Raw genomic sequence first — 55220 nt, 5'->3', positions numbered from 1 at the left:
AGCATCATGTTCCAATGGAGAGATAACAATGAACAATGTCGATGGCTACGTGTCGGCACGGGTAGATAATGGCAATATAGAGATCAGGGAAACAACGGGAATTGACGAGCTGGAGGTTTCCAACGGAAATATTGTTGCAGAGATATACGATATCAGGAACGGTGCCACGATAAAAACCATCAACGGAGAAATCACCGTTTCCATAAACCCGTCACTCAACGCCGCGATTGAGATGAAAACAACGAATGGGATCATTTCGGTGAAAGGGATCGCACTGAATTTCACGAGGACAGAAGTAACTCACATGGAAGGAGTGTTAGGAAACGGAGGGGATAAAATAACAATAGAGAATACAAACGGAAATGTAAACGTTAAAGCTCTTTAGGTTGAGGGACATGTCTTCTTTTTACAATTCAGCCTTTTTGAGTCCATTCCATTATGATCTCAATATCTCACCTGCCCGATGGGAACTGCCCATTTCAGGTTTCTGTCAATCATGTTCGTTGTTATAAAAATCGTTGAGGGATTCAACAGATCCGGAATATTCAAACCCGGTTCAATGGTCTGCGGCCCGGTTGTTTCGTTGATCCAAACTCTGATAATTTCTACCATCCTTCGTTAACACATATTCAGGGGATATCTGTTCAGCTTTTGATATTTCCCTGTCCAGACGGTCCATTTCAGACATCTTCTTCTGATGATAAATGACCACCTCGTCAACATCACGGGCATTAACCCATATATTATCTTCCAGATCCCGTTTATAATGGCTAAAATAATCTGCATCATATCGTTTCAGATCAAGAAACTCATCCCGGATCTCCCCCCCAACCATATATTCATAGTCAATAAACGAGTCCCGTATCTGTGATTCCGGACAAATGCCATATTCCTCAAGAAGGGCTTCCATTAATCCTTCATACGTGTAATTCTCATAATTCATGGTAAAATTACAGATGGAATCGTTGCAGTATCTCGATCTGCCAGCAACGATAACGTCAGTCAGTGTCGAGAGTATTTTCACATTCCCGGATGAAGCAGATCCAGTGCCAGACGAATTATCATTCTTCCTGAATATAACTGTCTGAGGAAGTATTATCGTTTTCTTGGAAAATGCATAGTTTTCCGGATCAAGCCGCGTCATCTCATCCTCAATAGCATCAAAACTCCTCCCACCGGATAGGGTCAATTCAATAATGATGCGTCGGACTGCCAGTTTCTGCTCAGGATGATCCCACAACAGATGCTCCAGTATGAGAAGCATGGAGCGGCTCACTTTGTCATGACCCTGGGTTGCCGCAGCCACTTTCAGCACATTCACAATCTTTTTCCAGCGGCGGTCCGAGATATATGCCCATGTCCTATCATCCCGGCCTTTTCCCTCAACTCACGCCGGATTGCCATCAGGATATCCATGACATCGTCATAAAAACCGACGCTCTTTGCCTGTTCTCTGATCTCAAGAATTTCACTGACCGATAGATTCACCGACGGCAAAAAATTCTCAGAGTTTTCAAAGATCACCTTCCAGAGGTTTTCCTCAACGGTGATGGGTTTCACCTCATATCTGAAGAGAAATCGGTCATAGAGGGCATCTCCATTTTCATCAGTCTCAGGAAGCTCGTTTGAGGCACCGAAAACTGAAAGAAGGGGGGGGTGTCAACAACTTCAGGCCCATTGTGGAATGTGCGATCGTTGAGTATGGTTAAAAGACCATTCAGTACCGAACCGTTCGCCTGGAAAATTTCATCAAGATATCCGATATGGGAGGTGGGCAGGCATCCCTCCATCTTTCTTCTGAATTCATCCCCCCCCTCAAGCGCTTTCGGTGACAACGGCCCAAAGAGTTCTTCAGATGTGGTAACGTGCGTCAGAAGGTAATAAAAAAATTCAGCACCACTGATGCTGCCGCATATGTTCTGTGCCAGATATGTCTTCCCCGTCCCCGGTGGACCGAGAAAGAGCAGGTTTTCATTGGCAAGAATTGCCAGAAATGCACCCCCCCTGATTTCATCTTCCCGCTCAACAAAATACCCCTGATATGCTTCGATTAATAATTTTAATTTTTCCTTCATCACATCACCTCATTCTGACCTGATGTATTCGACCGATTATCCAGTACACAGCCACCATCCGGATGGGGGGGCACCGGACCATGGAACCTCTCCGAAAAGACGTTCAATAATCACCGGATGGGCATTATCTGCGAAGATCGAAAATGCAAAACTTTTCTTTTAGAAAATGACCACATAATAAATACTGCAGGATCCTATGGTCGACACAAGGCATAAATTTATCTAATAAATGAAAATGCATTGATTCAATAAACGCTATGCTTAGACACTGATTGTGAACCATACCTGTGCTAAATACTCAGGTGATTTCTGCTTCATCCCAACCATGACCTCACCCATCCCTTCTCACCTCATTATAGAGAGATACCATCGATAGGCTGATCAGGTTCAGGGTGGTGGCAGCATACCAGAGATAGCCCTCACCTCTGGAAAGCTCAGTAATCCACCCGGACCAAAGCATAAAACAGATGATAGCAAAGGAGAGAAAGGTGTCAAACGCAAGAAAGACAAGTGGCCGCCCCATGATACGACCAGCCTGTGCAATCGTGCAGTAGTCAAAGAATGCGGGCCGCCCGGCGAGGTCGAGAATGCTCCTGCCGATGTTCATTAGAAGGTCGGCGATTGCCCACCCAATAACGAGCCAGCCGAATCCGACAAGGCTAGGCGATGTGTCCATACCGATGCGAACCGCCGTGATACCAAAGAGCAACTTGAAGACACAGAACGGGATGCCGATGGTCAGACTCAAAAAGAAGGGACGGACAAAGAACCGCTGAATGCGATCAGCATCCATCTTGCAGCGGTCTCTCTTGGGGATGTCGGCAACGGACTCCATATCTACATGCACTATGTTGATGCAATAGCACATAACATGGCATTCCCCCCCGTCACATGCCCTATTTCGTCCGCCACCCTGCGGCCATTCCGTCCACGGAGATGATTGGAACAGAACCTCTCAGAGAGAGTATCAACGGATTAACGAGGATTCTGTTTCACTTCGAGAAGACGCATTGCCTTTTTGTCCCCCCCTGCACGTGATCGTTCCCATATCCACCAAATACAGTAATCTGCTGTATAGGTAGAGGTCACCGGTCTGATGGTATTCGTCGCTTAACTTTCCAAGTGCTTCGCCAACAACCCGTGCGGCAGATCTCCATTCTCCAGGAACAAGACCGCAGATAGAATCATCATAGAGATCCTCCTCAGCTGAATACAGCTGCCCCCCCCTCCATAGTGTCCTGAGATTGGCATTTTCATCCTGCAGTCTCGCCCACACGGCATGATAGTATACAATTTCATCCTCGCGCAGAGGTCGGGATGTGCCGAGTGCAGCAACAATCCATTCCGGTTTCATCGCACCGATTGCATCCGTGACAATTCGGTAGGGCTTTCCGCCATACATCTCTGCACCCTCACCGGTGATTCCATCCGTCAGGTCGACAACTTCAATCCGGGACAGATCATCCTGACATGACAAAAATTCCAGAAATCCTGCATATTCCATCGTGGAACGCCGTGAAAACCAGACCACTTTCTTCTCATAGGGTTCCGATACTGATTCCCAGAATGCGTCAGATAATATCTTCATTTCATCTGCATATTCGGCAAATTCACCTCCCGGACACAGCCCGCTGAAAAAATCAATTCTCGTTGCACTGTCATACGGGTGGATGGGACCGACCCCCAGGTCGTCTGGGAGCGAAATAACCGTGCATTCGGTATTCTTCAGGGCATGCCGGACAGCGCCCCTGCCGGAATCTGAAAATGTAATATGTTGTGTTCCTGTATGCATTGTAGCGTCACCAAAATATGTTCAGAATAAAAGAATCAGTTATGAAATTTACCTGAAGTAATGCTTCAAATCAGATGATAAAGGTTGGTGAGAGGGCACAAAGGGAAATCCAGCATTCGATACGGATATTCATTGTGGTGTCCGGATCTCTGCTGCACCCCCCCCTTCCGGGACTTCAGATCCGGCAGACGCCATCCCTGTATCCTCATGAAGATTTCAGAAAATAGGTGAAAATGATACCTGAAAAAAGCGAAGAGCCAGAGTTACCGGATCAGCTTCACCGCGGTCCCGTACGCCAGCAGCTCGGCTGCTCCGGCTGTCGTCTGGGATGTAGTGAACCGGACATTTACGACAGCGTCGGCCTCTATTCGTTTTGCATCGTTTATCATCCGGTTAATTGATTCCTTGCGGGCATCGGAGAGCATGTCTGTGTACTCCTGGAGTTCACCGCCGACCATGCTCTTCAGTCCTGACATGATATCCTTGCCGAGGTGCTTTGCACGAACCGTGTTTCCTGAGACGATGCCAAGAATTTCGTATTCATGTCCAGGCACCTGTTCTGTTGTAGTGATGATCATTCCTTATATCCTCTGTCTGCAGCCTCTTCGATGATCTCCTCCCTCCTCCGAAAGATGATGAGCGCGACACCGATGACGAGCAACGGAATTCCATAGAAGAGGAAAAAGAGCGGGATGACTGTTACCGAGATGAGCGTGAGCACAAGGCCCGCCGCAAGGAACAGTATCCCCCCCCATGTGATCTGGCTCTGCATTTATCAGAAGTGGGTTTGCCGGGTGAATAAACCTGCTGAAAAGGAAAAACACGAAGATGCGAACCCCCCCCGTACGGTATTCATTTCCCGTAGAGGCACTCCTTCACCCGCCTTTCCACACCGGCCTCCCGCCGTTTCAGCGTATCGATATCCGGTTTCCCGTCCCGGTAGAAATGAAAGAGGGCGTAGAGGAAGTCCACCGTGATATCCATCACCTCCCGCCTGAACCTCACCTCAACTGTCGTATCCCCGGCAAGACCCTTGATCGAGAAGAAATCCGTCTTCTCAAATTTATAAAACCCGGCACCGACGTTTGCAAGACGCTCCACGCGTCCGAAATCCCTGAGAAAAAGAAAGAAATCCTCGGTCACCGGTTCACTGAGGAGAAACTCCTTCATCCGGGAACCATCCGCACAGGATTTATGCCTGACTGAGCGCAGAATGCGCATTCGCTGCCACCTCCCGTATCGCATTTGCCGCCGCCCTGCATTCCTCATCGGTGGTAAACCAGGAGAGACTGAGCCGTACACAGCCGTTCCCCCCCCGTTGAGTGTCTGATGCACCAGGGGGGGGCACAGTGTAACCCGATCCGGGAGATCACACCATAGGCACGGGCCAGAATGAACCCCCCCACGTCGTCGTTCTCCATTCCCGCAATGTTGAATGCAACGATAGGCAGATGGGGGGGAGTCATATTATAGATGATCATGTTGGACTCTTTTGCGAGTTCCTGTATGATATATGCAGTCTGCCGCTCCGCCTTTGCGGCGATGGCATTCGTCCCTGCTGAACCGACAAAGGCAATGCCTGCCGCAAGCGCCGCAAGGCCGGGATAGTTCGGTGTACCCACTTCAAATTTCTCCGGCATCTCCTGTGGCTGGAAAAGGGAAAAGGAGTCTGTCCCGGTTCCGCCAAAGCGCATTGGCGTCACCCGGTCCGGGGTCGCGGAGGTAAAATCCCCCCCCGTGCCCGGTACACCAAAGAGGCCCTTGTGCCCGGTAAAGACATAGGCATCCACCGGGAGTTTCCCGAGGTCCACCGGGATATGCCCCGCGGTCTGTGCCCCGTCGACGATGAAATACACCCCATGTTCATGGAGTATCTCTCCGATCGCCTGAATATCCTGCACAGAACCGAGGACATTACTTCCGTGACTCATGACCATGAGTCGGGTATCCAGCCGGATTGCATTCAGGACAGCGTCGGGGGGGGAGACGATGGCGTTCTCGAACGGGACAACGGTCAGGCTGATACGCCCTTGTTTTTCCTGTTCATAAAGCGGCCGCAGCACGGAATTATGGTCCAGTGCAGTTGTGATCACATGACAGGGCCCCCCCTCCACCCCCCCGGCGAGAAATCCGTGGATGAGCATATTGAGAGAATCGGTCGCGTTATGCGTACATATCCAGTTCTCCTCCGGGCCCGCATTAAAAAACCGGGTAAGTGCCTCGCGTGCCTGTGTCACAAAATCGTCTCCCTGACTCCCTGCCGTCCGCCCGGACCCAAAGACCGGACGGGCAAGGGAATCACCCAGAGCAGCACGAACCCCCGGTGGCTTCGGCCAGCTCGTTGCGGCATTATTCAGGTATATCATCTCTGAAGGGTTTTCTTCCGGCATGGGACTCATCTTCCTCCTGATATTGTGTATTGATCCGGGAGCACCAAAAAGGGTAACCATCACAAATTTCTGAGGCTGCTACTTATCCCTGCACCTCCCCCCCATTGAATCTCCGATGAACATAATTCCCCCCCGCAGGTCAGGGGATGCCGTGGTGGGATAACAGGGTGCATCAACCGGGGCAAAATACACCACCGCCATCATGAAGGGATAGCCAAGACCGTTTTTGTCGGAAACAGCTATTTGATGCCGGAAGAGATGCAACATCCCAATAAGGCAGAACATAGTATGAAAACATTCAGCGCAACACTCACCGGATTCATTGAAGTAGACACTGACCAGCAGTGTGATGCAGAAATTCTGATGGAATCCATCCTCAGGGATGTCAGGTCGGCACTTGCAGAACGCGGCAGTATCAAAGATTCATCAATTTATGTTTCGACAATCGAGGAAGTGTTGGATAAACAACCCTAATTCTGATTTATACCCATTATCTCCTGCAGAAAGAGACGGCATATACTCTGGAGTATGTATCATATTCTAACAAAACCATCTCCCACGGTGCGTATAGATGGCAAAATGGAGAATAGACTGGCCACACCCATATTCTCCGCTTCCAGTTGAGAGAACTCACCGGTGTATTTCCCATTTCCGACAAGACTCACACTACTGTACGTCATCTCCTCTTTCCCATGAAAATCCACAATGGTTGCTCTGCACATCAGCTCAGTCACTTCACCCCAATAATATCCCTGATCTTCTGCTGCGTCTCAGAACCCCCCCGGGTGCAGTAATACGAATACGCAAGGCCCATCTCACGTGACAGTGGACAGGTAGAGCAGAGGCATTCAACCTCTGTTTCAATACAGGGACTCGTCCCCCCCAGCGTACAGAAGGCAAATCCTTCGTTTCCTTCCGCCTCCCCCCCCTGCAGGCCTCAAACGTCGGCAGATGTCACAGATACACTGCTCCTTTCTCTTCTCTACTATCATCTCCCGTTCTTCTGCCGTCAGGTTCAGGGAACGCAGCATCATTTCAAAATAATCGCTCGGCATACCTCATCAACAGGAAGCACAATGGCATTTTTATTATAAAAAGGTAAGCCGTCCTGTACTCATCCAAACACTCATCCAAACAGAATGATTAGTATGCCGGAGTGATAGCAGCAATCGAGAGCGAACAGAACGGGAAAAACGAAATATTCCAGCAAAAAAATGGGGGGGAAGTTAAATAACTCAATACTCAATCTTTTCAAAACCTCCGGTCTTTTTGGTGATCACTCCATAGACACCTTTTCCATTAAATTCCTTTGTTATTTCATCTGTCTTTGATTTTACATCTATATCGGCGAAACGATCCGGATAAAGGACAGAACCAATATAATAACTGTCTGCGAAAACCATCTCGTGATTAAGGCCATATCCCGGATATGGCAGTACCCCCCCATAAATATCTCCGTTTTTTACCGCATCGATGTCATTATAGAGGCCACTTTTAAGATCCTCTTTTGTGACACCGACATTTAAGAGATCAACAAATAATACGGAAGGGTTCCAGTCGATGATCTGTTCTTTGCTGATCTCCATGGTATTTGATACTGATTTAACTCCTGATGCAACATTATCGGCATTTGCCCATACAAACGGCGGATACTTGACCTGTGTTGATGAAAGACCAAAGGCTCCCTGTTTTGAAAGGCCCCCCCTACATAAACAGGGACCTTCTCATCATCCGATATATCTGATGTTCTCTCATTTAGATCACCAAGAATACCTTTTATGTATGATTTCAGCTCTGCTGCCCTCTCTTCCTTTCCGATTATTGAAGCAATCAGATCAAGGGAGGTATAGAGGTCATTGGTGTCGTCATTGTAATCCATAAATCCGATCCTGCCGACGCCGGGCTGGATCACCACAACCGGAATTCCGATCTTCTCCTGAATATGATCAGCATTTTTCACATCGATGTAGGATGCAACAATCAGATCAGGGGGGGATATCTTCAAAATTTCCTCAAAATACGGATCTCCTGCACCTCCGGCATCAACGATGGGGGGGAGAGCTTTTAATTCCGGGTGTGCCGCAAGATATGCGTACTTTGAGAATGATTTATTCTCAGTATTGCTGATGCCAGCAATAAGATCTGTGGCACCAAGATAGGAGAACACCCGTGTTGATCCCTGTGCAATAGGGACAACGGAATTTACCGAGGCAGGAATTTCAACCTCACGCCCGATCATGTCGGTGACGATAACTGAACCTCCGGCAACGGTTTCCCCCAGGCAAAACAGAATGTTCCTCAGCAGTCCCAGTACATCCTGATACGAATGTAACAATAATTGTGGCAAAAATAGCCATAAATAATACATTTTTACTACGAACCATGCTAAATGTATTACGGACATTATTATTAATCTTTTGACATCACTTCAAAAAGTATCAGATGATTTCTATAAACTTTACTTTGAAAACTCCCCCGGCAAAGAGAGAACAAGCAGAGATTTTCTGTTTATATCCTGCCGATTTTAAAACGGGAAGAACAGGAATATCCCTCACTGACTGTGCCAGGAAATACCGGAGATATGCAAAAAAGGGAATGGTTCATTGATTCCAATCACATCTCCAGTGTTACATTATACAGAGTAACACCGGATTTATCCAGGGGTGCAACGGTTACAATATCTTCCTTATACACGGTCCGGTTGTACACCACCGCAACATCATAACTGCCTATCGGCAGATATTCAAATTCATGCGGAGTGGTAACTCCGGTATATCTTCCCTTCAGATAGATCATACTGTCGGAAGGGGTGCTATCAATACGAAGACTCCCATAGGGATATTCTTTCAGGACAAAACTGAAATCCGAATTATCCGACTGACCGGTATTTACAAACCGGATCTCTTTCTCTTCCGGATAATATCCTCCCTTCGACACCTTCAGGATATGATTGCCTTCCGTTACATTGTCTACCGTGCAGGGGGGGTAATGAGATCAGTCCGGTATCCGTCAACCGAGACGGCGGCACCGGCAGGGCTGCTCGTGATGCTAATTGTCCCGGTGTTTTCTTTGGCATTAGGACACTGAATATTTAATACGGAATTCTCCTCCTGATGTCCCGCATTAAAGGTATAAAATGTCCCGTCTTTTACTACGGTGAGGTAGGTACCGCTCTTTTCAACAGACACGGTTGATGGGAAGGTATATTCAGGAGATTCACCTTCAATCATAAATACACAATCTCTGAAATCCTTTGACTGAACGGTAACAGAGACTTTCGGTGAGAATACTCCCGGTTCAAGTTTTATACGGGAATCGTCCCCCCCGGAAAAGACACGGACCGTCTTCTGTGCCATCTTCGCGGGTTCGGAACTGTCGCTTACCATGCTTACCATCACTTTATGGAAACCATCTTTCAGACCGCAAAAATATTGAGGGGTTTTCTTATCGGTCTTTACCCCCCCATCAAGAGTAATCGGGAGATTGTCCGGATAGGAGGTCACATAAAGTCCCCCCCCGGTGCCCGCTTCTGCATCATTGATGCCGGAATTCTCGGTCGTTTCATCCGGGAGAGCATCATACCCAGAAGGATCCGGACCTGCGACTGTTGCTTCCGGCGGTGCTACCGGTGCTGACGCATTGGTGGTAACTACCGGAAGGGAATCCGATGCCTCAGGTGCACCGGAGAAGATACCGGCAAAGATATCAAAAATATACCCTACGATTCCGCCATCTGCTTCAGGCATATCCTCTCCGATTTTTTCTTTGGTCACTTCTGTCTCAGAAGGCAGGGGATCCGGTTTTCCATCACCCATACCGGATGAAGCCGGAGAATATGCATCTGTTTTGTTCCCGCCGAATACAAAGGAAATTTCAGACTGTTCACCCATACGTATGGTTACGTCTGCAGATTCCGGCTGATACCCGTCCTTATATGCCGTGATAGTATGTGTTCCCGATTCTATTCCGGTTATGAGGGAGTCGGTATGCCAGAGCGTGTCAGTATCGTCTACAAAAATATCCGCACCTGCAGGCACTGACGATACAAAGCATGAGCCGGAACCCTTTGTCAGGTTAAAATTCTTTTCCGTAACATACCCGCTTTTTACTCTGACATTCTTAGATTCAGTGACCTCATACTCGTCACATTCAAGATAAACCCGGTATTCACCGGCAGGAAAATCAACAAAAGAGCTGTTTGTCTCCTGTCCGGAGTAGACACCGTCGAGGTAAATTTTTGCTCCTGCAGGAACTGATGTGATGTTGAGGTTTCCAACCTGCGGTCTCCACTCTCCGGGGGGGGATGGGATGAGTCATCAGAGTCGTAGGATATCTTCCCGGATGAGCCCCCCCCTTCTCCCCCCCCGCCTTCACCAACAATATCCACGACATACCCCGCTGGCGCCCTCGCCCACAATACGGTTCGTCCATGAAACTCCCTCACCCTGATTCGCCTGATTCTCAGCGCACCAGCCATAGGTGTTAAATGCCACCAGACCGGAGTTCAGGTTTTCGATGGTGTATTCAACCTTCACCATTCCGTTGTCAATAAGGCCCGGAATCACGGTGTTCTCGCCCAGTTCTCCGACTTTTAAATCAACGAAGTAGATATAGAACGCTTCATCATCCATCATATCCTGATCCCCCCCGTATATCGGATAGTTCATCGGGTCGTTATTCCCGGCAGGTTTCCATTTCTGCGGTCCATAGCACAGGATGATGCGGGAAACGTCTGATCAATCGCACCGGAGATGTACTCCAGATCTTCTGCTACCGGAGGCTGATTTAAAACACCCGTTGGAACCCAGTTATACCCACTGGACCGGAGTTTTATCCTGAAATCATCAGGAATCGGTTCCTCCCCCCCTTCCACAGGTTTTCTGACTGCAACCATCAGCAGTACGTTATTGAAAAAACCTCTTCCCCCCCCGGTATCCGAGATATAAAACGTCCCGCTTTTCATGGAGGTGGTGGTCAGCTGACCATACCGATCCGATGTGCTCGTTGTCATATGCAGCGCGTTTAACCCGCCTCCATCGAATTTAATGTAATATCCACCCGCATTTGCAGTATTGATGTTTACATGCATCGGCCCGGCAATCGGGTTGGAGGGCATATCCGCAGCAGAGACACACTGGAATGCAGCCAGTACGATCAACATGGCCACGAGGGTTCTGCCGAGTCCTTTTTTGATCTTTCCATTGTTTTTCATACAAGACACCTTAGATGAATACAAAATGAATCAGAGTAAGTACCAGAATTAAGAAGAGGACAAGTACCACCAGTACCTGAACATCATCCGTCCCCAGAGCGGGGGGGGCACGATACAGACTGGGTCTTTTCGCATTCCCATAGCCCCCCCGGCATTGCATGGCATCCGAGACCTGACTGGATCGGTTCAGCATGATCACAGTCATCGGAATGAATAACGAGAGGAGTTTATCCATCTTTTTGATGGGTGAACCCCGGTCAAACTCCAGTCCACGTGACTTCTGTGCATCAATGACATTGTTTGCGTCCCGCGAGAGGGTGGTCGTTGATGAAAGAGCATACCCCAGGGAAAAAGAGATGACATGCGGCACTCTCATACGCTGAAGGCTCTTGACAAAATCGCTGTAGCGCGTCGTCATGATAAACAGAAATGAGAAACCCGCAATAATTAAAAGACGAATCACCATGGAGATGGAGAAATACAGACTCCCTTCCGTCGCATACGCGTGGATAAACCCAATCTGTGCGGAAAATAATTCAATGCCCGAATGTTCGTAGCTAAAGAACAGGTCAATAATAAAGACAAAGAGAATGAGGGGGGGATGACCAGCCTGAGCGAATGCATCCACTTCCTGAACAACCCGGATGTATAGGCAAGGGCCATGATACAGGCGAATATCAGAGACATGACCAGCAGATTCATGGTCAGAAATGACATGATGCTGAATACTATGAGGAGAAGTAACTTTGTACGTGGGTCAAGGGAATGGATCAGCGAGTCCCCGGGAATGTATACGATCCCCCTTCTTTTTCTTTCGCCCTTTCGCACCCGACATAATTATGTTCAGTAATATTCGTCTTTCAGAAAAGAAAATGGTTGCCACCCCCCCCATTAGTTAACATAATTAAGTTAATATTTGTGTGCCCGTTACGCTGAGACTCCGTTACGCCGGAGAACCAGCGCAGACCGGCGTAGCATGCGGTTTAAAAAAAGGAGAATAATCTATTTTTTCCCGGATTTGTTCCACCAGTAAGCGCCAGCACAGGCTGCGATGATCGCAATAACGACGATGATCACAAATGCGGAATTATCAGCGTTTGTCTGTACCGGTGTCTGTGCATCCGTTGGTGTTGGCTGTGCAGTTCCCGGAGCGTCTGTGCTGGCAGCAGTTGGCTGGGGAAGATCGGCAGGTTCTCCGGATACCGGAGATGCCGTTCCCTTTTCTGCCGTGATTGCAAAGAGACTGAATGAAGGCGTGTCTGCAAAGAAGTTACAGCACGAAGCACCCTTGCCATCGGCAACCGTTGAGAGCACTGCCCAGTCTCCGGTTTCTTCGTCATAGCGGTACATCTTCACATCCGATGCAGTAGCGCCGAGGGAGTCAAGCCAGTCCGTGTCAACACTGAATCTCAGCGTTGCCATCTCCATGCTGTCTTTGGGTGCGAGGTAAGAGGTGATCTCGATGTACTGGTAGACCTCGGCCGGTGCGGCGGCAATCTTCGATGGTGCTGAGATCTTTTCTGCGGTCAGCATCATGGACGGAATGTTCATGCCTGCCTTGACATCGACTTCGGTGATCGCGGTCTTGTCCAGAATGAAAGTGCCCATCTCTCCGGCATGGATGCCATCACAGCGTGCCGTGGCAATGGAGCCGGATGCTCCGCCGCTGCCGCCGGATGAAGAGGAAGGGAATCCAGGCTGGGGAGCAGGGATCACGCTGGTAGCCGAGAGCCCAAAGATGGATAATCCATTGGGGGGAGAATGCCTCGAACTGATCCAGTTCGCCGTCGAATCCGAGATATTCGGTGTCAAGGACTTCCTTTGTCCCGTCTTCAGCAAAGCGGATGATCGTTATTGCATCATACCCACCGTTGGCAGCCACCCATGCCGGGCTGACGGACATACGGATTGCGGCATCGGAGATGTCCTCTCCGTTGGTGAGATTCGTTTTCACGATATTCATCGTGTAGGCAACCGCGTCCAGGTTCAGGCCGTCCGCCGTGGCGGCGATCTGGAAGGCGGACTGAGTATCGTTCGATATGGTCTGAGTAATGGTGGTCGTGATCCCTGCCCCCCCTGTCGGAAGCCCGGTAAGATTGGCGCTGATACTGGCCGAAACATTACCCGGACTCTGGAGGTCGGCAGTGATCGGAGTGGTCTCGAGTATCACTTCGTCAACGTCTCCGGTTATTCGGCCGCCTGCTGTGACCGGTGGCGATGGGGGGGTCAGAATGGCCAGGTTGAACCCGTTGCCCTGCATGAAAATCGAGTTGTTCCCGAGAGTTGCAGCACTGGCGTTGACAGATACGGAAAGTCCACCGTTCCCATCATCACTGAACGTGCAGTTTGCCAGATTAAACAAGGTAGTCTCAGTTTTCTTCGTCATCTTTACAACGGTGACATCCGCACTGCCAGTGCAGTCGCCGCAGGTCGCGGTGATGATCACATCTCCGGGAGACAGTGCTTCAAAGCAGCCGGTGGTTGCGTCCACAGCACCGACCGCCGGATTGCTGCTTGACCACACAGGAACAGCGCTGGAGAGAATTTCGCCCCCCCGCTGGTCGATGATCTCTGTGGTGAAGTTCATGCTCTCACCGACTTCAAGGATTGTGGTGGGCGGAGTGACGTTGATGCTCGTTGCTTCAAGGATCACGTAGTTTTCTATCGGGGAGACGAGGGGTGGTAATATTGCATATCATCTTCAATATACGGTGTATCACCAACACCATCTCCGTCTATATCAAGACCAGTGTAGGTACTGTAGTAATTTCCAATGAAGCCGGTAAATGTCTCGTTCATATATGTGTATGAAACAGGTGAGGTCGAATTAAGCGAACCTGGCGTTGCCTTATAGAATAAACCATTACTGGACTGGGAATCAATAAGATTATTCATCACAATATTATAGCTTGAATAAGTCAAATACAGTGCAGAACGTCCGGTTCCGGTTATATTATTTTTCTGCACATCAAGATTGTAGCAATTAGTAGTATATAACCCATATCGCTCGGCACCACTGATCTCATTATCCAAAACTGTAACATTATTCGACTTTTTCATGTGGAGCTTATAATTGCCCCCCCCGATGATCTGGTTTTTCAAAAATGTCACATTCTGGGCCTTATACAGATATACAGTATCAATTCCTCCAGAGAATGTATTACCTTCTACGTGTATATCATTTACTTCAGTATTAAGCATCAATGCATAGACTTTGGAGGTGGTTACCATATCAATCGTGTTTCCGTTTATTGTGAAATTGTCGGAATTAGACGAGATCACCGCTCCTATCGAATATTTTACGTCGCTTGATATTGTATTGCACTCAATGATGCCAGGTGACGCAGTACTGACCATGATTCCGTATCTCTGAGAATAAATTGTATTGTTTTTCACCACCGTGTAATTGCTGGACTCCATAGCAACGCCAGATGCTTTGCAACTTGATGCACGAATCGTATTATTGATGATGTTATTCTCAACAACGCAATAATTATAGCCAGATAAATCAATGCCATGATAATCATAGGCATTCTCAATGCCAAGACCACTGATTGTCACATGATCAGAAGTGACGGTGAAAACGGGGGGGACTTTGGTCTTTGCATAAGGTTCAGGAGATACAATGGTATTATCCGGCCCATTGGCTGATATAATTGTCATAGGGCGATCCACAACAACTTTCTCACGATATGTTCCGTCCCTGACAACAATAACATCATTATCATATGCGTAATCAACTGCATCCTGAATTGTCAGGAAATCCCCCCACTCCGGTTCCATCAACATACCGTGTAACAGGTTCAGTACCTGGTGTTCTAACGGTGACATTTGCATTTGCTGTAATTCCCCATGCATAAGCACTTACTTCCGTTTCACCATCGCCAAGAGGTGAAAAGAAACCACTCTCATCGACTGTACCTACAGATTCATCGCCTGATGCCCAGGTAAAGCTTATGTCACTGAGTTTTATGCCCGCTCTATCATACGCCTCTGCAGAAAATTGCACTGGCTCATCTCCTGTCCACAGATCCACATCACTAGGGGGGGTTATGACTATAGCATTGACATCCGGACCAAAGGTTATTGAAATCTCAGATATTTCCTCAAGGTTTTTACCACTATATACAATACCAGAACCGGTCAATTTAAGCGGCCAGTAGTTCCTGCCCTCTAGTTCTTCAGGAATTTCATAGCCATTCATTTTATATGCAAGAATAATGTCCTTGTCAGGGTCGAGCAAATCTGTACTGATTATATTGATTTCCTTATCAATTCCTGCTTTTTTTCCTTTTAGCGAGATCGTATACTCCCGTAAAGCCAATTCTTCATTGAAGTTTGTAGGATCATCATCATCGACAAGCCCGAGAACTGCTGTGAGATTGACACCCTCCCAGAATATGTCCCCGTTGTCGGTATTCGATGCCATACCACCTGAAGAAAGATCGATGATGTCTGTCCTGTTCAGCGTCCTGTTGATCGCCCCGATAAGAGTTACATTCCAGTCAGGATGCTGCTTTATCTCAACCATTGCGGTCTGTGATACACTGCCGTTTGTAGCAGAAATTATGGTCATTCCCTCTGTTTTGCCGGTAAAGAAACCGGTTTGGTCAATTGACCCAACTGCTGGGACGGTGCTCGACCATGTAAATGTCAAAGGAGTGATCTCATCACTGAACTGGTCATATCCAGTCGCGTTGAACGTCCGGTTCCCTATCTGGTCGGTGTACATCACAACTTCTGACGGGTCAAGGGTGATCTCAGTTAAAACCCTTTCAACGGCGGCAATAACATTCACCACTGCGGTCTGCGAAACACCGCTTGCCGCGTTGGCCGTAATAATTGTCGAACCTTCGGATGTGGGTGTAAAGAGACCATCGCTGTCGATTGTGCCGATACTTTCGTCACTGCTGGACCATGTGATCGGTGCACCGTTGATTTCATTTCCGTCTGCACCATATGCCGTTGCAAAAAACTGTTGTTTTCCGTTTTTCGGTACTTCCGCAGAGGCTGGTGAAATCGTAATCGATGCAGCATCAGGCAGGGGGGGGACTCCAGACACACTCCACCCATTTAACACCACATTATTTGTCCAGGAAGTGATGTTGTGAAAGATACCAGTAGTTTTCTCTTCGTTCTTAGTGTACGCATACACATTGAAACTGGCCATGGTGTTCAGGTTCTCAATCTCATACTGGACTCTAAGAGAATGAGCTGAAAGAATTCCACCGTTGAGATCGATAAACATCATCCTGAATGTGTTTGAGGTATCGCTCATATCCTGGCCGGCAAATAGCGGATACTGTGTACCTACAGCTGGACGCCAGTTCTGCGGTCCATACATTAGATCGTCTTTTTCGAACCATTCATCAAGTGTCACTGGTTCGTAATGTGCTGTACCAGAGACAGGAGGCATATGAGGTATTGGATTTGGCACCCACTGATATCCGTCAGCCAGGATATGTAATTTGAAATTATCGGGAATCGTTCCGTTTACTGCAACACAGAGGAATACCTCATCATGATAACCACGTCCTCCGGTCTCAGTCACATAAAATGTCCCGGACTGGGAATTTGTATTGGTTACTTCTCCTTCTCCACTTGGGCTATCCGAAATGTGGACTGCATTCACACCGCCGCCAGTCCAGAGGATATGGAATGTGTCGTTGCCAAAATCATTAAATCTTGCACCGTCATCATTTGCAACTTTGAGATAAACATCATCAACCGCAGGGATTATTCCGCCGTCGAATGAGGTAACGGATGCCATAACTGCCGCAATTGATCCCGGTGTGGGTTCAGGGGGGGTGACCGTTGGCACTTCAGCTTCTGACACGGTTATGATCGAGCTTGCCGATATGTTTCCACTATAGGCACTGACCGCTACTGTTCCGGGTGAAACCGCAGTGAAAAGACCGCTGTTGTCTACCGTGCCAATCGTTTCATCGCTAATCTCCCAGACAATTGCTGTACCGGAGAGTTCAGAGCCGGATCCATCATAGGCCGCTGCGGTAAAGAGCTGGATTTCGCTCACAAAGAGGTCGACATTACCGGGGGTGATCTCAATCAGTGAAACTTCAGACATGATTTCCTCATCCGGAATACCTTCTTCTGATGATTCCGGATCAGAGATTTCGGTCACTGTCACATTGCAGGTGCCGGAAACATCACCATTCACTGCGCTTATCGTCACCGCTCCCTCCGAGAGGGCGGTGAAAAGGCCGCTGCCATCCACCGTGCCGACGGTTTCATTGCCGCTCTCCCAGACAAATTCCGTATCTGGAATTGTCTGTCCGGAAGCATCACATGCAACCGCCGTGAACTGCTGTGTCCCACCGATGGGAATGTCAGCGGTTCCCGGGGTAACACCAATGGAAATAATCTCAGGCAACATCGGTTGCTCGTCAGAAAAACTGCCATTTTCGGAAACGTCCGCTCCGAAAACAGGAGACGCGGCAATACAGAGGAATAATATTGCCACTACGCCTGCTTTTATTAAATCAGGAATTCGAGTGTTCATATTTTCAGCACCATAAGTCAAATAGTTTAATTTAATCAATTTAATCCAAATTGATTTATAATTTACAATTGATCATGTCACAAACATCTAACTTAAATATTGCGAAATGAGATCCCGACAATACAGTGAATTGAAATAAATTCAAAATATTCGATCAAATTTCTAAAAAACAACGGGAATGCGTCTGAACAAAAAAAGATTGTAATTATTCACAGCATTTTTAAAATACAATACGAAAACAATATCAATTAGTTCAGGACAGCGGAGACTCACCTTGATAATCTAGGAACCCACCTGCGCAGAGTCATGCAAACTCCTGATCATGAGTAATGACAATAACCTCTCCTACGATATCCTCACCTGAAACAAGCACGCACCCGATACCAGGCTGTAACAGACAGTTCAGATCCTAAATAAATGCGCTCTTCCCAAAACCGTTCGGTCCGCAAATGAAGACAAACTCACCCGGATAAAAAGCGGTATCTCACCCGATCTAATAAATTGCCCATATCTTTCAGATATGGGATCATTACTATGGCCAGAAATTGATAATCTTTTGAACAAAAAATGGTGTTATAATTAAAAACCAATTGTCCAGCTGCTGCTGTTTGTGCCTATCACTTTGTTTGTCCATGATACTCCCTGTCCCTGTTTGGACTGGTTGCACCATGTATAGATATCAAACAAAGCATAGTCATCTTCAATAAAGCCATTTATGTCATAGTCAACTTTTATCGAACCGTTGTAATTCAGGCTCGAATTGTACTTGAGCGTGCCAAGCGAAAGGTCGATGAACATTACTTTGTATGTATCCAGATTACCCTGGCCATCATACATAGGATAATCCTCATCAAAGTACGGTCGCCAGTAGGATTCAATATCAGATCCACCTATATCCAGGAAATCAGATTCATCAAATGTTCCGATCTCAACTTCATCGTAGTAGGTAACTGAATCCGGGTACATAATGGTAGGCGTAAGTGTCCAGTTGTATCCTGACGCATTGACATTCAGTTCAAGATTTGTTGTATTGACATCGGACGAAACCCCCGAACATCAGAATCGCGGAATCGCTGCAACCCGGATCCTTGCTGGTATCCGAGATGTAGAAAGTTCCTGAAGTACCCTTATTCGTATAAACTCCTCCATATCGATCTTCTGATGCTGGACTGTCTGCGATATGAATGGCATTAAGACCTCCACCGGCTTTTGTGAATTTGAAATAATAGTCATCGCCACTTGAGTTATAAAATGCCCCGTTCGCCATTTTAATCATGGTCTCGTTGTTGTCTGGAAAAACTGCTGCCGAAACCGGTGTCAAAGACACCACAAGCATTAACAGGACTGCAGATGCAGTCACAATGCCCAACATTCTTCTTTTTTCATTACTCTTCATAAACAATTCACTCCCCCCAGAGCCGGACGTAAACGTACAGCCACATCCGGCATACGGAAAGCGTCAACAAATGAAATAAATGATTGTTCATTAATTACAAATCATTCACTCAGATCATTTGTTAACAAATTTTCATTGGAATAAAAGTATATATAATTTTGCACGGTGAATTGACAGAATATTTAAATAAAGAAATAAAAAGTAGAAAAATCCCTCAGGAAACCAGACATCCGTCCTGAAAATACAAAAATCGGTCTGCGCACAGTCGGGCAAACTCCTGATCATGGGTAACGACAATCACCGTCTTCCCCCTCTTCTTTAATTCACGAATCAGGTTCGCCAGCTGAACCTTCAGGATTTGATCCAGACCAAGAGTGGGCTCATCCAGCACAATGACCGGGGGGGTCGCCATCACCAGATGGCTTGCGATCGTCACCCGCTGCTTCTCCCCCCCCATCGAAAGTTTCAGCGGCCGCCCCCCCTTTCGTCCCAGATGACGGATATCCATCAGCTGCATCATCTCGTCAATCGAAGCGTCGATTGTTTCTTCATCCATCCCCAGATTCCGCGGGCCGAACGCAAGCTCGCGTTCAATAGTCTCCTCAAAGAGCTGGTAATCCGCATGCTGGCCCACAAGAGAGACCAGGCCCGCCGTCTCCGCCACCGTCTTTTCTGCGATATCCTCACCGGAAACCAGCACCCGTCCGGCATCGGGCCGCAAAAGACCGTTCAGATGCTTGATAAACGTGCTCTTGCCCGAACCGTTCGGCCCGCAGATAAAGACCACCTCGCCCGGATAAAAAGCGGCATGCACCCCCCCGTTTAGCACCGGGGGGGTTTTACGATGCGGATAGGTATAGTGAACATCAACCGCCTCAAGGATCGGAGATACGCCTTCGGGCGGGGGCGTAAGGTTCCGGAGAAAACGTCCCGGCCGCATCCAGCAGATCACCCATATCCTTCAGGTGCGGGATCGTCGTTTCGGCAGGGTTCTCCGGCAGCACCCCGTCATACACAATGCCGCCGTCATTCATCACCACCACTCGGTCCATAAACCCGACCAGCAGATCCAGCCGGTGTTCAACAATCACAACCGCAATATTCCACCGTCTGCCAATCGTTGCAAGACTGTCGAGAAGAGTAGCAGCAGAACCCGTATCCAGACCGGACAGAGGCTCGTCCAGCACAATGACCTTCGGCTGCATCATTAAAACCGATGCAATCGCAACCTTCTGTCTCTCACCCCCCCAGGAAAGTTCGGCCACCTCCCTTCCCCCCCTCAGATGCTCCATGGAGAGCATCCCGGAAACATGGGTTATTCTCTTTTCAATGATATCAGCGTCAACACCGGACTGTTCAGGGCCGAACGCAAGTTCTGAATCAACTTCATTGGACACGATCTGATGATCCGGGTCCTGAAAGACAAAGCCGACAGTTCGGGAAAGATTCCCAACCGATGTTTCGGACGTATCCAGCCCGTCGACCGTGACCGTCCCCCCCTCCATCCGGCCCTTTCCGGAATGGGGAATCAGTCCGACAAAGGTCTGAATCAGCGTGGACTTCCCCGGACCCGCTCGGCCCGGTGATCACAACCCGTTCCCCCCTCCCGGATAGCAAGACTGATACCGGAAAGTGCCTGCCGTTTCTTTTCCAGACTGCAACGAGGATAGGTATAGGAAAGGGCATCCACCGTAACCAGCGGATTATCCATCCTTTTCACCAATCACGCCTGCCCGGGTCAGCCTGCGGATGATATACACCGAGATCAGCCCTCCCAGACCGCCAAACAGGATATGGGAAAATGAACTCACCCCGATACCGATGATAATGAAAAACGGCTGCACTCCCAACAGCAGCTCCACCGAGTAACTGACCACCATCTTCACGACATTGGCAACGGCACCGGTGATGACCCCCACGGCGATGAGATCAAACCGGTAGACAAACAGCATACTGCATATATCCGCGGCAATCCCGACTGCCAGATACTTAAAGATATCAAACACATGAAGGGCGCCGATACCGAAGAATGAGGCCAGAAGCCCCGATATCAGCCCGATATAGATACCGGCACCGGGCTTTCGTACAATCGATATGCCGATAATCATCGGTATGACCCAGAATATACCGGAATGCCCCCCCGGAATATGCACCGGAATTTTGAATGCAATCTTCATGACAAAGATCATGGCACCGCAGATGGACATCAGTGCGATTTCATTCAGGGAAAAATACTTTTCAAGATGCATGCGTCCTACTCTCTCCTCACAAATGTGGTCTCAATATCAAGCCTGAATTCTTCGGGCTGAATCTCATTCACGCAGACCAGAATCAGCAGATCCTCAAGCAGACTGCCGCCGGTATGGGTGATGTAAAACTGTCCCGACTGTTCCGTGGTCTCAACGACCCCCCCGCCTTTCAGGTGATTCTGTTGGTCGGTAAGGTGAAGGGCGTCCACCCCCCCGCCGGACAGCGGATCGAAATGAATCAGGTAATAATACGGTGCAGCCCCCCTCGTCGGTGTCATACTCCCCCGGCGGCAGGACGGCCACATCATTCCATGCCTTCATCGGTGCAGCGGCAGGGCTGCCGCTCCCCGCTGCAGAGGTTCCCCGCACATAATACGATGAGGCACCATACCCGTCCTGACGGTTGGTTTTGCATTTTGCCGTGGTATCAAACCCAATCACATGAAAGGCCGCCGTCCCGGCAAGACCGGTAAAAGAATAGTTCACCCGCACATCTCCTCTCCGGTGCAGGGCGGGATTGCCCCCGTAGGGGGGGGTTGCATTCGCTTTGACGAACATGAGATACCAGCCATCATTGCCATGCACCGTGTTCGATATATTCAGCGGCTTTTTAAACGGTCTCCACTGCTGCGGGCCGTAATTGAAATCATCCCGGTAAAAGGTCTCCTTCATCCCGGTGTCAAGAAGAGGGGGGGTGAGGGAATCGGGACTAACTCCCTTGATCCATTCCTCACCTGCGGTCTGTAATGCAAACATGGATCCCGCAAAAAGGATCAGGACCGCACACGCGATTCCGATCCGTCTGGTATCTCTGCCTGAACCGGTCATCCTCGTTTTACAGCATAGTACTGCCCGTCAACATGCTCGACAAACAGAATTTTCTTGCCGTCAACCGGGCAGGGCTTTGCGGATTTTCCTTCATCAATAATAATGTGCCCGTCTCTGAGCAGATGCCCGTCAGTAGTGTAGACCGCATCAATGCCCGCTTCAAGCAGGGTCTCAACATCCGCAGGGCCCGAGAGATCCCGGATCTTCCCGCAGAGCAGGTATCTGCCATCGTTTCCGCCCCCCCGTGCAAGACCGAGACCGGCCATCGTGCCGATCACGCCGTCTTCGGTACCGCCCAGACCCTCCAGCCGGATGCCGAGATTTGCGGCAATCGTGCGTGCCTTTTCCTGGTTCAGAACGATTTTCTGTGCATCCCTGCCATACGCAATCAGCGGAGGCAGGATCTCATCCGCACAGGCAACAGCAATACCGGGGGGGTCGCTTCCCTCGATAAAATCGTTGAGCATGCACTCCTTTGCGGTCTCAAAGATCCACTCCTTGTCCGCCCGCTCCTGTGCCTCGATATGAATCACCGCACAGCTGTTGTGCGAGGTAAAGGGGGGGATATCCTCATGCACAAAGAGCTGATGACGGGAGATGCCATCAACCGGAAATCGCGTTGCGATCTCGGCCCCGGTAGCCCTCGCAAGTTTTCCTGTGCCGCGTGATTCCAGGTTATCCGTGTCGTCCATTGCAAGATATATTTTCATGTATGTGTCTCCTGTTTTATCATCAGCGCGTGGCTTTTCAGCAGTCGGTATTTAATCGGGCATTACCGGTCACCGCGGTGCACCGGCAGATCGGATCACCAAAACCACACGCATTATTTGCACCTGAATATTCCCTTTGGAATAAATCTGGCCGGATTTCTTTGGAAAAATCCGACCCCGGGTTAATTTAAAAATGATGAACCATCATTTTTCCGATTCCTGTGAATCAGTGATCTCACGTATCACAGACAACATATAAATCCATTCACTTTTTGATTTATTATCAGGATTTTAGGTTAAATATACTCTATTAACACAGGAGAACTTTATGCCAAAACACGCGTGATCAATTCATAAGTATTTAACATCAAATGCTATATCTGAGTATAATGCCTGATAAATACAAAAGAGATATTCGTGCAGAAGAATTCAACAATACAATACAGCCTGCCAATAATACTGATCTCAGCAGGAATGCAGATGCAGCGATATATTCAGATAAACTGCTCCTCCTGGAATCAGAGATTCAAAAAATCATTGTCGGACAGGAGCAGGTAATACGAGAGTTGATTATTGCCTTTGCAGCAGGCGGGCATGTGCTTTTGGAGGGGGTGCCGGGTATTGCAAAGACACTCCTCGTGAAAACCCTCTCCGACTGCACCGGCTGCACCCATACCCGGCTTCAGTTCACCCCCCCCGATCTTCTTCCGGCAGACATTACCGGGACAAAGATATACCGGTTTGAGAAATCAGCCTTTGAGACGGTAAAGGGCCCGGTCTTTTCAAACATCGTTCTCGCCGATGAAATAAACCGTGCACCGCCGAAGGTGCAGTCCGCACTGCTTGAAGCGATGCAGGAAAAACAGGTCACCATTCAGGGTGACAGTCATCCCCCCCTGTCTCTGCCGTTTTTTGTGCTTGCAACGCAAAACCCCCCCATCGAGTCGGAAGGCACCTACCCCCCCCTGCCCGAGGCACAGACCGACCGGTTTATGCTAAAGATTTTGATGGACTACCCGTCAAAAGACGAGGAGGTCCAAATCATCCAAAGGTTTACCGGACAGGAACAACTGGCCACCCGGACAATACTTGACACGCATGACATCCTGAACATTCAGGCAGCCATACGTGCCATATACTGCCATTCTCTTGTGGAAACCTATGCGGCCGAAATGATTGATGCAACGAGGCACCCGGAAACATACGGCCTGACCTTAAAAGACTACATCGCATTCGGCGCCTCGCCCCCGGGCGTCCATCAGTCTGATTGTATGTGCAAAGGCAAAGGCCCTGCTGGAGAAGAGACCTTACGTCATCCCCGACGACATCAGGGAGATGGCATATCCGGTACTCAGGCACCGGATTCTCCTGAATTATGAAGCGGAAGCGGACGGAATCCAAACCGAAGACATCATCGATGAAATCCTCTCCCGGGTGAAGATTCCGTGAACCGCATCACCGAAGAGAGACGATCGGCATTATCAGGATACTCAGCCAGGGAATGTCTGAATACCATCCGGAAAATCAGAATCATCTCCCGTGATTATTCCCAGAGAAACCGGACCGGCATGCATCAGTCCCTCTTCAAAGGCAGGGGGGGCATTGACCTTGCGGATATACGGGAATATGAATACGGGGGGGATGACGTCCGGTCCATCGACTGGAACATCACCGCACGGTCCGGAAAACCCCATGTCAGACTCTATAATGAAGAAAAGGAACAGACGACCTACCTGGTGATCGACCGGTCGGCGTCATCCTCCTTCGGAGGGAACGTCTCAAAGGACGTAAAGATTCTTGAGACGGCAGCCACCCTCATCTATTCCGTATTGTCGGAGGGGGGGATGCGGCAGGTATCGTGCTTTTTACCGATACGATTGAGAAATATATCCCGGCACGGAAGGGAAAAAACCACGCGGCATCGGTCATCAATACCATCATCTCGCACACTCCTCTCTCCCCCCCAAAGACTGACATTACCCATGCCGCAGAATTCCTTTTGGAGAGACTGAAACGAAAGAGCCGTATTGTTATTATCTCTGATTTCGATGCGCCGTTCTTTGATGATGCCGTGTCCCTCCTCAAAAAAAGGCATGATGTGCAGGCAATACAGATTTCAGACGAACATGAAACGGAGATACCGGATGTGGGGGGGCGTATCGAGATCGCTGACCCCGAGACCGGCGAACAGCTGCTGATTGACACCTCCGATCCGTCATTCCGGGAACGCTACCGGCAGGCAGCAGAAGACCACCAGGGCAGGCTCTCGAACTATTTGTGCAAAACCCATATCCCGGTATTACAGATCTCTACCTCTGATCCTTACCGGGATGTGTTTTTTAAGCTGCAGACCTTTTACCGGGGGGGGACGGCATAACCCATGGTCGGATTTTATCATCCTCTAGTGCTGTCAGGCCTGCTCCTGATCCCCCCCGCTCTGGTGTATTACTATTCCTACCATGAAAAACGCAGCAGACGCCGTGCCCTTGCGTTTTCAAAACTCTCCTTTGCGAAGGCGGCACAGGCAGCAGACAACAAAAGTCCGTTCAAAACATTTTTCACCCCGAAAAAGACCGTATTTATCCTGATGCTTCTGACGCTGGCATTTCTTATCATCGGTCTTGCCGGGCCGCATGCACCCCTTGAGACCGCGAAAGAGGGAGTCAATGTCGTCCTCGCCATGGACGTCTCCGGAAGTATGCAGGCAACCGACTATAAACCGAACCGGCTCGAAGTGGCAAAGACCTCGGCCCTCCAACTCATACACAGTCTCGGGGAAAAGGACTTTGCCGGAGTTGTATTATTTGACTCCGGTGCCTCGTCCGCCGCATACCTCAGTCCGGACAAGGAGAAGGTCGGGCGAAAACTGCTCGCCGTAACCAAAAGGGACGGGAATACCGCAATCGGGGGGGACGGGCTTGCCCTCGCAACCGACATGGCAGATGCCATCCCGGACAAAAGGAAAGTGGTGATCCTGCTCTCCGACGGGGGGGAGAATAATGCCGGGAGCATCACCCCCCCGGAAGAGGCGGTATCGTTTGCAAAGACGAGAAATATTCAAGTCTTTACGATAGGTCTCGGATCTGAGGAGCCGGTACTGTATGACTACGATTCCTTCGGCAACCCGCTCTACGCAAATCTGGATGAAGACAATCTGAAATTCATTGCCAAAGAGACCGGGGGGCAGTATTTCAGATCCGTTGACGCAAAGACGCTGGAAGAGATATATGCAGGAATCAATCAGGCAATCGTCCGCGAGGCGGAGGAGACGGATATCAGCTACCTGTGCTATCTGTTGGGACTGATGTCCCTTCTCGCTGCCATGCTGATATCGTTTGGAAGGAGGCAGGCGATCCCGTGAAAAAATCCGGCATCTCTGTTATTGCGTGGTGATTTTCATCATCGCTGCCACCGCCCAGGTCTCTGCCGGGGGGGATGACGCACTCTTCCTCTCGACCGATGCGGCACACTACCGGTTTTCCCTGAATGAAAATTCACAGATTCCGGTAAAAATAACAAACACGATGGATAAGGATCTCCCCCCCGGCACTCTTGTCGTAAAGATTAAAGATCCCCAAACCGGCGAATACGTACATTCACAGAGTAAGCGGGTTACGGCCTTCTCCGGGGGGGAGGAGATGTATTATGTCTCCGCCGGAAATGCCGGAGGAGAGAATGATCTTATTGTCGATATTTCGTTTGAATACGGGAATGGACCGGTATACAGTTCGGATTTAAAGGGGGGGATCACTCTCAGTTTCAGCGATGAACCGGCACCGGATGAGGAGACCGAGACCGAGACCGAGACAGCACCCGTAAAAAGCACCTCAGAGATAAAGGCAGAAGACACCGCTACGGATACGTCATCCTATCGACCTGAAAAAACGGACGGGGGGGAAGCAAATCCCGTTGAAAAGCATTCCGATGCCGATGCACTCAAACGGACACTGCTCGAAGAACAGATAGAACGGGAGCTGCGGAAAAATGCTCTGACGGCATCAATTACGGATGACATACTCTTCCAGAACGTAAACCGGACCTTATACGACCAGAACTTTACCCGGCTCTCCCTTGTTGTCACCCCCCCGCAGGGAAATCAGTCCGGCGTGTTTGCCTCGCTCTACCGGGACACCAATGATGAGGAGATCTCCCTTTCGGGGGGGACGGTGAATGAGGGCCGGATCGCAGATATTTTTGAAAATACCAGTGCACTGATTGCCTTGCCGGGAATCTTTTTAGAAAATGAGACATTCACGAGTCTCCTTTCACAGACCGCATCAAAGGGATATCTCCGCTCAGGAACGAAAATAAATCTCTCACCCCCGGTATTCGGACGTGACCGTTCTCTACACCAAAGGCATATACGCGGCAGAAATCCGGGCGACATATGAAAACGGGACGTTAACGTCAGTCAGTCTCAGAGAGGATGACATCGTCCCCTTCTATGTCCTGCCCATCCTGATCCTGATCTTTACCAGTCTCAATGCCGGTCTGATGTACGTATACTATACCCGCAGACCAAACCGTTCCGGGAAAAGAGATTCCGCCGAGAGCCAGAATGACGTCCAAACGTATGACACCATGGACATGCTGCATACTGCCGAATCCCTCTTCCAAAAAGGATACCAAACGGAAGCCATAAGTATGGCAGTACGGGCCCTCAGGATGAATATTTCATCAGAAGAATGTTCGGGACGGGAACTCTCGGACCGGGAGTGCAGAAACTACCTTCTGGAGAATGCCGATCCGCAGACCAGCGAACAGACCATCAGAATACTGACGGCAACAGAACAGCAGCGGTTTTCCGGGGAAGAGATCACGGAAGGGGAATTCACCACCCTGATTGCAGAGATCAGATCACTGATACAGCACTGATTTTTTAACGGCAAAAAGGGGGGGGACGTAATCCCCTCATCCCGTATAGACTTTTTTGAATTCGCCCATCCCTTCTCCCTGAAAACCGGACACCCTGCCCCCCCTACCCTCCACAGTAAAGACAAAGAGATCAGGGAGATCATCCGGGTCGTTCCAGACCGCCTGATACGTATCCCCCGTCCCAGTGCCTCAGGATACCGGGGGGGTAGGTGACACGGCCAAGGGAGAGAGTAAACCCACCATCGCCATCCTCCGCACCGGATGTGATCACCAGTGTGCCATAAAGTCTGCTCTCATACGTGCCCACTATTTCCTCTGATGGAGCAGACGCCGGTGCCCCCCCGGATTCAGGCGGTTCGGGGGGGATATCACCCAGCGAATACCATTGCCGCCTGACTGTGCTGTATCCGTGCCTGCAGGTCAGTGCCACTCTCTCCACAGACCCGTTCCAGAAACTCTGCTCGTACTGCCTCCGGGAATACCGTCAGATGTTTGTTTGCAAGAACGACAATGCCAATATCTTTCTCCGGGACAAGGGTGCGGACATCGTCAAGTGCCCCCCCGTTCTTCTCAACAACACGCTCATCACCGAAGTAGTAGCTATCACTTCCCAACTGCACAAGCCCATTTTGGTCACCCAGAGGCCCGCTACGGCCTTTCCCCATCGCCGGGGGGGCTGAAGCCAGAATTTCATGCATCACATCGGCGGAGACTAACTCATTTCCTTCAAATGTCCCCTCATTGAGGATCATCGACAGCCACCGGGTCATGTCAGCGCCGGTGGAGAATCACCCCCCCACCTGTGAGGAGATGTTACCCGGTATGGGAAACGGGTATCGAGCCTGTGCTTATTGGCCTGTTTGACCTGGTGTCGATGATCTGGTAGGTGATGTAATCATTCATAGGCGCGGAAAATTTTTCACTGGTGTTTTCCCTCATCCAAAAAATGCCGTTTTTATCTATACCGTCAGCATAAAGAACAAATCTGTCCCCCCCGACGGTTATCTTGCTGCTGTCCTCTCCGTAATTAGCAATATAACAAGTCAGTGAATTGCCTGCTTCATCCAGTCCCGTCGGATGATCCACATTCCTGATACAGGTTGTCATTTTTGCTGAGGAACGTATTCCGAGTGATACCCGAATGTCATTCAGGTCAACGGGATCGCCGCTCAGGTGATCGAACAGGATATATGCGCAGGATTCATCCGATTCATCCATGTACAGATCTGAAGCGACAATATTTGCAGATATTGCGTCCTTTTTTGCATCAAACGAAAATCCGCATACGAATGTGGCTACAATACAGGCAACAATGAGTGTTATGGTGAGTATGAGCATAACACCAAAAACTTCGGATACGGCCCGATCATTTAGGTTTTCTCTGTTCATGTTACTCCCTACCCGAGTATAAATTCCTTTTTGAGTAGAGTATTTCCATTTGGTAAATAGACAATCGTTACCTCAACCGGAGTATCAGATGCTATGAGTTCATCCAGATCCTCTTCGGAAACACCCAGAAATTCTGCAGTTGCTGCTTTGTTTCCCGTACCTGCGATAAACCCCCCCGGTTTCCATATGGCCTCCCCCCCGAACTCCAGCTCTGGCAATATACCTTTCTGTGCATCATAGACATACGGAATTCGTACTGCGGGTGTGACAGAAGACGAACGGGGGGGGAAATACCAGATTGTTCATGCTTTATCATCGTATTATCTTCAGCTTTGATCCAAGTGATAATTTTCAGTTTTTCAGATTGTATGGATGCGCCGCTGTGATGTTCAAAGATGATACTAAACGCATCTCCTGATCCATCACAGTACACAAGCAGACTTGTCTGTGGCGTCTCTTCGAATTGTGTGGAGGCACCGCCTGCGAATGCCGACACGCATGCCGCAATAATAATCGTTACTGCAAGCATCAGCATAACACCGATAACCGGAGAGACTGCATCTTCCTTTGTATTGTTCATACGAAAACCTCTATTTCAAATAGTTTTACAGAAATCAATTAATTAAAAAAATTTGTTCTATTTAAACTTAAGTTTAATCATTGATCTGAATATTTATTTAATTATGGGGGGGGACGCTATGAGGGATGGAAGGCTACCGATCACTGCAACTCCGGAACGATTATCCGTTTGATTTAAATCATACTCTCAACTGTGGGCAGACTTCACGGTGGGAGCGAATTGGTGACTGGTGGTATGGAATTGTCGGAGATACTGTGATCAAGACGCGACAGGTAGGAGATGTACTTTATTTTTCCGGTTGCTCTGAGAAATTCTACAAGGATTATTTTTCATGGGACTATGATCTGCTGAACTTCTATGGTGCCTTTCCCGGGGGGGATCCGCATCTTGAACTGGCAATCCGGGAAATCGTGGATTGAGAATTATTCACCAAGATCCCTGGGAATGTGTCTGCTTTCAGTTGTTAGTAAATAAAGTGCGTCTTATTCCCAAAGTGGATAGTTTCACCAGAATTTCACAGAAAATGGGCGATCGAATCGAACTTGATGGGCATACATTTTATACATTTCCCGATGCAGAAACAATCCTTGAAGGAGGCCTTTCGCAATTGAAGTCCTGCAATCTTGGCTATAAAGCAGATAATATCTTTCTTGTCGCCAAAAAGGTTGTTGACAACCTTTCGTGGGTCCATACGGTTGAAAATATGGATCTTAAGGATGCAAATCAATTTTTATCTGAATTAAAGGGGGGGATCAGGCCACTCGTTGCAGAATGGATCCTGCTTTTTGCATTCGAACGGACGGAATTATTTCCTGTCGATTCTCACATCCGTGATATAATGTGCAGAACATATCTTTCCAGGATGCACTTCCCCAAATCGGATTGTGAAAAGATAGATAGAGTCATTGGAGATTATGCAAATGAACATTTTGGCAAATATTCAGGATATGTGTTTGAATATCTCTTTGCTTCACGAGATGCCCTGTGAGCGCCAGTAGAATTTGATGTGGAATATTCTATGTGGTTGGGGGGGGCTTCCTCATTTTCAGGCGATTTGTGGATCTGAGGGTAATGAGTGAGTGACATATATGCGTGAGGGCTGCTGTGCCCCACAGTGTCACCACCCCGAATTTGACAACATTATTTGATAATAATCAAATAATATTGTTGTACAACACTTATTCAATTCATGAACCTAAAGAATTACGCTCTTGATAACGATGCGGTGTCCCCTGTTCTTGGAGAGCTTATGATGATCGTTCTTGCCCTGTTGTTGGTCTCTCTTTTTTCTGTGACACTACTTGGCCTCCTCCCATCTGAAAGGAGTGACACAGTGGATATTCTGATGGGTAACTCTCTGGATAATATCACATTGCAGCATAAGGGAGGGGACTGGGTCAGGAAGTCTGATCTTCAGATAGTTATCATCAAGGATAAACAGACCACAACAATCAGATCATCCGATGATTTTTTTGTCCTTGAGGGAAATTCATTTGATCTTGGTGACGAAATCGTTGTTCAGCCACCTGATATCAAATTTGATGGAGGAGAAACCGTTCGTCTGGTGAGCGCCAGAAGTGTGATATTTTCGGGAGTAACCACTACTCCGTAAAAACGCTGTGTTTTAATGCTCCATGCTTCCCTTTCGCTCATTTCTAATGGCAAATGATCAAATTGGACATTAAACTCCGGGTTGTTGTTTATTTCATCATTAGGGCAACGTATGATGAATTCTGCCTGTGTCAGTAATTTGTGAGATTATAGATGACATTCCTGTTTTGCTTCACACATTGGAAAATATTAGATCTTTTTGGGGCAGATTGTGAGATATTTAAGGGCATTTGCTGTAATCTATGATTTATGATCTCAGATCAGCGAAAGGGAGGTTCATGAATGACAAAAGGGAGATGGAAATGATGATCTGTTGTGCAGGGAAATTCAGACACGACCATTTCTTTGGAAAAATCCATCGAACACAGAAATTTCAACGTTTGATTGGTTCTTTGAACCTGAATCGATAATTATCGGTCACGTAAATATCTGAGATTTGGCAAGAGACTGATATAAATTATAATTTCCGAGATCGAATCTCAGGTATGGTGCAGAGGTCGTTGGGAGGAAGCGACCAGGATGTGGGGCCTGCTTCTCTCCCCCCTGCCTGTTTTTTTGTTTATGACACAGAGACGGATATGTTCACCTGTCTGATGATGACTTCCACAGGACATGCCTCGTCGATATTAAAGGTCGTTGTGTCATGGCCATTCATCCCTCTTTTTTCTGTGACCGACTGAACCGTATCGTAGTTTTTGGCAAGGGTTTTCAGTTCTGATCTGATTTTATCTGCCAGATGCGTTGAAAATGCTGACATTACCGGCATATCTGTGCTGTTGGTATAATTGAACTCAAGATGGTGGGTGGTCACAGGCTCCGCCTCACGTACATCAGCGAGTATACCCAAATTGGTGGGATTGTTTCCACTGATAAACGAGTTGCTCCCGGGGGGGATGATATTCACCATATCGATTTTAAGGGATGAAAGTTCTTTTTTTCCGGAACTAACATTGAAATCTCCCTTATCTTCAAATGTGACAAACGATTCCGCAAATGTTGAAAATTTGTCATCAGCGAGTACATCATCCATAGCAAACTCCGTCAAAGGGATCTCTTTTTCATTTTTTGTGACATTGATGTAGCCATACTGCCAGGTGTACCCCTGTTCTTCCCAGAATGTATAAGATGGCCTGAATGCGACGTTCACCATACCGGAAACTGCAGTGCTATTTCCAGATCCTGCGTGGATTTCAACCATGGTGCCACAGTCTGTGACGGTGAGTGTTCCACTTGATTTTTCAGGGCTAAACAGAATATCACCCGCCCCCCCAGAGGTATCATATTCCCACAGGAAGCAGGTGTTTTTTCCATTACAATATGCTCAACATCACCTGAGAATTTTATGAAGGATTCTTTTACGGTGGCGATCTGTGTGATCTCAGATTGTTCCTTAAGCCCTGGAATGTAACTCGTGGAATATAGTGAAATGAATGTTGCAACCACTGCAAGGAGCAACATAAGAGCAACCACAGAGGAAACCGCATCAGATTCTATGATTCGGGAATCCGGGCTGTCCTTACTATTACGGTTCATTGTCAGGATAGGTGCGATCCGTGCGTAGATGTTTTCATACCAGGTTTCTTTTTTTAATTTTTTCATATCTTCAAACTCCCTGTGATATTACAGAATGTATACAAAGAGCACAATTGAGGCAATTAAAAATGGCCGTATGTTTCAATCCGCTCAGGATGTTATTCGAGCTTAACTGCCCGGCCATTATCCCTGAAAACCCTCCAATAATGATAGCCACCCTAAACATGTCCTGGACATTTCCTGTTATGTCAAAACTGACATCCAGATCTCTGAAACTTGCCACGAACGAATCGTTTAGCTGGTAGGAGCAGTAGAGATAGATACCAAAAGACAGGTAAATGACCGCAAGATACACAAAAGATACATTAAATCTCTTTGATTTCATTTTAAGATAGTGATCAAGATCACTGATGGCAATGGTCAGGATATCTCTCAGGTTATCGGTGATCTCACTTGCCTTTACAATAAGTGAAATAGCACGTTTGACAGAGACCAGACCTATCCTCTCTTCCATACGCACAAGTGCACTTGAAATGCTATATCCCCCCCATTTCACCTCATCGGATGCAATTTTCAACTCTGATGAAAGAACACCAAGTTTTGAAGTGGACACCATGTCTATCGCACACTGGAGTGTCATTCCAAGATCCTTGATATCGGCAATATCACGGAGTAATTCAGGCATCTGCGACTCTACTCTGTGCGTGTAGATTTTACGATATTCATATGCGATTATGACAGGGAAGATAAGAGCAATGATGAACAGGCAGATAAACACTTCAAAGGTAAATTTCGGAATTATTTGTGCAAGACCACCGGCAAAATACTGCCATGCAATTATCAGAGAAAGGATCATGCCAATAAAAAGGCCAATCTGGTAATCTGAGATGAAATACCTGAACGGATGCTTCAGGATTTTCTCTACTTTCAGCCATTTCTTTCCGTTTTTCAATTTTTTTGATGAAATCATCACTATATTCTTCTTCGGTCTTTTTTTCAATGATTTCGTCATTAAATTCCGTTTCCCTGAACTCACGCTGGGAGATGACAAGATTGTCTGGGGGAAGTATGTGATAAAGGATTACTATCAGAGCGATCGCACCAAGGGGGGGAGGCCAATATACATTAACGGCATGATACCTTCGATCTGTCCCTGACCGGAGAGGTTCTGTGCAACCAGCATAATGATAATTGCGATAGGCCCTGCAACAAATGCTGTCACATATACTTCAGCTATCATTTCCATTATCTGAAGAGTTGCTTCGAGTTCCTGCCTGGCGAGTTCCCGGAAACTGTTTGAACGGGAATCAAAAAAATCCTTCATGTTCCCTCCGGTTCTGAAAACAAGTGCAAGATCATTTAGGAGATCAGCAAAATGTTCTAAAGGGGTAATTTCCTGAAGATCTCTCATTGCAGTGAGGAGATCTTTCCCAAAGATTTCGACATCACGCACAATCATCCCGCACTCAAGAGACACTTCCCCCCCATAGAGATCCTCTGCTTCAAATACGCTTTTAAAGAGAGAATATAGTGTTACATTAGTGGAAAGTGCCTCCATGTAGGTGATGGCATATGGCAGGTCCATGTCTATTCGAACTCTTCTTCCCTCTGCCACCAGTTGAGGATAATAATAAAATGCAAAAAATGTTCCGGCCACCATAACAATAAAGACCAGTACCTGTGTAACCGGATAGGGGGGGAGGAACGGGAGAATATTTACCTGTATATCATAAACCATCAACAGTAACTGCAGGAGCATGTACGCAAACGCACCCAGCAGCGTAAAGACAAGTCCAAAATGGAGATACATCTCATGGTTTACCGGGATATGTGCACCCCCTCAGGGACTTTCTGAGCTTTTTAATATCCAGAAACTGAGATATGGCTGAATTAATCTGCATTGTAAGTCATCTTTCGTAATTCATTGATGAAATGTGAAATTTCATCGATATCAAAAATCTTTTTCCCAACAATTCTATCAAGAAGACGCTTTCTGGCATCTATCTGGGACTCTAGTTCTTCTCCGGTCCACCCATTGGTATAGGCAATACTTTCGAGAATTGTTGACTGACTATATACCCGGTCAAACGTATCCGTCTTTAAATTCCATTCATACAATGGATTCCACCGGACATCACCACCTTCGACATTCATCTCATTTATTGACAGGCACCGTCTGAATCCCAGGCCATTTTTGTACTGCAATCCCTGAATAATCATAAGATCAAGCGCTCCGAACATCACCGTCGGGACGTTGATGGGGTCATGAGTGAGCCTGTTAATAGCTTCTTTCACCCCCCCTCCTGCATGCAGAGTGGAGAATGTTGTATGGCCCGTATTCATGGCCTGAAACAAAGTCTGTGCCTCTGCACCCCCCCTGACTTCCCCCCCTACAATAATAAATTCCGGGCGCTGCCTGAGTGAGGTTTTTAAGAGCGTGAACATATCGACATCTGCCGAATCAAAATTTTTACCTCCTTCACGAGTTTTAAGCGGAAGCCAGTTTTTATGAGGAAGCTGGATTTCACGTGTGTCTTCAATAGATACAATTTTGGCTATTGACGGAATAAAAAACGAGATTGCATTCATTGTGGATGTTTTCCCACTGGCTGTACCCCCCCCGACGACAATCATACTTTTGTTGTTTTCCACACATAACCAGATAACCGCCATAAGTTCCGAGTTGTAGGTACTCAGGGAGATGAGATCAACAGGAGTCATCGGTTCTGCCTTGAATTTACGAATCGTAAATGAACTACCCTTTGATGATATGATGTCGCTGTAGGTAATCTGGGCTCTCGAACCCCCCCCGGGAAGAGCCGCATCGACGAGTGGGGATGTAAGGGACATCTGTTTGTCAGCTTTCTGGGCAATTTTCAGGACATATTTATTCAGTTCTTCATTTTCAAACAGGATATTTGTGACGAGATTCGAATATTTCCGGTGATAGACAAAAACAGGCATGTCCCTGCCATTGCAGGTGATGTCCTCAATATTTGGGTCATGCATCAGGGGGATCAAGTTTTCCAAACCCGGCGAAATTGCACCTGAGGAAATAGATGAGGATATCAAGCCGGTCATCGGTAATCTCAGGGTCAAAGTTTCTGATGATACTCTTTACCCTGCTCTCATCAAACCTGACATTTTCCTTGTGAAGCGAGGAGGTATATATCAGTACATTTCTTAGTTCTTCATATGTCTCTTCCAGTAGTACATACTCCTGTTCTGAAATTTTTGGTTCAACAACCTCGTATTCAAAATCCATATCCCAGGTTTTCACAATTTTTGCATACGTAAACGGGGGGGGATTAAGCCAGTATCTCTCGATCACCTGTTCATCACCGGGTTCGAGTGGTGGAAGGGGGGGAGTTACATGGTGATAACATACTTTTTCAGGAATCAATTCTTCTATTGGATCAGTCACGTCCTTCCCTTTTTGCACCAGTATTGATCTTAAGGAATCCCGCAGTTTTAGTTCGATCTGTTTCCCGGAAGATGATCGGAAATGCTGATTTAACCTTCCAAGTACACTTTTGGTATCTCCGGTATCCGGCGACAATTCAGGAGAATCTGTCAGGTCCTCAGATGGTATTTTTTCATCAGTTTTTCTTAATTCTCCCACGGAATCTCCGGATTCTAACGGGTAGACTTCCCCCCCATCCTTTTTGCGTACATCAGATTCCATAATAAATCACATAAACTCCCGTGTATGATCGTTTATTTTTCTGAAATGGATAGGGTCAGGTATGAAATGCCTGTATTTAGTTACATATGGCCGGGTCATCTTTTCTTTTAGAAATTTTCCTGTTTTCATATCAGATGTTCTCCTTTCCATGCATCTGGATGGACACTTTGGCCTCACAGTTTCTGACAAAAGTTACAATATAGAAATTGCCGGATTCATAGAAATTTTGATAATTTACATTTTCCTGGCCCGAAGTATGCCCATATGCAAACTTGCCGAGGAGTGTTGCCGAACCTTCGATTTCGTCTACTTTATAGACGGCAAATCTCATATCCGAAAAAGATGAGAGACCTTCCAGGTCATTGTCCGGAGGATCAACGGGAATCGCTTCGTATTTTATTCGCCACGCCGCGGCGGGGGAGATATACATTTCATTTGATTTTGTGTACAGCGCCTGGTTTTCAATGATATCATATTCTATGATATCAAGATACCAGGTATTGTCATATAAATTCACCATGGTATCATACCAAATGTCCTGCCAATACTCATCTTCACGGACTTTGTTGATCTCATCTTCTTCACTGACCAATCCCACAGAGACAGGTATGCCCAGCTGGTCTGAGATACTGTCAAAAAGTTCCGGGCGGATGTTATTTTTCAATGGAGATGGTGTTCTCAGCAGAGGTGTCAGTGATGAATCTATGGTGTTATCACAAGAGATCCTGATATCATTTCGAGGATCAATCAGGTCTGTAACAATTTCAGGCTCCGCCCTTGCCAGTTCACCCGGGATTTCTCCCGGTTGGGCGGCTGAGTTCAGGGCATCGACATAGATAAACGACTCTCCGGTTATCCAGGACGCATTTTCCATTCTGTAGTAAACAGGTGTCATCCCGGCAGGAGATACAAATCCACTGCTCCAGGTTATCTTTCCGGCAGCAATGTCCCAAATCCCTTCTCCAGCAAAAGCAACCTGTCCGTCTGCGTAGCCGACGGTTGAATTTCCTGAGATGTATCCGGATTTTGGTTCAAGAGACATGATTTCCGGTGAATTGATCGTTCTGCTTTGAGGGTAGAGGGTCACCGTTCCGATCATCTTTTCCTGTTGTGACAGGTAGGATTTTCCCGGTAGCGTATCTTCACACCTGACACCTATTGCGGAATATTCCCAGATTAGATATCCCCCCCTGTCATACTGTTCCGGAAATTCCAGAAATACCACCGGATATCCCATGGCCTGCAGAATGGAGGCTGCCAGAATGTTAATGTCCTCCTTGCTCCCTTCTTCATCCCACAGTGTTTCAACAGGATATTTGTAGTAACCATTTGGTGGCGTGTTTTCGAATTTTCCCGGCCCGTACTGCTGCACGAATGCAACCGTGTTCATGATGGTGTCGTAGTCACCCCATCCGTTCCGTTCTGATTGAATCAGAATATAATCTGCAATTTCAAGTATCAGACCTTCATCGCCGTCTGTAACAACATGCCGGGTGATGATGTCTTTGTTTGTCAAATCTGGAGATACTCCCACATTTTTACGTTTAAACTTCAGGTAGGTTGTATTCCTGACATTATGGGAGTAGGTAAACTGCTGGTCCTGGTATTCCCAGTTACAAAGAATTGTTTTTTCATCGGATTCTTCTGAAACAGTTCCTGATGACGGGCTCCAGGATACTGTCGGAGAGACGGAATCTGACCCGGACAAGTCACCGAAAGACGGGCTACCCTGCACTGATATTTCGGAATCATCTCCTCCCATGATTCCCGTTACCCTGAGTCCGATTAGTGTACCAATTACAATTATTCCGATTATGATTCCAATTGCCAGTTTATTCAGCAGATCCTGGTTGATTGTGATAGCCATCGAATTATCTCCTTTTGATACAAGGGAGCACGCAGAATGCCAGCATTACTATGAGTATATGGATTATTGGTCCAAATCCAGCGGTTTGTTCCGGCGTCCGGGTTGGCACATCAGTAACGGAATGTACCGGCCTCGACTGCGGTTCTGGTGTCGATGTGATCTCTGTGGGCATCTCTGAAGCTACTACAGGATTTTGACTGAATTCTTCACCAGTACCGGGGGGGGCTGCTGCACCGTGTTCTTTTCTGTAGCCCTCCTCGTGAAGAGTGAAAGGAGTCGTCGTTTCATATTTGATATCTTCACATTTGATAACGGCAATATAATCGCCTGGTTTCATTTTCTGAGATATATCCACCGGGATGGTAAAGGAGATGTCCCGCGATGCGGCACCTATTTTTGTTTTCCGGGGATAGCTTTCATCACTGAAGATCCGGTTTGTACTCTGAGTTTTCCCGGAATAGTACATGTCAGCAGAATAAATGGAAAACAAGATCCTGTCCCCCGGCAGGTCGATCTGGTTATAGGTGTAACTGATGGGACACTCAAGATTTGTGGTTCCTGTGACCGGGATCTGTTCTCCTACTTCAAAGTCCAGGATTGGCTGAATGTTCACCAGTGGCTTTTCAATGACATATGTCTGGGTGACCAGCGTGTCATCAATGCTCGGTGATTTCAGGGCAGATTTGAGTGCATTTGCCGCTTCTGGAGCCTGCAATGTGGATATATCGATTGTTTGGTTGTCTGATGTGACCACTTTTGTGATAAATCCTGTATATGCGTCTCCCTCCACCGGCAGGAGATCAAATTTCTGGTTATACATGGGGGGGTGCTGGTATACTACGATGTACTCCCCCACTGCTGATGTTCGATGAAAAGCTGCGAGGTAAATCAAGACCGGAATAACCCGGAAAGTCATTGGTTTCTGCCAGTACTTTCAGCTGTGCCTGGGTCGCATCTGCATCAACCTTTAACAGCGGGAATTGCCGGAAATTTGTGTATTTGAAATTTTCACCAAAGATATAGTAGCGTATTTTGCCGTTGTATCCCATTTGTGCAGGACTTCCCCGTGCTGTCCATAGCGAAACGATGTGATCACCCTGCGCAAAAACCCCCCCTGGCGCTTCATCGGGGGGGAATTTAACATTTATTGAGGGTTCGTTCAGGTCGAAGGATATGTAGTCTTTTACTTCGTTTTCACTTAGTGGTCTGCTGTTGTAACCCAGTGGTTTCGTCGTGGCAAATATGGTATACGTGTCGGGGGGGCTGAGTCCGAGATTTCCGGTAACCCAGTCATATGAAAATTCCGTCTGCTCCTTGGAGATGGTTATTACATCAAATGTTGAATTGTCGCCATCAATGACTGAAATTGATGGGTTTGATGGTTTTGCGCCGTTCAAATCTATGTTTAATCCTTTCAGATAAAAATACAGTTCCATTTCATGTTTTGCAGGTGCCCCCAGTGTGCCGGAGATCTTTACTTTGTCTCCCAGACAGTAGTATTCATCGTCACCCAGCTTGTTGCCATACAGTACAATATCCTGGGTTTTTCCCGGTTCCACAACGATCTGTGCCGTTACGTAGGTGGATGGATTGCCGGTTTCATAGACTTTAGGGTAATATATTCGTGTGGTGGAGCTGGAATCCCCCCCATACGTGGGGGGGAGGTAAAGCGGCACGCTGACAGTCCCACTCCAGTCGGGATGTACAGTTGCGTTGTATTTGTCAACGTAGATGTCGTAGTTGCCGGAAGGCTGAAGTTCGGGTTTTCCATCCATTGCATCTTCAATGGCAATGGTATAGTGGGTGAAGGGCTTTCCTGCGATAGTTAATGTTGTGGTCTCATCTTCCTGAACGTTCGCGGGGGGGGAGACTGAGGCCGTAAGAAAGTACCTGACAACATCAAAAGGATAATCAACCGTATAAAAGGCATTATTCCCGTTGTATGCAGAAAATCTCATGACATATGTCCCTTCTTCCGGGTTTAGGTTCTGATCTGCGATGCTGAAAGCAAGGGTGTTGTTGCTGGCAGAAGGGTTACCCGTGAGTCCGGTAATCGGTACGGCAGTGCCCGCCATGTTCGTGACGGTGCTGAGTGGGACGCCGCCCGGTGTCATGAGTTTATACTCATACCAGGGCTGATAAAATTACCATTATTGAGGTTCGTTGCATCCAGTTTGAACTGGACGTTTATAGTGGCAGGAATAATTGCAGGGGGGTTTTTGTGTCGGTTATTGACGGATCCACGTCTGTCCCGAGTGCGGTTCCCGTTCGCACCTCTATAGTTCCCGACGGTCTGGATACCGTGCAGATGGCATCTCCCCCCCAGCTTCCATTATATAGTCTGAACGGCCGGTCAATATATGCTGATTCAACATTTACCCGGCCCGTCATGACAGCGCGGTTGTCCAGCGTCTGCATTGCCAGTGCCGATCCCCCCCATCATCGCAGGCCAGCCAGAGAGGTGGTGCGAGAGGGAGGAGAGGCTGGAATTTTGAAAAATTGATCCCTTGTTCACCGTTAAATACGGTGTCTCCCGGATTGATTCCTGCATTGGAACCTTCGGGAGATACATATCTTGCAGTAGCCGGGGGGCTGCAATCGCCAAGGCGATAAACAGCAATATTATAAGGATCTCATGTGTTCGCATTTTTTGTTTCCTACCTGGATTAGATCTCTTCGTATGGAATTGCCATTTGTACGGTTGAATAAACTTTGGAAGCCAAGTATAAAAAATTGTTTTAATTATAATTTATTTGTTCTGCGTCTGAATGCGGCAGCCATCGGGCCAAGCCCGCATTTAAATTACTATTTTAAATTTTTCCAGGAATTGAGTCAAAAATAGAAATATTGATATTCAGTCCGAGGATGCCCCCCAATTCATTTCATAAAATATATATGGATATGCCACATATTTTCATCAATCGATTGATCATTTAAATTGTTTTTATAACAATTGAAATTGTTAATTACGATTACTAATTGTGATGGAAGAGATTATGGAAAAAAAACATATTAATTTAAATTCGGAGGCAGTCTCCCCCCCTGTAATCGGCGTGATGCTGATGCTCGTGGTGACGATAATAATCGCCGCGGCGGTTTCAGCTTTCGCGGGAGGGTATGCCGACGACCAGAAGGAGACACCGGTTGCACAGATAGATGTGCAGCTGAAGACAGCAGGGGCATACCCAAAGCTTGTATTCACACATCTCGGTGGAGATTCTCTGAAGACGGGCGATCTGAAGATTATCACGTATTATCATAAGTTCACGCATGGACGTAACAAAATTACAGATGCCAGTATCTTCAAGCATACGACCGACGGTTCGCTCGACCCGGTGATTCCCGCGAACAACTTTGATGCAATGGATTACTCTGCTGGCACCGGATCGCTTATTTCAAACAACGGCTACCCGTGCACGGTCTCAAATGGCGAGCCGGTCAAGTACTGGGGCAACTCGACAATGATGCCCGGCGATATCTATACAACCGTCGATGCGGCATCACTTGCGAGCGTCATAGCAACACAGACTGTCGGTGACGAACCGGTCGAAGTCGAGATCATCCACATCCCGAGTGGTAAGACAATTTTCAGCGGAGAGGTGATCTACTGATGAAATGTCCATATTTTACAGAGGAAGAAAGTGGAGTGTCACCTGTTATCGGCGTGATGCTGATGCTGGTTGTAACAATCATCATAGCAGCCGTCGTCTCAGGGTTTGCCGGAGGCCTTACGGACTCATCAACAGACGTCCCTGTTGCGGCATTTGAGTTCAAGGCCTACTCCGCGTTCATGATTGCGAGCTCGCATGGAGGTGCGGGGCCATACCTTGAGGCCATTATGAAGAGCGGCGAGGCGATCGATACCGGAGACCTGAAAATTGTCTCATATTATGAAGATGCCGACAGAAACATCATCTCCCACGAATTCACGCAGTCCCCGGAATTTCAGGGCGCACACGGATCAAAAACACCTTCAGGAGTTTTAACGGAGGGGGGGCCACCAACACGTTCTTCGGCAGACCCGGCGCCTACTGGCACACGGGCGATAAATTCTGCGGAGGTATCGAGTATGTCCTTGGTTACCCGGACGATGAAGTAGAACCGGGCGACCAGATTGAGATCCATGTGGTCCACGAACCCTCGAATACCGTGATATGGTCTGACGAGGTGACCGTGATATGATTACAGAAAAGGAAGAGGCAGTATCGCCGGTCATCGGTGTGATGTTGATGATCGTTGTGACCGTCATTATCGCAGCCGTCGTATCCGGGTTTGCCGGAGGCTATTCAGACAGTGACAGGAAGGCACCGACAGCCATCATCTCGTGCAAGGCAATAGATAACGGCCTTTTATTCACCCATGAATCGGGAGAGTATATCGACCTTGTCGATGTCATCGTTATCCTGACGAACGGAGAGGAGACTAGGAGATTTTCAGGTTCTGCAAACCAGAAGAGCGGCGATAAACCTATAATCCGAAAGGTCAGCCGATTAGGATCATTAACTGCGGATATGCAGATCAACACCGGCAACCAGTTCTTCCTCTATGCAAATAACAACGGAAGCACAAGCGGTGTTGCTGGCGCTTATCTCGGGTGGAATGACCCTGAATTCTACCTGACCACAGATGAGATAGTAACCTACAGAATAATCGAGAGGGAGAGTGGACAGGCCATCTCGGACGGCATAATCAACATATGAAAGAAGCGGACAGAGATATCAAAAAATCATGAATGAACGAATTTAGGTGGAAAAATGGAAATTATGAAAAAATCAGAGAGAAATGAAGATGCAGTATCACCGGTCATCGGCGTAATGCTGATGCTGGTCGTGACGGTAATCATTGCTGCCATCGTGTCGGGCTTTGCAGGTGGAATGAGCGATAACCAGAACATGGCACCTACGGCGGCGATACAGTGCAGTATTACAAAAACAGATGCAGACAATGCAGTGCTGACCTTAAAGCATATGTCAGGAGATTCGCTTGACACAGGAGATCTGAGGTTCTATATAGACTACTTCGACTCAAGCGACAACCCTGTCCAGAAAAGAACACAGGGAGTATCAACAGCCGGATTTACCAACTCGCAGGGTGATTCGGTAAGCGCAACCGTCCCGTACCTGACAGATGTAAAAGTAGGGGGGGATGTCGGCGACAGTGAAGTGAATTTCGGACAGTTCCTGTGGAATCCGGGACAGATACTTACAACCGGCAATGCGGAAGGATTTCATGCAGTGACAGACCTTTACCCTGCAGATATTGAGATTGGAGATATTATCTGCATAAGGCTTGTGGACACAAACTCGCAGAAGACAGTATTTGACAAGGATGTGAGGGTACAATGAAAGGAATTTACAGGAAAAATGAAGAGGCAGTGTCGCCTGTAATCGGTGTGATGCTGATGATAGTCGTTACGATAATCATCGCGGCGGTCGTGTCAGGATTTGCAGGCGGAATGACGTCGTCGGAGAGCAAGGTGCCGAATGCGGCATTCACTGTCCACCCAAATCTAAACGGCAACGGCACAATCGCCTTTCACCAGACAGGCGGCAATGAACTGATGCTTGACGAGATCCTTGTCCAGCTCGAATACGATGACAAAAGCATCATCCTTTCAAACCTTGACAATATGACCGGCCATGCCAATTTTAATTATCTAACCGAGATGGGCGGTGATGCGGACGGCTTTATAACAGGAGGGGACAGGCTGGTTCTTACCTGCGATGAAAACGATGCGTCCGATAATGTATTCGTGTTTGAGCCTGCATCTGCGGCGGCAAACTTTACAATCCCGTACTACGGCCATATCGATTACATGATACTTGACAAGGAGAGTGCAAAGGCGATCCAGATGGGAGAATTTGTACTGAGATAACTTATGTAATCCAGCCAAATTTTTTTCAATTTGGACTTAAAATTACATTTTTTCAGGAGATTAAAATGAAACATAAAAATAATTGTCTCAGACAGGAGGCAGTATCACCTGTCATCGGCGTGATGCTGATGCTTGTTGTGACAATAATAATCGCAGCGGTAGTCTCAGGCTTCGCCGGCGATATGGGAATGGACAAGAAGACAGGCCGAGTGTAACTTTTTCAGAACCTGTGATGGATTTCAGTACAACTGGAACAACATATAAAACCATCAACATAGATTCGATGGCCCATGAACATTGGATCTGGCACGATGACGGTTTTGTAAGTGAGCAGGATTATGCCATAGGTCACGGAGGAATCAGCATTCTGCTGGAGGCAGGAGATCCACAAGGCCTTGTATTTACTCACACGGGAGGAGATCCTATCGATCTCAAAGACCTCCAGATGGGATTCAGCTCAAACGATCTCGGCATTGTAATAGATTATAGTTCCAAAAGAGGGGGATCGGGCTCATCCTATGCAAGAATTCCCGGCTCGGAGTACAGTTCAGGAGACATAGTTCAGGTTATTGAAGGCTCGGACGAATATGGACCATGGACAAAGACCATCACATATACCGGACTCGATATATCAGGAGGCTACACTGAAAATGATCTTGATGATTTGTTGACAGAATATGAACAATCTATTGCAGGCAGTATTAACAAGGAGGGATATTTCACCAAGATAAACCCCCCCGAAACTCCGATGATACGATCATACGTACAGGAGACCGGTTTGAAGTCGCAATGGATGGGAGAACCCCCCCAACGTGCAAAGCATGGGCAATAAATTCCTATAATGACGGCGTAAGACAAAGTTTTGGAATCGAACCGGGTACCGGCAACGAGTGGATACTATCCCACAGACCATCAGGTCAGATTCTTGCACGCGGAGACCTTGTCTACAGCACCAACCCCCCCAATGATGACGAGGAGGTATTTTGAGTTTGCTGATGAGCCTTGTCTACCCGGATACGAACTGATAAGAAACAGATTTTCGGAGGCAAATATAACCAATCCCGGATGAAGACGAATAAAAGCACCAATCCTAATAAAAATCTTTTTATATTTTTTGGCTTCCGTTTACCGGGAGCTGTTCATTTTACAGGGCCGTTAGATTGTCCTGAATTCTGAATCATTACATCGTTTTGAATATGATTCAGATTCTGAAATTGTCTCCGGGGGGGTTTCGAAAGGGGGGCAAAGCCCCTTCGGTTCGCAACCCCCCCTACACATTCACTTCACGAAACGACCAGACCCAGGGATTTTCGCTTTGACGCCATCCGAATATTTTGAAGAGGATGCGGAATAATATATCGGGTGTGCAGAATTGATATCCGGAAAGGTAAGAAAATATTTAGATCTATAATCGCAAAATCGTTAAATCTTGCAGAAAAAACCGTTCAAAAATGGATATAGACATGATAATCCTGCATAGATCTTTTGCCCGCGAAGATTTTAACGAGGGAAGTGATATCAAAACCTCCCTATAGTTGGAGACTTCAAAGAACGGTTTCATAAAAGGCGTTTGACACAATTTCATTCCTTATTGATGAACGAATTAAGATTTTACATGAGATGAGAATTGTGATGGACAGGAAAATCATGATCCGGTGTAAGGAGGATCCTTGCACAGGATCATGTAAAAAGAGATGACAAAGTCATCCCTTATACTGCCACTGAAACATTGCAGGATCAGCTGAATCTATAGAGGTGACCGTTGTTTCCGACTGTGTAAATCTTATCATTTGCAATGGCCGCGGTTGCGCCCCCTTGTGAATAGGACCACTCAGTCTCACCAGTCAATGCATTGAGGGCATATGTCGTGTTGTAACAGAATGAATTCATGTCGCCCGACTCCTTTCCGACAAACGCCAGTCCGTCCCCCCCAAGGGATACGGAGCATGTCCATCCGCCCATGCTTTCATTTACTCTGCCCCCCCACTTCTGTGTCAGGTTGTTCGTGTAGAAACATCTGACACCCGGAGGTGTACTGCCCCCCCAGTCACCACCGTTCCATCCGCCGGACACATAAATGAGGCCGTTCGTAGTATCTATGGCAGGCGTGGCATCGGTGCGTTCAATCTGTACACTACCCGCAGAAGCACCATTTCTCTTCGAATACTTAAACAGATATCCATCAGTAGAGAAATCATATGATGTCACATAGACATTTGAGCAATCTAAAGCAGGGGGGGAGCCGCAGAAAGCACCTTTTCCTGATTCCTCCACACTCCATACCTCTGCTCCGGTGGCCACATTGACCTTGTACAGGTAGCCTGCCTGCTGGGAAACGTTGTTATATCCCCATCCGGTCAGGTACACATACTCATTACCGCTGACAGATTCATACGCAGGTGTTGCCTGGAAATACCCCCGAATCTTTTGTTGTACAGGAGTCATTGAATATCCAGTTCAGGCCACCATCGTCCTTGTCAAGACAGTAGTAGTTGCAGTTGCTTGAATCCCAGTCACTGCAGAAGACATAGTTCCCGCCAATAGTCGGGCCGCCGTTGCAGGATGCCGACTTGAGTGTCGTGAAGTTCCAGACTTCTGTCCCGGTTGCAAGGTTGACACAGTATAATTTGTTGTCAGATGCCGCATAGGCATATGTCCCGTCGGTTGCCGGTGACGACCATGAACCGTAGTGGACAGTGCGTGGAAGTGCAAAGTCCCAGGCGACAGTCATATTGTTCTCATAGATACATGTCAGGTTGATCTCCGTAAGGGCCTGAGGCTCGTCGAATCCCGAATAGCCTGTTAAAACAAGAATTTTACCGTTCTCTATTACCGGGTTGATAGTACCTATGACCTCTCGGTCATCAAAATCATATACTGTAGGGTTGCTCTGCGGAAGAGCATTGCATGGAGAGTTGCCTGCATTTTTCACGTAACGATGAAACTGCGGCCAGTCATTTCCCGGATCGGTTCTCGTAACTGTGCTGACAAGTGTAGTCGCCTTCTTCGTCGCATCAGGGTTAACAAAGGTTGTACCTCCATCTTTTGATGAAGAGCTGTCCTTTGCAATCTGATCTTCATCATAGAATGCTATGAACTGCCCATTCTGAGGATAGTCTGCTGCCATTGCCGCCGGCACACAAATCGCCAGCACCATTAATGCTGCAATTAAGAGCATCATTGTTCTTTTCATTTGTTAATTCCTCCAATTATCTGATTTAAATTATTGGACAAATGGGGGTGACATGATGCTAAATCACTATCAAAAGATCCACAAAGATAGTGTAACATATAGTATACTCCCATAACTCCAAATCTGCCCAGACCTGTATAATCCTGCTGAAAAAGATGAATTTGAACAGCAGCTCCCTTGTGGTTATACATTATCACAGGAATGGACAATTTAATTTGATCTACATCAATTTATTTTAATATTGTCATTCGTCTTCAATAAGTGGATTGCCCTTATATAGGTCGCCATTTGGCCCACGAAAGTAGTTTATCCTCCTAAACCTCCAAAAAAGCCAGCATTGAATTTGACAGTCGGCCATCCGTACGAATTAAAGGTGAATTATATTCCCAAAACGCCTGCGCCGTCTGAAATTTAAGCCCAAGGTCAGGAGAGATTTGAAGACTATTTTCCAAATACCTGGAACTCTAAATTCTATTCGATCCTGCTGAAAAAACGAACTCCCCCCCACAGCAACCCACTTTTGAGCATACATCATCACATCTAAGATAAATATTATTTAATTAAGAACAAATTATTTTTAATTTAATTGTCCATCTTTGAACAGTGGATAAACCAGATTTGCCATTTGGCCTATAGAGGTACTATATGCTCCTGCCATCTTCAAATTCATCTCTTTAAGAGTTCCCCCCCGTTTTTTTGTCGCTTTGTAATTCATCGAGACGGATTTTTCAGCCGGATGTATCATATTTTTTGAGCAGTCTATTGTTCCTCTCGGTTCGTCTCTTCTGACCGAATCCACCATATCATTCTCGATTTTCATAATGCGAGATTTATCGAATGTGATCTCTGCTTTGGGAAAATCATCTGTTATTCCACGAATAAATGCAGGAGACGTATTACAACAGATTTGAGATATATTGACAGGAATTTTCCGATACTCTGAGAGATCGGATTTTAATCTGCGGACTGTTGATGCACCCTTTCCTTCTTTGAGATAAACAACCTGTCAACTACCCCAGCCTAAAGACCGGGGGGGACTCCTTGTGGTGAATGTTGAAGTATCCGGACCCGCGACAACCGGAATATAACACGGAATTCATATTATTTTCTGAGTGATGGGCACCGGATTTGTTGTTTGTTCTCAGCTGCAGTGTATGATTCTCATTACTTTGGACAAAATCCTGGCACCTGGTTAAGCAATGCCTAAATAACCCAAATAGATCCTGTGCCCCCGGAAAAACATGTCCACACAGAAGCCCGGAGTGGGCAGTTCTCAGTCGAGACGGTAATACATCCTCCCAAAATGCCCACCAATAGCGACCCCCCCTCAGTAGTCTGCAATCATCCGTATTTTTAGCAAATAAAAGGCATTACATGCGTCTTTTTTCCGGCAGTAAAAAAGAGCAAAATATACGTCCATATCACCTCCCGATTCCCAAACACAGGGAGGCAAAGAGGGTGAAAAAGGGTGACAAAAAACAGGGATGAGACAGGTGACCCCAAAACGTCTGGAAAAGGCAGAAAACAGTCAGCCCGTTCAGATAAGCCCACGGGCAAACCGCCTTCCGGCCTCCCGTGCCCTTTCCTGCACGGCGGAGTCCCCGGCGATTGCTCTCTTCTCAAAGTAACCTTCAGCCGGCAGAGTATCTGTCACCTCAAAACCCAGTGCCTCAAGCGGTCGCTGCATCGCTTCTATGACAAAGCCCCGTTCTGCAGGTTTTGTCTGCTCGGCCACCGAAAAGACCAGCGCCTTCCTGCCAAGGCTGGTAAAAAAGCTCGAATACGGACCAGGCCGAACTCCCGTGAACCGGTAGTAGGGGGGGTAAAGGCGGTCAATGAAAGCCTTCATCTCCGGGGGGGTGATATTGTAGTTGTAGGTAGGCGAACCAAGAATGATGCCATCTGCCTCCTCAATCTTCGGATAGAGAAGGTGCATGCCGTCGTAAAACCGGGTGCAGGTGAGATCTTTTCGGCAGCGTTCACATCCCGTGCAGGGAGCAATGGTGTAGTCGCGAAGAGAAACAGCCTCCGTTTCAACTCCCTCAGAGGCTGCCCCCCCCTCCAGAAGTGCTTTGAGCAGGGTATCGGTGTTCCCGCCTGCCCGCGGACTCCCGGTGATCCCGATGACCTTCATTGCATCACTCCGTCACGGGCCGGGGGTCTTCGATCACACTCCGGATGGTCTCGAAGTCCGCCGCAAGTATCTCACGGAACGCGGGCCGGTAGATAGTGGCCGCCGGGTGATAGACAGGAATAACAACCCGCTCACCGGTGATCGTCTGGATCCGAAAGATTTTGCCATGCACCTCTGATATGGGGGGGCCGGGGGCAATGCCATAGGACTCAAGCACCCAGCGCATCGCAAACCGCCCAAGGGGGGGGACGATCACCATTGGACGAATAAGGGAGAGCTGGCTGTCAAGGTAGGGTCGACAGGCCTCAATCTCCTCCGGGTTCGGGTCACGATTCTTGGGCGGACGGCACTTGACGATATTGGTGATGAAGACCTCATCCCGGACAACGCCGATCTCTTCAAGGAGGCCATTGAGGATGTTCCCGGCCCGGCCCACAAAGGGGGGACACCTTTAGTATCTTCATTCCTGCCGGGCGCCTCGCCAATGAACAGGATGCGGGCGGGAACGGGCCCCTCGCCCGGAACGGCGTTGGTTCGTGTCTCCGCGAGAGGGCAGCGGGTGCAGGTGCGGACGGCCTCGTCTATTACAGCGCGCTCGTGCTCAGTATTCATCTCGTATACTCCTGAAAAATAGTTGGACTTCGAACGAAAGAAAGGATGCGGTTTGTGACAGAGGATTCAGGATGCCGCAACCCTGCCAATCTCATCGAAATATTTCTGATAGAGGCCGAGATCCCCCCCATCATCGAGGGCCTGGCTGGCCAGATCATAGAGTTCGGCAATCCGGACAAGCTTCTCCCGGTCGTTCTCGCTCACCGGCGGCAGGTCACCGATACCAGCCTCTCCGGTATCGCTGATATCACCTGTCTCACCACCGAAGATGACCGCCAGCGCCTCACCCAGCGTATCCTGCATCGTCAGCCGGTCACCATAGGCAACGATCACCCGCTTGAGCTGCGGGAGCGTCCCCTTCTCCGTTGCCTCCAGGTACAGAGGTTCGACATAGATGATCGAATCCTCGATGGGTATGACGAGCGTATTGCCCCGGAGCACCGACGAACCCGACTGCGACCAGAGCGTAATGTCCTGCGATATCTCGGTATCCTGATCAATTCGTGCCTCAATCTGCATCGGCCCGTAGGTGAGCTCCTGCTTGGAGAACTGGTAGACAACAAGAGAGCCATAGGCAGCCCCGTCTGACCGGGCAGCCATCCAGCCGATCATATTCTCCTTGTTTCTCGGGGGGGTGAAGGGAAGCATCAGGATGAACTCCTCCGCCTCCTCACCGGGCAGATTCATGATGACATAGTAGGGATCCATCCGCTGACGGGAGCCCCGATATATTTCGTCCGGGATGACCCATGCGTCCTCTTTGTTGTAGAAGACACGCGGGTCCTTCATGTGATAGGTGGCATAGAGCGCTGCCTGCACCTGAAAGAGCCCCTGCGGATAGCGGACATGGCCCTTCAGAGCGTCGGGCATCTCTGCAAACGCTTTGAAGAAGCCGGGGGGGAAGATATTGTCATAAGTCCGAATGAGCGGGTCTTCGGGATCAACGACATAGTAGGTAACATCCCCGTTGTAGGCATCAACGACCACTTTCACACTGTTCCGGATGTAGTTCAGCCGCTGGCCCCCGACCGTCGAGACAGAATACGGTTCCGAATATGGGAAACGGTTCGCAGTGGTGTAGGCATCAATGATCCAGTAGAGGCGGTCATCGACCACCACGATGTAGGGGGGGTCAGCATCATAGGAGAGAAACGGAGCGATGGTCCGTGCACGGTCGGCGATACTCCGGTGGAAGAGGATTTTGCTCTTATCCGTGAGCGAACCTGACACCAAAAGCTCGACAGACCCGAATTTCAGTGCATAGATGAGTCGTGTTACCAGATTATCCAGACCAACACCGCCGGTACCGTCATATATATGGTAGGCGTTCTGGTCTCGGCCGGATAGTCAAACTCGTCGGTGGTGGTATCGGTCACCACATAGTTGCCTGTCTCCTCGCCATAATAAATCCGTGGCTCGTCAAGCGTGAAATAGGGCGAGACCGGTGGGATATCCTTGAGATAGAAGACCGGCAGGCCGTCGTCCGTCACTTCATCGACCGGGTTCATCACCGCCCCGTAGCCGTGAGTATAGATCAGATGGGTGTTTACCCACGTCTGCGCCTGCGGCTGGAGACCCCGTATGTTCATCTCCCGCGCCGAGACAAGCACCTCCTTGTAGGTGCCGTCGAAGTGATAGCGGTCCACATCGATATCGTTGAAATCATAGTAGGTCCGGAAGAGCTGCAGCTGTTCGTAGGTGGTCTTGAGCGGCCGCCAGTCCCAGAGACGGATGTTCTTGATGGTGGCGCTGTTCTCCCTGATGTCGGCTGCCGTAAGGTTATACGCAACCGGGAAGAGTGCCTCATCAGCCGTATCAAGGTCGTAGGCGGCAAGGGTGAAGCCGATGTTATAGTTGAGATATTCCTCCTCCAGATTCAGCTCATCGGGTTCAACGATCAACGTCTGCACAACCACGCCTGCCACCATCCCGATAAACGCGATCGCAACAAAGGCGGCAATGCCATAGGTGATGACTTCAATGCGTTCGAACTTCTCATTGACCAGAAACCCGACACCGATGACGAAGCCCACACCGGAAAGGATGGTGAGCACCGGAAGGGTGATATGAACTGCGGTATACCCGGCCCCGACCACCGCACCGGTCTCAGAGAAGAGCAGATCAAACCGGGCAAGCCAGAGACGGAGGGCAAGACCAGCGAAGGTGAGAAAGAGCAGGGCGTTTAACTGCGGAAGATATGCCTTCAGCATCCGGGTGAAGGGAGAAACATCCACATATTCAGTTTCCCCCCCTCCCCCCCTTCCGGCCGGGAGAAGATCTTGCTTCTTAAGATATCGCCGGGAAGATTCAGGAGATAGGGAAGGGCGGAGAGTATCAGAGTCAGGATAAAGAGGACGATACAAAGATTCAGAAGAAGGTTGTAGAACGGGAGTGAAAATACATAAAATCCGACGTCAAACCCGAATATCGGGTCTGAGATACCAAACGGGGGGGCCTGATTCAGATATTTAAATACGGTATCCCACGCACCGGAGGCACTCAGCCCGGTAAAGAACGCCAATAACCCGGCAAAGAAGACAGCAATCGAAAACCCGTCCGTGGACTCTCCCTGCATGCGGGCAGCGTTTTTGGCCGCATACCGGATATTCACATAGGCAAATCCAAAGAATACCGCAGACGCGATGAGAAACAGCACGATCCGAATCGACAGAATCGAGAGGAATACATCCTCATACCCGACGGCAGTAAACCAGTACCAGTCGCCGAGGAAACCGAACACAACCAGTACAATGGCCAGAAGGGCGATGACAGCAACAATGAGCCGGGGGGGACGGTTCATACGATCACTCGGGGGGGAAGAGATGCATTTATACTATAATAAAGGGTTGTGAGATACCGGTGTCCGGGGGGGTTATTTCCCGACCGACGGTGGCCCGGAAAGATCCCCGGCTGCCAATCGTGATTCATGGGCAAAAGGGCGTATAGTGAAAAACTGCGGCAGCATATCCGGACAGATACCTCAATATATTTCACCTCTGATGAATTCCTTTATTTCTCCGGATTACGACATGTAATGCAGCATTCTGACATTCATGGAATTAATAAGGTGATTTGCTATTTTAAGGACGATAGAAGAGAAGACACTGTTTTTAATCGCACTATATATTGCCGCACTGGTCGCCGCCAACCTGCTTGGCAACAAGATCGTTGAGATTGCGGGTATCGTCGTTGCTGTCGGGATCATCTCCTACCCGATCACCTTTCTGGTGACGGATATCATCGCAGATGTGCACGGCAAACGCCTCTCTTCTGCATTGGTGGCCGCAGGTGTTGCCGCTCTTGTTTTTACCCTGCTTCTGACGGTGCTCTCCGTTGCCCTGCCCGCCGCAGACCGCTATCCCTTCGGAGAGAGTTATACAGAGGTATTCGGCAGTTCCGTCCGCATCATCATTGCAAGCATCATCTCCTTTGCCATCAGCCAGACCCATGATGTCTGGGCGTTCCACATGCTCAAGGAGAAGACCGGTGGGAAACACCTCTGGCTGAGAAACAATGTCTCGACCGTATTCAGTCAGCTGGCCGATACCACGCTCTTCATGTTCATTGCATTCTACGGAGCCGCCCCGATGTATACCGCAGGGTTCATTGTTTCTTTGATCATCCCCTACTGGTTGCTGAAGGTGGGAGTCGCCCTGTGTGACACCCCGTTCTGTTATCTGGGCGTACGCTGGCTGAGGTCAGAAAAGAAACCGCATCCAAAAGAGTGAGCTGTATACAAAAAGAGCCGGGTTCCGGGGGGGAATCCCCCATTTCTCTCAGGCATCCAGACCGAGATCGCTGAGGACGGCCTGTTCTCCCAGCCGCTCCATTACCTGCCCAACCGTTCACCGTCACGGGTATGGGCGGCGAAATACGTAATGATCCGTTCGGTGAGTTCCGCAGCATCCGCTTCTGCAACACGACCCTTCACCTCGGTGCCGAGACGTATCCTTCGCCCGGCCCGGCCGCCGAGAAAGAGAGAGAGCCCTTCCTCTGCAATACCGATGGCATCCTTCGGACAGGTGGTGATGCAGTCGCCGCACCCGATGCAGCGTTCCGCAGAGAAGACAAGGCCGTCATCCCCGATGGTGATGGCATTCTCTTTGCAGACCGTCTCACAGGCACCACACCGGTTGCATCCCTCCTCGTCAAAACGAGGGAAGCGGTGCCCCCCCATGAATCCGATGTCGTTGAACTGCACCCGTGAGCAGTTGTTCGGACAGCCCGCAAGGGCAATCTTCAGTTTCCGGGGGGAGAGGTCGGCCCCCCCCTCTTTTTCTTCAAGCTGCCGGGCAAGGCCGAAGGTATCGCAGCAGCCATGGCGGCAGATGGTGCCTTTGCAGGAGACGACCGAACGCACCGACGGGCCGGTGCTTCCCAACACAAGACCCGCCGCAGAGAGGGCAGCTGTAGCGTCCGGGACATCCGTTCTTTGAATGCCCGGAATCTCAATATTCAGCCGGGCAGTCGTGCAGACCTCGCCCCCCCGCCCGTAGTCCCGTGCGGTCTTTGCAAGGGCCTCCAGTTCACCGGCGGAGAATATGCCGCACTGGCCTTTGCTCTCAGGGAAACTACCCCCCCTTTCTCACGGAGGCGCAAAACGCCGGGCTGCCCGCTTCTCTTCTCGCCGTTCGGAGTCATGATAGTAGACAAGGTCTGCAGGCATACAGCATGAATGCTCACCTGATGGCCGC

At 48.3% G+C, this 55220-nt stretch carries 73 protein-coding genes and 2 pseudogenes (1 of these 75 running past the window's edge); 20 read left to right on the top strand and 55 right to left on the bottom strand.

The features are described from left to right. Nucleotides 1-385: the 3' end of a DUF4097 family beta strand repeat-containing protein gene (locus JCM10550_RS07340; RefSeq protein ID WP_062398125.1), read on the top strand. Its footprint begins 437 nt before the window's first position; 385 of the gene's 822 nt are visible here — the last part of the coding sequence; the start codon falls outside the window, past its left edge; the stop codon is at nucleotides 383-385. A gap of 171 nt (nucleotides 386-556) precedes the next feature. Here JCM10550_RS07340 and JCM10550_RS07335 read toward each other — a convergent pair whose 3' ends face one another. The 10 genes from JCM10550_RS07335 to JCM10550_RS07290 form a co-directional block, all read right to left on the bottom strand. Beyond that, entirely contained in the window at nucleotides 557-1321 is a 765-nt protein-coding gene (locus tag JCM10550_RS07335) for a hypothetical protein (RefSeq protein WP_062398123.1), read from the bottom strand. Further along, the gene (locus JCM10550_RS07330) at nucleotides 1318-1560 is read right to left on the bottom strand and encodes a hypothetical protein (protein WP_062398121.1); all 243 of its coding nucleotides are present in this window, start codon (nucleotides 1558-1560) and stop codon (nucleotides 1318-1320) included. Before JCM10550_RS07330 ends, JCM10550_RS07335 begins: the two co-directional genes overlap by 4 nt. Then, nucleotides 1557-2075, bottom strand: coding sequence for an AAA family ATPase (locus tag JCM10550_RS07325; protein ID WP_062398120.1), 519 nt, complete (start codon nucleotides 2073-2075; stop codon nucleotides 1557-1559). The genes JCM10550_RS07330 and JCM10550_RS07325 overlap by 4 nt, the downstream gene beginning before the upstream one ends. Before the next feature lie 331 nt (nucleotides 2076-2406). Beyond that, on the bottom strand, nucleotides 2407-2943 hold the full coding sequence (locus JCM10550_RS07320; protein WP_245618842.1) for a hypothetical protein: 537 nt from the start codon (nucleotides 2941-2943) through the stop codon (nucleotides 2407-2409). Between the two features lie 99 nt (nucleotides 2944-3042). Further along, the gene (locus JCM10550_RS07315) at nucleotides 3043-3867 is read right to left on the bottom strand and encodes a DUF3658 domain-containing protein (protein ID WP_062398117.1); all 825 of its coding nucleotides are present in this window, start codon (nucleotides 3865-3867) and stop codon (nucleotides 3043-3045) included. Nucleotides 3868-4130: 263 nt separating this feature from the next. Further along, nucleotides 4131-4445 (bottom strand): YbjQ family protein, encoded by a 315-nt coding sequence (locus JCM10550_RS07310; RefSeq protein WP_062398114.1) that lies wholly within the window; start codon nucleotides 4443-4445, stop codon nucleotides 4131-4133. Continuing rightward, nucleotides 4442-4639, bottom strand: a complete 198-nt coding sequence (locus JCM10550_RS07305; protein ID WP_062398113.1) for a hypothetical protein — start codon at nucleotides 4637-4639, stop codon at nucleotides 4442-4444. Before JCM10550_RS07305 ends, JCM10550_RS07310 begins: the two co-directional genes overlap by 4 nt. An 80-nt stretch (nucleotides 4640-4719) precedes the next feature. Further along, complete coding sequence (locus tag JCM10550_RS07300; protein ID WP_062398111.1) at nucleotides 4720-5088, bottom strand: hypothetical protein; 369 nt, start codon at nucleotides 5086-5088, stop codon at nucleotides 4720-4722. Nucleotides 5089-5132: 44 nt separating this feature from the next. After that, entirely contained in the window at nucleotides 5133-6257 is a 1125-nt protein-coding gene (locus tag JCM10550_RS07295) for an aminotransferase class V-fold PLP-dependent enzyme (protein WP_245618841.1), read from the bottom strand. Between the two features lie 78 nt (nucleotides 6258-6335). Next, nucleotides 6336-6542 (bottom strand): hypothetical protein, encoded by a 207-nt coding sequence (locus tag JCM10550_RS07290; RefSeq protein ID WP_062398110.1) that lies wholly within the window; start codon nucleotides 6540-6542, stop codon nucleotides 6336-6338. A 3-nt stretch (nucleotides 6543-6545) separates the two neighbouring features. Here JCM10550_RS07290 and JCM10550_RS07285 point away from each other — a divergent pair, with 3 nt between their 5' ends. Then, nucleotides 6546-6731 (top strand): hypothetical protein, encoded by a 186-nt coding sequence (locus JCM10550_RS07285; protein WP_062398109.1) that lies wholly within the window; start codon nucleotides 6546-6548, stop codon nucleotides 6729-6731. A 59-nt stretch (nucleotides 6732-6790) separates the two neighbouring features. Here JCM10550_RS07285 and JCM10550_RS20535 read toward each other — a convergent pair whose 3' ends face one another. From JCM10550_RS20535 to JCM10550_RS07190, 23 genes are all read right to left on the bottom strand, one after another. Further along, nucleotides 6791-6991: a hypothetical protein gene (locus JCM10550_RS20535; protein ID WP_062398108.1), complete on the bottom strand. Its 201-nt coding sequence runs from the start codon at nucleotides 6989-6991 to the stop codon at nucleotides 6791-6793. 126 nt (nucleotides 6992-7117) lie between these two features. Beyond that, the gene (locus tag JCM10550_RS18515) at nucleotides 7118-7312 is read right to left on the bottom strand and encodes a hypothetical protein (protein ID WP_157200043.1); all 195 of its coding nucleotides are present in this window, start codon (nucleotides 7310-7312) and stop codon (nucleotides 7118-7120) included. Nucleotides 7313-7492: 180 nt separating this feature from the next. Then, nucleotides 7493-7843, bottom strand: coding sequence for a hypothetical protein (locus tag JCM10550_RS22465; RefSeq protein ID WP_245618840.1), 351 nt, complete (start codon nucleotides 7841-7843; stop codon nucleotides 7493-7495). Beyond that, nucleotides 7780-8496, bottom strand: coding sequence for an ABC transporter substrate-binding protein (locus JCM10550_RS22460; RefSeq protein ID WP_245618839.1), 717 nt, complete (start codon nucleotides 8494-8496; stop codon nucleotides 7780-7782). The genes JCM10550_RS22465 and JCM10550_RS22460 overlap by 64 nt, the downstream gene beginning before the upstream one ends. Nucleotides 8497-8870: 374 nt before the next feature. Next, nucleotides 8871-9194 carry a PEGA domain-containing protein gene (locus JCM10550_RS07270; RefSeq protein WP_062398106.1) on the bottom strand — a complete coding sequence of 108 codons (324 nt, stop codon included), beginning with the start codon at nucleotides 9192-9194 and terminating at the stop codon, nucleotides 8871-8873. A 32-nt stretch (nucleotides 9195-9226) separates the two neighbouring features. Then, nucleotides 9227-10330: a PEGA domain-containing protein gene (locus JCM10550_RS07265; protein ID WP_157200052.1), complete on the bottom strand. Its 1104-nt coding sequence runs from the start codon at nucleotides 10328-10330 to the stop codon at nucleotides 9227-9229. 32 nt (nucleotides 10331-10362) lie between these two features. Continuing rightward, complete coding sequence (locus tag JCM10550_RS17020) at nucleotides 10363-10644, bottom strand: hypothetical protein (protein ID WP_157200042.1); 282 nt, start codon at nucleotides 10642-10644, stop codon at nucleotides 10363-10365. Continuing rightward, entirely contained in the window at nucleotides 10628-10924 is a 297-nt protein-coding gene (locus JCM10550_RS07260) for a hypothetical protein (RefSeq protein WP_062398103.1), read from the bottom strand. Before JCM10550_RS07260 ends, JCM10550_RS17020 begins: the two co-directional genes overlap by 17 nt. Further along, complete coding sequence (locus JCM10550_RS07255; RefSeq protein ID WP_062398100.1) at nucleotides 10921-11469, bottom strand: hypothetical protein; 549 nt, start codon at nucleotides 11467-11469, stop codon at nucleotides 10921-10923. The genes JCM10550_RS07260 and JCM10550_RS07255 overlap by 4 nt, the downstream gene beginning before the upstream one ends. A gap of 10 nt (nucleotides 11470-11479) precedes the next feature. Continuing rightward, a complete protein-coding gene (locus JCM10550_RS07250) occupies nucleotides 11480-12097 on the bottom strand; it encodes an energy-coupling factor transporter transmembrane protein EcfT (RefSeq protein WP_062398098.1) in 618 nt (205 codons plus the stop codon). 374 nt (nucleotides 12098-12471) lie between these two features. Further along, nucleotides 12472-13077, bottom strand: coding sequence for a PGF-pre-PGF domain-containing protein (locus tag JCM10550_RS07245; protein WP_062398096.1), 606 nt, complete (start codon nucleotides 13075-13077; stop codon nucleotides 12472-12474). 19 nt (nucleotides 13078-13096) lie between these two features. Beyond that, the gene (locus tag JCM10550_RS07240; protein ID WP_062398094.1) at nucleotides 13097-14122 is read right to left on the bottom strand and encodes an Ig-like domain-containing protein; all 1026 of its coding nucleotides are present in this window, start codon (nucleotides 14120-14122) and stop codon (nucleotides 13097-13099) included. A gap of 8 nt (nucleotides 14123-14130) precedes the next feature. Further along, on the bottom strand, nucleotides 14131-15252 hold the full coding sequence (locus tag JCM10550_RS07235; RefSeq protein WP_062398092.1) for a nitrous oxide reductase family maturation protein NosD: 1122 nt from the start codon (nucleotides 15250-15252) through the stop codon (nucleotides 14131-14133). Further along, complete coding sequence (locus JCM10550_RS07230; protein WP_245618838.1) at nucleotides 15206-17554, bottom strand: Ig-like domain-containing protein; 2349 nt, start codon at nucleotides 17552-17554, stop codon at nucleotides 15206-15208. The genes JCM10550_RS07235 and JCM10550_RS07230 overlap by 47 nt, the downstream gene beginning before the upstream one ends. Nucleotides 17555-18568: 1014 nt before the next feature. Next, the gene (locus JCM10550_RS07225) at nucleotides 18569-18955 is read right to left on the bottom strand and encodes a hypothetical protein (protein ID WP_062398088.1); all 387 of its coding nucleotides are present in this window, start codon (nucleotides 18953-18955) and stop codon (nucleotides 18569-18571) included. Nucleotides 18956-19004: 49 nt separating this feature from the next. Next, complete coding sequence (locus tag JCM10550_RS07220; RefSeq protein WP_062398086.1) at nucleotides 19005-19385, bottom strand: hypothetical protein; 381 nt, start codon at nucleotides 19383-19385, stop codon at nucleotides 19005-19007. 214 nt (nucleotides 19386-19599) lie between these two features. Then, nucleotides 19600-20325: an energy-coupling factor ABC transporter ATP-binding protein gene (locus tag JCM10550_RS07215; RefSeq protein WP_083475360.1), complete on the bottom strand. Its 726-nt coding sequence runs from the start codon at nucleotides 20323-20325 to the stop codon at nucleotides 19600-19602. Then, nucleotides 20261-20914 carry an energy-coupling factor ABC transporter ATP-binding protein gene (locus JCM10550_RS07210; protein ID WP_245618853.1) on the bottom strand — a complete coding sequence of 218 codons (654 nt, stop codon included), beginning with the start codon at nucleotides 20912-20914 and terminating at the stop codon, nucleotides 20261-20263. Before JCM10550_RS07210 ends, JCM10550_RS07215 begins: the two co-directional genes overlap by 65 nt. A 20-nt stretch (nucleotides 20915-20934) precedes the next feature. Next, nucleotides 20935-21096 (bottom strand): hypothetical protein, encoded by a 162-nt coding sequence (locus JCM10550_RS18505; RefSeq protein WP_157200040.1) that lies wholly within the window; start codon nucleotides 21094-21096, stop codon nucleotides 20935-20937. Further along, complete coding sequence (locus JCM10550_RS07205) at nucleotides 21089-21634, bottom strand: ECF transporter S component (RefSeq protein WP_062398081.1); 546 nt, start codon at nucleotides 21632-21634, stop codon at nucleotides 21089-21091. Before JCM10550_RS07205 ends, JCM10550_RS18505 begins: the two co-directional genes overlap by 8 nt. Nucleotides 21635-21639: 5 nt before the next feature. Next, nucleotides 21640-21843 carry a hypothetical protein gene (locus JCM10550_RS07200; RefSeq protein WP_062398079.1) on the bottom strand — a complete coding sequence of 68 codons (204 nt, stop codon included), beginning with the start codon at nucleotides 21841-21843 and terminating at the stop codon, nucleotides 21640-21642. Further along, nucleotides 21785-22390: a hypothetical protein gene (locus tag JCM10550_RS07195; protein WP_157200039.1), complete on the bottom strand. Its 606-nt coding sequence runs from the start codon at nucleotides 22388-22390 to the stop codon at nucleotides 21785-21787. Before JCM10550_RS07195 ends, JCM10550_RS07200 begins: the two co-directional genes overlap by 59 nt. 68 nt (nucleotides 22391-22458) lie before the next feature. Continuing rightward, the gene (locus JCM10550_RS07190) at nucleotides 22459-23172 is read right to left on the bottom strand and encodes a hypothetical protein (RefSeq protein ID WP_062398074.1); all 714 of its coding nucleotides are present in this window, start codon (nucleotides 23170-23172) and stop codon (nucleotides 22459-22461) included. Nucleotides 23173-23660: 488 nt separating this feature from the next. Here JCM10550_RS07190 and JCM10550_RS07185 point away from each other — a divergent pair. The 6 genes and pseudogenes from JCM10550_RS07185 to JCM10550_RS07160 all read left to right on the top strand — a co-directional run bounded on the left by JCM10550_RS07185 (nucleotide 23661) and on the right by JCM10550_RS07160 (nucleotide 28047). Then, a pseudogene (locus tag JCM10550_RS07185) lies at nucleotides 23661-24621 on the top strand (MoxR family ATPase). Beyond that, nucleotides 24618-25184, top strand: coding sequence for a DUF58 domain-containing protein (locus JCM10550_RS07180; protein WP_062398071.1), 567 nt, complete (start codon nucleotides 24618-24620; stop codon nucleotides 25182-25184). The pseudogene JCM10550_RS07185 and the gene JCM10550_RS07180 overlap by 4 nt, the downstream one beginning before the upstream one ends. Continuing rightward, complete coding sequence (locus JCM10550_RS07175) at nucleotides 25172-25549, top strand: hypothetical protein (RefSeq protein WP_062398069.1); 378 nt, start codon at nucleotides 25172-25174, stop codon at nucleotides 25547-25549. Before JCM10550_RS07180 ends, JCM10550_RS07175 begins: the two co-directional genes overlap by 13 nt. 3 nt (nucleotides 25550-25552) lie before the next feature. After that, nucleotides 25553-26533 (top strand): VWA domain-containing protein, encoded by a 981-nt coding sequence (locus JCM10550_RS07170; protein WP_062398067.1) that lies wholly within the window; start codon nucleotides 25553-25555, stop codon nucleotides 26531-26533. Beyond that, a complete protein-coding gene (locus tag JCM10550_RS07165; RefSeq protein ID WP_157200038.1) occupies nucleotides 26508-27563 on the top strand; it encodes a hypothetical protein in 1056 nt (351 codons plus the stop codon). The genes JCM10550_RS07170 and JCM10550_RS07165 overlap by 26 nt, the downstream gene beginning before the upstream one ends. Continuing rightward, entirely contained in the window at nucleotides 27508-28047 is a 540-nt protein-coding gene (locus JCM10550_RS07160) for a hypothetical protein (RefSeq protein ID WP_062398063.1), read from the top strand. Before JCM10550_RS07165 ends, JCM10550_RS07160 begins: the two co-directional genes overlap by 56 nt. A gap of 139 nt (nucleotides 28048-28186) precedes the next feature. Here the strand turns inward: JCM10550_RS07160 and JCM10550_RS18500 are convergent, their stop codons facing one another. The 4 genes from JCM10550_RS18500 to JCM10550_RS20060 form a co-directional block, all read right to left on the bottom strand. Beyond that, nucleotides 28187-28354 (bottom strand): hypothetical protein, encoded by a 168-nt coding sequence (locus JCM10550_RS18500; RefSeq protein WP_157200037.1) that lies wholly within the window; start codon nucleotides 28352-28354, stop codon nucleotides 28187-28189. A 61-nt stretch (nucleotides 28355-28415) separates the two neighbouring features. Next, the gene (locus tag JCM10550_RS07155; protein WP_062398061.1) at nucleotides 28416-28799 is read right to left on the bottom strand and encodes a hypothetical protein; all 384 of its coding nucleotides are present in this window, start codon (nucleotides 28797-28799) and stop codon (nucleotides 28416-28418) included. A 61-nt stretch (nucleotides 28800-28860) separates the two neighbouring features. After that, entirely contained in the window at nucleotides 28861-29436 is a 576-nt protein-coding gene (locus JCM10550_RS07150) for a type IV pilin (protein WP_062398060.1), read from the bottom strand. A 91-nt stretch (nucleotides 29437-29527) separates the two neighbouring features. Beyond that, complete coding sequence (locus JCM10550_RS20060; protein ID WP_062398058.1) at nucleotides 29528-30016, bottom strand: type IV pilin N-terminal domain-containing protein; 489 nt, start codon at nucleotides 30014-30016, stop codon at nucleotides 29528-29530. Between the two features lie 125 nt (nucleotides 30017-30141). Here JCM10550_RS20060 and JCM10550_RS07140 point away from each other — a divergent pair, with 125 nt between their 5' ends. The 3 genes from JCM10550_RS07140 (at nucleotide 30142) to JCM10550_RS07130 (ending at nucleotide 31628) form a co-directional block, all read left to right on the top strand. Beyond that, entirely contained in the window at nucleotides 30142-30435 is a 294-nt protein-coding gene (locus JCM10550_RS07140) for a DNA glycosylase (RefSeq protein ID WP_062398056.1), read from the top strand. Between the two features lie 56 nt (nucleotides 30436-30491). Next, nucleotides 30492-31004 (top strand): hypothetical protein, encoded by a 513-nt coding sequence (locus tag JCM10550_RS07135; RefSeq protein WP_062398054.1) that lies wholly within the window; start codon nucleotides 30492-30494, stop codon nucleotides 31002-31004. A gap of 201 nt (nucleotides 31005-31205) precedes the next feature. After that, nucleotides 31206-31628: a type IV pilin N-terminal domain-containing protein gene (locus tag JCM10550_RS07130; protein WP_083475358.1), complete on the top strand. Its 423-nt coding sequence runs from the start codon at nucleotides 31206-31208 to the stop codon at nucleotides 31626-31628. Nucleotides 31629-32186: 558 nt separating this feature from the next. On the opposite strand, the gene JCM10550_RS07125 is transcribed toward JCM10550_RS07130, so the two are convergent. The 10 genes from JCM10550_RS07125 to JCM10550_RS07085 form a co-directional block, all read right to left on the bottom strand. Then, nucleotides 32187-32777 (bottom strand): hypothetical protein, encoded by a 591-nt coding sequence (locus tag JCM10550_RS07125; protein ID WP_062398050.1) that lies wholly within the window; start codon nucleotides 32775-32777, stop codon nucleotides 32187-32189. Further along, nucleotides 32771-33226 (bottom strand): hypothetical protein, encoded by a 456-nt coding sequence (locus tag JCM10550_RS07120; RefSeq protein WP_062398048.1) that lies wholly within the window; start codon nucleotides 33224-33226, stop codon nucleotides 32771-32773. The genes JCM10550_RS07125 and JCM10550_RS07120 overlap by 7 nt, the downstream gene beginning before the upstream one ends. Nucleotides 33227-33230: 4 nt before the next feature. Continuing rightward, a complete protein-coding gene (locus tag JCM10550_RS22455; protein WP_245618837.1) occupies nucleotides 33231-34172 on the bottom strand; it encodes a type II secretion system F family protein in 942 nt (313 codons plus the stop codon). 75 nt (nucleotides 34173-34247) lie between these two features. Continuing rightward, nucleotides 34248-34970: a type II secretion system F family protein gene (locus JCM10550_RS22450; protein WP_245618836.1), complete on the bottom strand. Its 723-nt coding sequence runs from the start codon at nucleotides 34968-34970 to the stop codon at nucleotides 34248-34250. A gap of 80 nt (nucleotides 34971-35050) precedes the next feature. After that, nucleotides 35051-36169 (bottom strand): type II/IV secretion system ATPase subunit, encoded by a 1119-nt coding sequence (locus JCM10550_RS22445; protein WP_245618835.1) that lies wholly within the window; start codon nucleotides 36167-36169, stop codon nucleotides 35051-35053. Continuing rightward, nucleotides 36162-36845, bottom strand: a complete 684-nt coding sequence (locus JCM10550_RS22440; protein WP_062398044.1) for a hypothetical protein — start codon at nucleotides 36843-36845, stop codon at nucleotides 36162-36164. Before JCM10550_RS22440 ends, JCM10550_RS22445 begins: the two co-directional genes overlap by 8 nt. A 130-nt stretch (nucleotides 36846-36975) precedes the next feature. Further along, nucleotides 36976-38712, bottom strand: coding sequence for a hypothetical protein (locus JCM10550_RS07100; protein ID WP_062398042.1), 1737 nt, complete (start codon nucleotides 38710-38712; stop codon nucleotides 36976-36978). Nucleotides 38713-38716: 4 nt separating this feature from the next. Beyond that, the gene (locus tag JCM10550_RS07095; RefSeq protein WP_157200034.1) at nucleotides 38717-39568 is read right to left on the bottom strand and encodes a hypothetical protein; all 852 of its coding nucleotides are present in this window, start codon (nucleotides 39566-39568) and stop codon (nucleotides 38717-38719) included. Beyond that, nucleotides 39525-40826, bottom strand: a complete 1302-nt coding sequence (locus JCM10550_RS07090; protein WP_062398039.1) for a hypothetical protein — start codon at nucleotides 40824-40826, stop codon at nucleotides 39525-39527. Before JCM10550_RS07090 ends, JCM10550_RS07095 begins: the two co-directional genes overlap by 44 nt. Nucleotides 40827-40899: 73 nt before the next feature. Further along, the gene (locus JCM10550_RS07085) at nucleotides 40900-41130 is read right to left on the bottom strand and encodes a hypothetical protein (protein ID WP_062398037.1); all 231 of its coding nucleotides are present in this window, start codon (nucleotides 41128-41130) and stop codon (nucleotides 40900-40902) included. A 578-nt stretch (nucleotides 41131-41708) separates the two neighbouring features. Between JCM10550_RS07085 and JCM10550_RS22435 the strand changes: the two genes are divergently transcribed. The 7 genes and pseudogenes from JCM10550_RS22435 (at nucleotide 41709) to JCM10550_RS07055 (ending at nucleotide 45419) form a co-directional block, all read left to right on the top strand. Beyond that, entirely contained in the window at nucleotides 41709-42323 is a 615-nt protein-coding gene (locus JCM10550_RS22435) for a type IV pilin N-terminal domain-containing protein (protein ID WP_245618834.1), read from the top strand. Beyond that, nucleotides 42323-42811 (top strand): type IV pilin N-terminal domain-containing protein, encoded by a 489-nt coding sequence (locus tag JCM10550_RS20055; protein ID WP_062398034.1) that lies wholly within the window; start codon nucleotides 42323-42325, stop codon nucleotides 42809-42811. Before JCM10550_RS22435 ends, JCM10550_RS20055 begins: the two co-directional genes overlap by 1 nt. Nucleotides 42812-42890: 79 nt before the next feature. Beyond that, nucleotides 42891-43412, top strand: coding sequence for a type IV pilin (locus tag JCM10550_RS20050; protein ID WP_062398032.1), 522 nt, complete (start codon nucleotides 42891-42893; stop codon nucleotides 43410-43412). A gap of 63 nt (nucleotides 43413-43475) precedes the next feature. Beyond that, nucleotides 43476-44057 (top strand): type IV pilin, encoded by a 582-nt coding sequence (locus JCM10550_RS07065; RefSeq protein WP_157200033.1) that lies wholly within the window; start codon nucleotides 43476-43478, stop codon nucleotides 44055-44057. Next, nucleotides 44054-44587 carry a type IV pilin N-terminal domain-containing protein gene (locus JCM10550_RS20045; RefSeq protein ID WP_062398028.1) on the top strand — a complete coding sequence of 178 codons (534 nt, stop codon included), beginning with the start codon at nucleotides 44054-44056 and terminating at the stop codon, nucleotides 44585-44587. Before JCM10550_RS07065 ends, JCM10550_RS20045 begins: the two co-directional genes overlap by 4 nt. A gap of 65 nt (nucleotides 44588-44652) precedes the next feature. Then, nucleotides 44653-44772 (top strand): annotated as a pseudogene (locus tag JCM10550_RS17010) (type IV pilin N-terminal domain-containing protein); the annotation flags it as partial. Nucleotides 44773-44816: 44 nt separating this feature from the next. Further along, nucleotides 44817-45419 (top strand): hypothetical protein, encoded by a 603-nt coding sequence (locus JCM10550_RS07055; RefSeq protein ID WP_157200032.1) that lies wholly within the window; start codon nucleotides 44817-44819, stop codon nucleotides 45417-45419. A 905-nt stretch (nucleotides 45420-46324) separates the two neighbouring features. Here JCM10550_RS07055 and JCM10550_RS07050 read toward each other — a convergent pair. From JCM10550_RS07050 to JCM10550_RS24685, 7 genes are all read right to left on the bottom strand, one after another. After that, on the bottom strand, nucleotides 46325-46954 hold the full coding sequence (locus JCM10550_RS07050; RefSeq protein WP_062398023.1) for a PQQ-binding-like beta-propeller repeat protein: 630 nt from the start codon (nucleotides 46952-46954) through the stop codon (nucleotides 46325-46327). A gap of 22 nt (nucleotides 46955-46976) precedes the next feature. Next, the gene (locus JCM10550_RS07045) at nucleotides 46977-47780 is read right to left on the bottom strand and encodes a PQQ-binding-like beta-propeller repeat protein (RefSeq protein WP_083475356.1); all 804 of its coding nucleotides are present in this window, start codon (nucleotides 47778-47780) and stop codon (nucleotides 46977-46979) included. 1537 nt (nucleotides 47781-49317) lie between these two features. Beyond that, entirely contained in the window at nucleotides 49318-49914 is a 597-nt protein-coding gene (locus JCM10550_RS07035) for a flavodoxin family protein (protein ID WP_062398017.1), read from the bottom strand. Between the two features lie 4 nt (nucleotides 49915-49918). Then, complete coding sequence (locus tag JCM10550_RS07030) at nucleotides 49919-50350, bottom strand: uracil-DNA glycosylase (protein ID WP_218185153.1); 432 nt, start codon at nucleotides 50348-50350, stop codon at nucleotides 49919-49921. Nucleotides 50351-50592: 242 nt separating this feature from the next. After that, complete coding sequence (locus tag JCM10550_RS24695; protein WP_281175318.1) at nucleotides 50593-51807, bottom strand: UPF0182 family protein; 1215 nt, start codon at nucleotides 51805-51807, stop codon at nucleotides 50593-50595. Further along, a complete protein-coding gene (locus JCM10550_RS24690; RefSeq protein ID WP_281175309.1) occupies nucleotides 51801-52760 on the bottom strand; it encodes a UPF0182 family protein in 960 nt (319 codons plus the stop codon). Before JCM10550_RS24690 ends, JCM10550_RS24695 begins: the two co-directional genes overlap by 7 nt. Continuing rightward, complete coding sequence (locus tag JCM10550_RS24685; RefSeq protein ID WP_281175308.1) at nucleotides 52730-53326, bottom strand: UPF0182 family protein; 597 nt, start codon at nucleotides 53324-53326, stop codon at nucleotides 52730-52732. The genes JCM10550_RS24690 and JCM10550_RS24685 overlap by 31 nt, the downstream gene beginning before the upstream one ends. A 364-nt stretch (nucleotides 53327-53690) precedes the next feature. Here JCM10550_RS24685 and JCM10550_RS07020 point away from each other — a divergent pair, with 364 nt between their 5' ends. Beyond that, a complete protein-coding gene (locus JCM10550_RS07020; RefSeq protein ID WP_245618851.1) occupies nucleotides 53691-54254 on the top strand; it encodes a queuosine precursor transporter in 564 nt (187 codons plus the stop codon). Between the two features lie 101 nt (nucleotides 54255-54355). Here the strand turns inward: JCM10550_RS07020 and JCM10550_RS17005 are convergent, their stop codons facing one another. Continuing rightward, on the bottom strand, nucleotides 54356-55051 hold the full coding sequence (locus JCM10550_RS17005; protein ID WP_245618849.1) for a 4Fe-4S binding protein: 696 nt from the start codon (nucleotides 55049-55051) through the stop codon (nucleotides 54356-54358). Here JCM10550_RS17005 and JCM10550_RS22430 point away from each other — a divergent pair. Further along, entirely contained in the window at nucleotides 54959-55201 is a 243-nt protein-coding gene (locus JCM10550_RS22430) for a hypothetical protein (protein WP_245618833.1), read from the top strand. The genes JCM10550_RS17005 and JCM10550_RS22430 overlap by 93 nt on opposite strands. The last annotated feature ends 19 nt before the right edge of the window (nucleotides 55202-55220 follow it).

Source organism: Methanogenium cariaci JCM 10550 (assembly GCF_001315945.1).
GTDB lineage: Archaea > Halobacteriota > Methanomicrobia > Methanomicrobiales > Methanomicrobiaceae > Methanogenium > Methanogenium cariaci.
This window is presented reverse-complemented; position numbering and strand designations above follow the sequence as displayed.

Excerpts from the sequence above, each read along its gene's own strand:
- JCM10550_RS20050 (WP_062398032.1), top strand. The coding sequence starts at position 42,891 with ATGATTACAGAAAAGGAAGAGGCAGTATCGCCGGTCATCGGTGTGATG.
- JCM10550_RS07090 (WP_062398039.1), bottom strand. The coding sequence starts at position 40,826 with ATGACACCGGGCGGCGTCCCACTCAGCACCGTCACGAACATGGCGGGC.
- JCM10550_RS22435 (WP_245618834.1), top strand. The coding sequence starts at position 41,709 with ATGGAAAAAAAACATATTAATTTAAATTCGGAGGCAGTCTCCCCCCCT.
- JCM10550_RS07245 (WP_062398096.1), bottom strand. The coding sequence starts at position 13,077 with ATGGGCACTTTCATTCTGGACAAGACCGCGATCACCGAAGTCGATGTC.
- JCM10550_RS07065 (WP_157200033.1), top strand. The coding sequence starts at position 43,476 with ATGAAAAAATCAGAGAGAAATGAAGATGCAGTATCACCGGTCATCGGC.
- JCM10550_RS20055 (WP_062398034.1), top strand. The coding sequence starts at position 42,323 with ATGAAATGTCCATATTTTACAGAGGAAGAAAGTGGAGTGTCACCTGTT.
- JCM10550_RS07255 (WP_062398100.1), bottom strand. The coding sequence starts at position 11,469 with ATGAAAAACAATGGAAAGATCAAAAAAGGACTCGGCAGAACCCTCGTG.
- JCM10550_RS20060 (WP_062398058.1), bottom strand. The coding sequence starts at position 30,016 with ATGAACAATACAAAGGAAGATGCAGTCTCTCCGGTTATCGGTGTTATG.
- JCM10550_RS07230 (WP_245618838.1), bottom strand. The coding sequence starts at position 17,554 with ATGTCTGAAGTTTCACTGATTGAGATCACCCCCGGTAATGTCGACCTC.
- JCM10550_RS07295 (WP_245618841.1), bottom strand. The coding sequence starts at position 6,257 with ATGCCGGAAGAAAACCCTTCAGAGATGATATACCTGAATAATGCCGCA.
- JCM10550_RS07235 (WP_062398092.1), bottom strand. The coding sequence starts at position 15,252 with ATGGAACCGGAGTGGGGGGATTTCCTGACAATTCAGGATGCAGTTGAT.
- JCM10550_RS07150 (WP_062398060.1), bottom strand. The coding sequence starts at position 29,436 with ATGAACAGAGAAAACCTAAATGATCGGGCCGTATCCGAAGTTTTTGGT.
- JCM10550_RS07260 (WP_062398103.1), bottom strand. The coding sequence starts at position 10,924 with ATGAACTATCCGATATACGGGGGGGATCAGGATATGATGGATGATGAA.
- JCM10550_RS24685 (WP_281175308.1), bottom strand. The coding sequence starts at position 53,326 with ATGAACCGTCCCCCCCGGCTCATTGTTGCTGTCATCGCCCTTCTGGCC.
- JCM10550_RS22450 (WP_245618836.1), bottom strand. The coding sequence starts at position 34,970 with ATGTATCTCCATTTTGGACTTGTCTTTACGCTGCTGGGTGCGTTTGCG.
- JCM10550_RS07285 (WP_062398109.1), top strand. The coding sequence starts at position 6,546 with ATGAAAACATTCAGCGCAACACTCACCGGATTCATTGAAGTAGACACT.
- JCM10550_RS07205 (WP_062398081.1), bottom strand. The coding sequence starts at position 21,634 with ATGCATCTTGAAAAGTATTTTTCCCTGAATGAAATCGCACTGATGTCC.
- JCM10550_RS07320 (WP_245618842.1), bottom strand. The coding sequence starts at position 2,943 with ATGTGCTATTGCATCAACATAGTGCATGTAGATATGGAGTCCGTTGCC.
- JCM10550_RS07315 (WP_062398117.1), bottom strand. The coding sequence starts at position 3,867 with ATGCATACAGGAACACAACATATTACATTTTCAGATTCCGGCAGGGGC.
- JCM10550_RS22465 (WP_245618840.1), bottom strand. The coding sequence starts at position 7,843 with ATGGAGATCAGCAAAGAACAGATCATCGACTGGAACCCTTCCGTATTA.
- JCM10550_RS07215 (WP_083475360.1), bottom strand. The coding sequence starts at position 20,325 with ATGCGGCCGGGACGTTTTCTCCGGAACCTTACGCCCCCGCCCGAAGGC.
- JCM10550_RS07220 (WP_062398086.1), bottom strand. The coding sequence starts at position 19,385 with ATGAAGAGTAATGAAAAAAGAAGAATGTTGGGCATTGTGACTGCATCT.
- JCM10550_RS07045 (WP_083475356.1), bottom strand. The coding sequence starts at position 47,780 with ATGAAAAGAACAATGATGCTCTTAATTGCAGCATTAATGGTGCTGGCG.
- JCM10550_RS07225 (WP_062398088.1), bottom strand. The coding sequence starts at position 18,955 with ATGTACCCGGATTCAGTTACCTACTACGATGAAGTTGAGATCGGAACA.
- JCM10550_RS20045 (WP_062398028.1), top strand. The coding sequence starts at position 44,054 with ATGAAAGGAATTTACAGGAAAAATGAAGAGGCAGTGTCGCCTGTAATC.
- JCM10550_RS07195 (WP_157200039.1), bottom strand. The coding sequence starts at position 22,390 with ATGTTTGCATTACAGACCGCAGGTGAGGAATGGATCAAGGGAGTTAGT.
- JCM10550_RS07085 (WP_062398037.1), bottom strand. The coding sequence starts at position 41,130 with ATGCAGACGCTGGACAACCGCGCTGTCATGACGGGCCGGGTAAATGTT.
- JCM10550_RS22440 (WP_062398044.1), bottom strand. The coding sequence starts at position 36,845 with ATGGAATCTGATGTACGCAAAAAGGATGGGGGGGAAGTCTACCCGTTA.
- JCM10550_RS07290 (WP_062398110.1), bottom strand. The coding sequence starts at position 6,542 with ATGTTCTGCCTTATTGGGATGTTGCATCTCTTCCGGCATCAAATAGCT.
- JCM10550_RS22455 (WP_245618837.1), bottom strand. The coding sequence starts at position 34,172 with ATGACGAAATCATTGAAAAAAAGACCGAAGAAGAATATAGTGATGATT.
- JCM10550_RS22445 (WP_245618835.1), bottom strand. The coding sequence starts at position 36,169 with ATGCATGACCCAAATATTGAGGACATCACCTGCAATGGCAGGGACATG.
- JCM10550_RS07190 (WP_062398074.1), bottom strand. The coding sequence starts at position 23,172 with ATGAAAATATATCTTGCAATGGACGACACGGATAACCTGGAATCACGC.
- JCM10550_RS07130 (WP_083475358.1), top strand. The coding sequence starts at position 31,206 with ATGAACCTAAAGAATTACGCTCTTGATAACGATGCGGTGTCCCCTGTT.
- JCM10550_RS22460 (WP_245618839.1), bottom strand. The coding sequence starts at position 8,496 with ATGATCGGGCGTGAGGTTGAAATTCCTGCCTCGGTAAATTCCGTTGTC.
- JCM10550_RS18515 (WP_157200043.1), bottom strand. The coding sequence starts at position 7,312 with ATGCCGAGCGATTATTTTGAAATGATGCTGCGTTCCCTGAACCTGACG.
- JCM10550_RS07120 (WP_062398048.1), bottom strand. The coding sequence starts at position 33,226 with ATGAAAAAATTAAAAAAAGAAACCTGGTATGAAAACATCTACGCACGG.
- JCM10550_RS07140 (WP_062398056.1), top strand. The coding sequence starts at position 30,142 with ATGGAAGGCTACCGATCACTGCAACTCCGGAACGATTATCCGTTTGAT.
- JCM10550_RS07100 (WP_062398042.1), bottom strand. The coding sequence starts at position 38,712 with ATGGCTATCACAATCAACCAGGATCTGCTGAATAAACTGGCAATTGGA.
- JCM10550_RS07035 (WP_062398017.1), bottom strand. The coding sequence starts at position 49,914 with ATGAAGGTCATCGGGATCACCGGGAGTCCGCGGGCAGGCGGGAACACC.
- JCM10550_RS07310 (WP_062398114.1), bottom strand. The coding sequence starts at position 4,445 with ATGATCATCACTACAACAGAACAGGTGCCTGGACATGAATACGAAATT.
- JCM10550_RS07300 (WP_062398111.1), bottom strand. The coding sequence starts at position 5,088 with ATGCGCATTCTGCGCTCAGTCAGGCATAAATCCTGTGCGGATGGTTCC.
- JCM10550_RS07125 (WP_062398050.1), bottom strand. The coding sequence starts at position 32,777 with ATGGTGAACGTCGCATTCAGGCCATCTTATACATTCTGGGAAGAACAG.
- JCM10550_RS07325 (WP_062398120.1), bottom strand. The coding sequence starts at position 2,075 with ATGAAGGAAAAATTAAAATTATTAATCGAAGCATATCAGGGGTATTTT.
- JCM10550_RS07305 (WP_062398113.1), bottom strand. The coding sequence starts at position 4,639 with ATGCAGAGCCAGATCACATGGGGGGGGATACTGTTCCTTGCGGCGGGC.
- JCM10550_RS07170 (WP_062398067.1), top strand. The coding sequence starts at position 25,553 with ATGGTCGGATTTTATCATCCTCTAGTGCTGTCAGGCCTGCTCCTGATC.
- JCM10550_RS18505 (WP_157200040.1), bottom strand. The coding sequence starts at position 21,096 with ATGGATAATCCGCTGGTTACGGTGGATGCCCTTTCCTATACCTATCCT.
- JCM10550_RS07155 (WP_062398061.1), bottom strand. The coding sequence starts at position 28,799 with ATGATCCTCAATGAGGGGACATTTGAAGGAAATGAGTTAGTCTCCGCC.